The 56446-nt window shown below is 63.8% G+C and carries 55 protein-coding genes (1 of these 55 running past the window's edge); 34 read left to right on the forward strand and 21 right to left on the reverse strand.

What is annotated here, in order from left to right; translation table 11 throughout:
• The 4 genes from JQ631_RS17240 to JQ631_RS17255 all read right to left on the reverse strand — a co-directional run.
• Nucleotides 1-553, reverse strand: partial view of a branched-chain amino acid ABC transporter permease gene (locus JQ631_RS17240; RefSeq protein WP_212327867.1) — the 5' portion only. Its footprint begins 365 nt before the window's first position; the window shows 553 of its 918 coding nt (coding positions 1-553); its start codon is at nt 551-553; its stop codon lies beyond the left edge, outside the window.
• 292 nt (nt 554-845) lie between these two features.
• Nucleotides 846-1064: a hypothetical protein gene (locus JQ631_RS17245; RefSeq protein ID WP_212327868.1), complete on the reverse strand. Its 219-nt coding sequence runs from the start codon at nt 1062-1064 to the stop codon at nt 846-848.
• Nucleotide 1065: 1 nt separating this feature from the next.
• A complete protein-coding gene (locus JQ631_RS17250; RefSeq protein ID WP_212327870.1) occupies nt 1066-1725 on the reverse strand; it encodes an acyl-homoserine-lactone synthase in 660 nt (219 codons plus the stop codon).
• 85 nt (nt 1726-1810) lie between these two features.
• Nucleotides 1811-2539 carry a LuxR family transcriptional regulator gene (locus JQ631_RS17255; protein WP_212327872.1) on the reverse strand — a complete coding sequence of 243 codons (729 nt, stop codon included), beginning with the start codon at nt 2537-2539 and terminating at the stop codon, nt 1811-1813.
• Nucleotides 2540-2703: 164 nt separating this feature from the next.
• Here JQ631_RS17255 and JQ631_RS17260 point away from each other — a divergent pair, with 164 nt between their 5' ends.
• The 10 genes from JQ631_RS17260 (at nt 2704) to JQ631_RS17305 (ending at nt 12619) form a co-directional block, all read left to right on the forward strand.
• Nucleotides 2704-2883 carry a hypothetical protein gene (locus tag JQ631_RS17260; protein WP_212328668.1) on the forward strand — a complete coding sequence of 60 codons (180 nt, stop codon included), beginning with the start codon at nt 2704-2706 and terminating at the stop codon, nt 2881-2883.
• A gap of 237 nt (nt 2884-3120) precedes the next feature.
• Nucleotides 3121-4059, forward strand: a complete 939-nt coding sequence (locus tag JQ631_RS17265; protein ID WP_212328631.1) for a LysR family transcriptional regulator — start codon at nt 3121-3123, stop codon at nt 4057-4059.
• A 132-nt stretch (nt 4060-4191) separates the two neighbouring features.
• On the forward strand, nt 4192-5070 hold the full coding sequence (locus tag JQ631_RS17270; RefSeq protein WP_212327873.1) for a shikimate dehydrogenase: 879 nt from the start codon (nt 4192-4194) through the stop codon (nt 5068-5070).
• Nucleotides 5071-5125: 55 nt separating this feature from the next.
• Nucleotides 5126-6256 carry an ABC transporter substrate-binding protein gene (locus JQ631_RS17275; protein ID WP_212327875.1) on the forward strand — a complete coding sequence of 377 codons (1131 nt, stop codon included), beginning with the start codon at nt 5126-5128 and terminating at the stop codon, nt 6254-6256.
• A gap of 79 nt (nt 6257-6335) precedes the next feature.
• The gene (locus JQ631_RS17280; protein WP_212327877.1) at nt 6336-7211 is read left to right on the forward strand and encodes a branched-chain amino acid ABC transporter permease; all 876 of its coding nucleotides are present in this window, start codon (nt 6336-6338) and stop codon (nt 7209-7211) included.
• Complete coding sequence (locus JQ631_RS17285; RefSeq protein WP_212327879.1) at nt 7208-8206, forward strand: branched-chain amino acid ABC transporter permease; 999 nt, start codon at nt 7208-7210, stop codon at nt 8204-8206. The genes JQ631_RS17280 and JQ631_RS17285 overlap by 4 nt, the downstream gene beginning before the upstream one ends.
• A complete protein-coding gene (locus JQ631_RS17290) occupies nt 8203-8946 on the forward strand; it encodes an ABC transporter ATP-binding protein (protein ID WP_212327881.1) in 744 nt (247 codons plus the stop codon). The genes JQ631_RS17285 and JQ631_RS17290 overlap by 4 nt, the downstream gene beginning before the upstream one ends.
• A 12-nt stretch (nt 8947-8958) precedes the next feature.
• Complete coding sequence (locus JQ631_RS17295) at nt 8959-9696, forward strand: ABC transporter ATP-binding protein (protein WP_212327882.1); 738 nt, start codon at nt 8959-8961, stop codon at nt 9694-9696.
• Nucleotides 9693-10751 (forward strand): Gfo/Idh/MocA family protein, encoded by a 1059-nt coding sequence (locus JQ631_RS17300; RefSeq protein WP_212327883.1) that lies wholly within the window; start codon nt 9693-9695, stop codon nt 10749-10751. The genes JQ631_RS17295 and JQ631_RS17300 overlap by 4 nt, the downstream gene beginning before the upstream one ends.
• Entirely contained in the window at nt 10748-12619 is a 1872-nt protein-coding gene (locus JQ631_RS17305) for a bifunctional sugar phosphate isomerase/epimerase/4-hydroxyphenylpyruvate dioxygenase family protein (RefSeq protein ID WP_212327884.1), read from the forward strand. The genes JQ631_RS17300 and JQ631_RS17305 overlap by 4 nt, the downstream gene beginning before the upstream one ends.
• Nucleotides 12620-12798: 179 nt before the next feature.
• Here the strand turns inward: JQ631_RS17305 and JQ631_RS17310 are convergent, their stop codons facing one another.
• The gene (locus JQ631_RS17310; protein WP_212327885.1) at nt 12799-13971 is read right to left on the reverse strand and encodes an ABC transporter substrate-binding protein; all 1173 of its coding nucleotides are present in this window, start codon (nt 13969-13971) and stop codon (nt 12799-12801) included.
• 323 nt (nt 13972-14294) lie between these two features.
• Here JQ631_RS17310 and JQ631_RS17315 point away from each other — a divergent pair, with 323 nt between their 5' ends.
• On the forward strand, nt 14295-15557 hold the full coding sequence (locus JQ631_RS17315; RefSeq protein WP_212327886.1) for an NAD(P)/FAD-dependent oxidoreductase: 1263 nt from the start codon (nt 14295-14297) through the stop codon (nt 15555-15557).
• Between the two features lie 126 nt (nt 15558-15683).
• Here the strand turns inward: JQ631_RS17315 and JQ631_RS17320 are convergent, their stop codons facing one another.
• Nucleotides 15684-16895, reverse strand: a complete 1212-nt coding sequence (locus JQ631_RS17320) for an ABC transporter substrate-binding protein (RefSeq protein ID WP_212327887.1) — start codon at nt 16893-16895, stop codon at nt 15684-15686.
• Nucleotides 16896-16936: 41 nt separating this feature from the next.
• A complete protein-coding gene (locus JQ631_RS17325) occupies nt 16937-18145 on the reverse strand; it encodes a cytochrome P450 (RefSeq protein WP_212327888.1) in 1209 nt (402 codons plus the stop codon).
• An 83-nt stretch (nt 18146-18228) separates the two neighbouring features.
• Here JQ631_RS17325 and JQ631_RS17330 point away from each other — a divergent pair, with 83 nt between their 5' ends.
• Complete coding sequence (locus JQ631_RS17330; protein WP_212327890.1) at nt 18229-18732, forward strand: MarR family winged helix-turn-helix transcriptional regulator; 504 nt, start codon at nt 18229-18231, stop codon at nt 18730-18732.
• A 358-nt stretch (nt 18733-19090) separates the two neighbouring features.
• Here the strand turns inward: JQ631_RS17330 and JQ631_RS17335 are convergent, their stop codons facing one another.
• Nucleotides 19091-20941 (reverse strand): feruloyl-CoA synthase, encoded by a 1851-nt coding sequence (locus JQ631_RS17335; protein WP_212327892.1) that lies wholly within the window; start codon nt 20939-20941, stop codon nt 19091-19093.
• 148 nt (nt 20942-21089) lie between these two features.
• On the opposite strand from JQ631_RS17335, the gene JQ631_RS17340 reads away from it, so the two are divergent.
• Both JQ631_RS17340 and atzF read left to right on the forward strand, forming a co-directional pair.
• Entirely contained in the window at nt 21090-21596 is a 507-nt protein-coding gene (locus JQ631_RS17340) for a MarR family winged helix-turn-helix transcriptional regulator (protein WP_212327894.1), read from the forward strand.
• Between the two features lie 191 nt (nt 21597-21787).
• Nucleotides 21788-23593, forward strand: coding sequence for an allophanate hydrolase (atzF, locus tag JQ631_RS17345; RefSeq protein ID WP_212327896.1), 1806 nt, complete (start codon nt 21788-21790; stop codon nt 23591-23593).
• A 7-nt stretch (nt 23594-23600) separates the two neighbouring features.
• On the opposite strand, the gene JQ631_RS17350 is transcribed toward atzF, so the two are convergent.
• The 8 genes from JQ631_RS17350 to ugpB form a co-directional block, all read right to left on the reverse strand.
• Nucleotides 23601-24323: a GntR family transcriptional regulator gene (locus tag JQ631_RS17350; protein ID WP_212327898.1), complete on the reverse strand. Its 723-nt coding sequence runs from the start codon at nt 24321-24323 to the stop codon at nt 23601-23603.
• A 4-nt stretch (nt 24324-24327) separates the two neighbouring features.
• Nucleotides 24328-24720, reverse strand: coding sequence for an oxalurate catabolism protein HpxZ (hpxZ, locus tag JQ631_RS17355; RefSeq protein ID WP_212327899.1), 393 nt, complete (start codon nt 24718-24720; stop codon nt 24328-24330).
• A 1-nt stretch (nt 24721) separates the two neighbouring features.
• On the reverse strand, nt 24722-26116 hold the full coding sequence (locus tag JQ631_RS17360) for an AtzE family amidohydrolase (RefSeq protein WP_212327900.1): 1395 nt from the start codon (nt 26114-26116) through the stop codon (nt 24722-24724).
• Nucleotides 26117-26123: 7 nt separating this feature from the next.
• The gene (locus JQ631_RS17365) at nt 26124-26303 is read right to left on the reverse strand and encodes a DUF4089 domain-containing protein (RefSeq protein WP_212327901.1); all 180 of its coding nucleotides are present in this window, start codon (nt 26301-26303) and stop codon (nt 26124-26126) included.
• Nucleotides 26304-26483: 180 nt separating this feature from the next.
• Nucleotides 26484-27461 carry an aminoglycoside phosphotransferase family protein gene (locus tag JQ631_RS17370; RefSeq protein ID WP_212327902.1) on the reverse strand — a complete coding sequence of 326 codons (978 nt, stop codon included), beginning with the start codon at nt 27459-27461 and terminating at the stop codon, nt 26484-26486.
• Nucleotides 27462-27479: 18 nt separating this feature from the next.
• Nucleotides 27480-27755 carry a protealysin inhibitor emfourin gene (locus JQ631_RS17375; protein WP_212327903.1) on the reverse strand — a complete coding sequence of 92 codons (276 nt, stop codon included), beginning with the start codon at nt 27753-27755 and terminating at the stop codon, nt 27480-27482.
• A gap of 31 nt (nt 27756-27786) precedes the next feature.
• Nucleotides 27787-28818: a M4 family metallopeptidase gene (locus JQ631_RS17380; RefSeq protein ID WP_212327904.1), complete on the reverse strand. Its 1032-nt coding sequence runs from the start codon at nt 28816-28818 to the stop codon at nt 27787-27789.
• Between the two features lie 236 nt (nt 28819-29054).
• Nucleotides 29055-30380 (reverse strand): sn-glycerol-3-phosphate ABC transporter substrate-binding protein UgpB, encoded by a 1326-nt coding sequence (gene ugpB, locus JQ631_RS17385; protein ID WP_433995509.1) that lies wholly within the window; start codon nt 30378-30380, stop codon nt 29055-29057.
• Nucleotides 30381-30584: 204 nt separating this feature from the next.
• On the opposite strand from ugpB, the gene JQ631_RS17390 reads away from it, so the two are divergent.
• The 10 genes from JQ631_RS17390 (at nt 30585) to JQ631_RS17435 (ending at nt 41614) form a co-directional block, all read left to right on the forward strand.
• The gene (locus JQ631_RS17390; RefSeq protein ID WP_212327905.1) at nt 30585-31580 is read left to right on the forward strand and encodes a TRAP transporter substrate-binding protein; all 996 of its coding nucleotides are present in this window, start codon (nt 30585-30587) and stop codon (nt 31578-31580) included.
• A 63-nt stretch (nt 31581-31643) separates the two neighbouring features.
• Entirely contained in the window at nt 31644-33665 is a 2022-nt protein-coding gene (locus JQ631_RS17395; protein WP_212328633.1) for a sensor histidine kinase, read from the forward strand.
• Nucleotides 33635-35380 (forward strand): ATP-binding response regulator, encoded by a 1746-nt coding sequence (locus JQ631_RS17400; RefSeq protein WP_212327906.1) that lies wholly within the window; start codon nt 33635-33637, stop codon nt 35378-35380. The genes JQ631_RS17395 and JQ631_RS17400 overlap by 31 nt, the downstream gene beginning before the upstream one ends.
• 24 nt (nt 35381-35404) lie before the next feature.
• Nucleotides 35405-36142, forward strand: coding sequence for a response regulator (locus JQ631_RS17405; RefSeq protein WP_212327907.1), 738 nt, complete (start codon nt 35405-35407; stop codon nt 36140-36142).
• Nucleotides 36143-36456: 314 nt separating this feature from the next.
• Nucleotides 36457-37068, forward strand: coding sequence for a sigma-70 family RNA polymerase sigma factor (locus JQ631_RS17410; protein WP_212327908.1), 612 nt, complete (start codon nt 36457-36459; stop codon nt 37066-37068).
• Nucleotides 37069-37377: 309 nt separating this feature from the next.
• Complete coding sequence (locus JQ631_RS17415) at nt 37378-38076, forward strand: cytochrome c biogenesis CcdA family protein (RefSeq protein WP_212327909.1); 699 nt, start codon at nt 37378-37380, stop codon at nt 38074-38076.
• Nucleotides 38077-38104: 28 nt separating this feature from the next.
• A complete protein-coding gene (locus tag JQ631_RS17420; protein ID WP_212327910.1) occupies nt 38105-38671 on the forward strand; it encodes a thioredoxin family protein in 567 nt (188 codons plus the stop codon).
• A gap of 86 nt (nt 38672-38757) precedes the next feature.
• The gene (locus JQ631_RS17425; RefSeq protein WP_212327911.1) at nt 38758-39732 is read left to right on the forward strand and encodes a hypothetical protein; all 975 of its coding nucleotides are present in this window, start codon (nt 38758-38760) and stop codon (nt 39730-39732) included.
• A gap of 197 nt (nt 39733-39929) precedes the next feature.
• Nucleotides 39930-40523 (forward strand): L,D-transpeptidase, encoded by a 594-nt coding sequence (locus JQ631_RS17430; RefSeq protein ID WP_212327912.1) that lies wholly within the window; start codon nt 39930-39932, stop codon nt 40521-40523.
• 53 nt (nt 40524-40576) lie between these two features.
• Complete coding sequence (locus JQ631_RS17435; RefSeq protein ID WP_212328634.1) at nt 40577-41614, forward strand: amino acid ABC transporter substrate-binding protein; 1038 nt, start codon at nt 40577-40579, stop codon at nt 41612-41614.
• A 283-nt stretch (nt 41615-41897) separates the two neighbouring features.
• Here JQ631_RS17435 and JQ631_RS17440 read toward each other — a convergent pair whose 3' ends face one another.
• Together JQ631_RS17440 and JQ631_RS17445 are read right to left on the reverse strand one after the other, a co-directional pair.
• Nucleotides 41898-43037 (reverse strand): acyl-CoA dehydrogenase family protein, encoded by a 1140-nt coding sequence (locus tag JQ631_RS17440; RefSeq protein ID WP_212327913.1) that lies wholly within the window; start codon nt 43035-43037, stop codon nt 41898-41900.
• Between the two features lie 152 nt (nt 43038-43189).
• On the reverse strand, nt 43190-44389 hold the full coding sequence (locus JQ631_RS17445) for an acyl-CoA dehydrogenase family protein (protein WP_212327914.1): 1200 nt from the start codon (nt 44387-44389) through the stop codon (nt 43190-43192).
• Nucleotides 44390-44525: 136 nt separating this feature from the next.
• Here JQ631_RS17445 and JQ631_RS17450 point away from each other — a divergent pair, with 136 nt between their 5' ends.
• Both JQ631_RS17450 and JQ631_RS17455 read left to right on the forward strand, forming a co-directional pair.
• Nucleotides 44526-45071: a carboxymuconolactone decarboxylase family protein gene (locus JQ631_RS17450; RefSeq protein ID WP_212327915.1), complete on the forward strand. Its 546-nt coding sequence runs from the start codon at nt 44526-44528 to the stop codon at nt 45069-45071.
• Nucleotides 45072-45161: 90 nt separating this feature from the next.
• On the forward strand, nt 45162-45656 hold the full coding sequence (locus JQ631_RS17455) for a VOC family protein (RefSeq protein ID WP_212327916.1): 495 nt from the start codon (nt 45162-45164) through the stop codon (nt 45654-45656).
• A 124-nt stretch (nt 45657-45780) separates the two neighbouring features.
• Here the strand turns inward: JQ631_RS17455 and JQ631_RS17460 are convergent, their stop codons facing one another.
• Nucleotides 45781-47016, reverse strand: coding sequence for an MFS transporter (locus tag JQ631_RS17460; protein WP_212327917.1), 1236 nt, complete (start codon nt 47014-47016; stop codon nt 45781-45783).
• A 169-nt stretch (nt 47017-47185) separates the two neighbouring features.
• Nucleotides 47186-48433 (reverse strand): MFS transporter, encoded by a 1248-nt coding sequence (locus tag JQ631_RS17465; protein ID WP_212327918.1) that lies wholly within the window; start codon nt 48431-48433, stop codon nt 47186-47188.
• Between the two features lie 186 nt (nt 48434-48619).
• On the opposite strand from JQ631_RS17465, the gene JQ631_RS17470 reads away from it, so the two are divergent.
• Complete coding sequence (locus JQ631_RS17470; protein WP_212327919.1) at nt 48620-50689, forward strand: prolyl oligopeptidase family serine peptidase; 2070 nt, start codon at nt 48620-48622, stop codon at nt 50687-50689.
• Between the two features lie 12 nt (nt 50690-50701).
• Here JQ631_RS17470 and JQ631_RS17475 read toward each other — a convergent pair whose 3' ends face one another.
• On the reverse strand, nt 50702-51376 hold the full coding sequence (locus JQ631_RS17475; protein ID WP_212327920.1) for a DUF938 domain-containing protein: 675 nt from the start codon (nt 51374-51376) through the stop codon (nt 50702-50704).
• Nucleotides 51377-51627: 251 nt separating this feature from the next.
• On the opposite strand from JQ631_RS17475, the gene soxX reads away from it, so the two are divergent.
• From soxX to JQ631_RS17510, 7 genes are read left to right on the forward strand one after another with little or no spacing between them, the layout of a single operon-like run.
• Nucleotides 51628-51957, forward strand: a complete 330-nt coding sequence (soxX, locus tag JQ631_RS17480; RefSeq protein ID WP_212328635.1) for a sulfur oxidation c-type cytochrome SoxX — start codon at nt 51628-51630, stop codon at nt 51955-51957.
• A gap of 22 nt (nt 51958-51979) precedes the next feature.
• Nucleotides 51980-52465 (forward strand): thiosulfate oxidation carrier protein SoxY, encoded by a 486-nt coding sequence (soxY, locus tag JQ631_RS17485; protein ID WP_212327921.1) that lies wholly within the window; start codon nt 51980-51982, stop codon nt 52463-52465.
• Between the two features lie 10 nt (nt 52466-52475).
• The gene (gene soxZ / locus JQ631_RS17490; protein WP_212327922.1) at nt 52476-52787 is read left to right on the forward strand and encodes a thiosulfate oxidation carrier complex protein SoxZ; all 312 of its coding nucleotides are present in this window, start codon (nt 52476-52478) and stop codon (nt 52785-52787) included.
• Nucleotides 52787-53650 (forward strand): sulfur oxidation c-type cytochrome SoxA, encoded by an 864-nt coding sequence (gene soxA, locus JQ631_RS17495; protein ID WP_212327923.1) that lies wholly within the window; start codon nt 52787-52789, stop codon nt 53648-53650. The genes soxZ and soxA overlap by 1 nt, the downstream gene beginning before the upstream one ends.
• The gene (locus tag JQ631_RS17500) at nt 53647-53952 is read left to right on the forward strand and encodes a hypothetical protein (RefSeq protein ID WP_212327924.1); all 306 of its coding nucleotides are present in this window, start codon (nt 53647-53649) and stop codon (nt 53950-53952) included. Before soxA ends, JQ631_RS17500 begins: the two co-directional genes overlap by 4 nt.
• A 46-nt stretch (nt 53953-53998) precedes the next feature.
• Nucleotides 53999-55744 carry a thiosulfohydrolase SoxB gene (soxB, locus tag JQ631_RS17505; protein WP_212327925.1) on the forward strand — a complete coding sequence of 582 codons (1746 nt, stop codon included), beginning with the start codon at nt 53999-54001 and terminating at the stop codon, nt 55742-55744.
• A gap of 5 nt (nt 55745-55749) precedes the next feature.
• A complete protein-coding gene (locus JQ631_RS17510) occupies nt 55750-56205 on the forward strand; it encodes a DsrE family protein (protein ID WP_212327926.1) in 456 nt (151 codons plus the stop codon).
• Nucleotides 56206-56446 lie beyond the last annotated feature (241 nt).

A 56446-nucleotide genomic window follows, 5' to 3' on the forward strand; every position in this document is an offset into this window, starting at 1 on the left:
TGATGCCGAGCGCGCCGATCATCTCGCGATTGGAGGCGCCGGCGCGGATCAGCATGCCAATGCGGGTGCGCATCACGCCGAGATAGAGCAGCAATGCCACCAGCAGCGCCACGACGATGATAGCGAGGCGATAGGCGGGATAGTGAATGCCGGGCAGGATCGGCACCGGCACCGTGAGCCAGGCCGGCAGCGGCAGCGCGAGGCCCGCCGGGCCCCAGATCAGCCGCACGGCCTCATTGAAGAACAGGATCAGGCCGAAGGTCGCGAGCACGTGGTCGAGATGGTCGCGCCCGTAGAGATGTCGCAGCGCACCCATTTCCAGCACGATGCCGAGGATCAGCGTGGCACCGAGCGCCAGCAGCGCGCCGAGCAGGAAGCTGCCGGTCCAGGCTGCGAAGGTCGCGGCGAAGTAGGCGCCCATCATGTAGAGCGAACCGTGCGCGAGGTTGACGAGATCCATGATCCCGAACACCAGCGTCAGGCCGGCGGCGAGCAGGAACAGCAGCAGGCCGAACTGCAATCCGTTCAAGAACTGTTCGACGACGAGCAGCATCAAGACTCTTTCAGGCGCATGCAGACGCGCGCCGATGTTCGAACACAGTCGCCATCAGTGAAAGAGTCCCCCCTGCCTCTACAAGGCGGAAAAATGGGTAATGGCAGTATCGTTCCGAGGCAAGAGTGATTCCGTGCCGGACATGCACTTTGTTGCATGCCGGTGCATGTGATCAAAATCGACCGTGCAGGAAAAGCTGCCGCGCAGGGTGAGGCAGCCTGCCGCACCTAAAGGATCACCCTCCCTCCGTTGCCGGAGAGAGGGTGCGACACCTGTCGAAGTGAGGCTACGTCTAGTGCGACGTAGCCCGGCGGGGGAGATCTTCCGGTTCATTGAGCTCGCTGTTGGCGGTCGAGGCCTCCAGCGCCGCCATCCGGAACAGATAGGCGAGCGTTGTCAGCCCGGTCTCTTCCGCCATCTGCGCCAGTTCGAGCGCCATGTCGGACATGTAGCCGAGATTCTCGTCCTTGATTTGCGCCATGATCTGGCTGTCTCGCATCATGTTCGACATCTCAGGCGCTCTTTCGTTGGGCGGCGGTGCGGCCGCAGAGGTTGGCACGGGCGATACAATCGAGACGCGGTCCGTCCTGATGGACGAGATTCTTCATCCCGATCCGGTCACGCACGATGTTGAGCGACCCCTGGCGAATCTCGATGGTCGCGGCCATGGTCCAGGAGTCCTCGACCAGCGCCGGTAATCCCAGCGGCGTGACGACGAAACCGATGTCGTGGAAGCGCGGCAGCCACCATGTCTCCATGACGAGGCACAGCCGCTCGATGCCCTGATCGAGACAGAACTCCTGCGCTGCGGCCATCAGTTGCAGGTTGAACGCGCCGTCGCGGCGCTCCCGCGTCACGAAGAAGCGCGACCACTCCCAGACCTGCGGATCGACCGGGCAGCCGCGCACCACGGCGAGGTGGGGGAACACCTCGCTCATCATCGTCGGCTTGGTGGTCGGATACAGGCGCGAGCCGCCGAGCACGCGGCGGTTCTCGAGGGCCAGCAGGTAGATCGCGTCCTCGTTATCATAAGCGTCGATCTCGCGGCTGTCGGGCTTGCGTAGCGCTTCCCATTTCCGCTCCTCGACGAAAATCTCGTGACGGACCCGGAAATGCTGATCGAGGACGTCTTCGTAGAGGTGCCGATTGACGGCAGAAATCACATGAATCATGAACTCCCCCATAGACTGAAATGAGGGGAGCCTCAGCGAAATCAGCCCAACCGACTATTGGGAAATTTCCCAGTAGGCGAGGATTTCAGGGATTGATGATTCTCTGGCGGATCGCGATCGCGACCGCGTGCGTCCGATTGACGGCGCCGAGCTTGCGCGCAGCAGTTGCAAGATGCTCTTCCGCCGTGCGCTGGGTGATGTTCAGAATCTCGCCGATCTCCCAGGCCGACTTGCCCTGCGACGCCCAGGTGATCACCTCGCGCTCGCGCGGGGTCAGGCGCGGCGACGGATGCGGCGACGGCGCCAGCAGACGGCGAATGTGGTCGAAGCCGTACATCGCGATCAAATGCAGGGCCGGCTTGCTGCGAGCATTGAGATCGAGGTGAACGCCACCGAGCGAGACGCCGGCCTCATAGCCGGTCAAGCCGTGGATCGGCACGACGAAGCCGCGCGACATGCGGAAATCGGCGGCGCGCCGCATCACTTCGACGGCGCCCGGCTCCAGGTCTGCGTCGTAAGGCGCTTCCGACCATTCGAATGGATTGACCGTTTGGCGACACTTGCGGATCACGGGATCGACGCGGTCGTAGCTCTTCTCGGTGTAGAGGCTGAACCACTCCGCCGGCCATCGCTTGGCCAGCACCATCTGGGAAAAGCGCTGATCGGGATTCGGCAATCCGGTGACGATGATGTGCTCGAAGCCGTAGCGGCCGAACGCGACCGCTAGCGCGTCCATGGCATCAGGGACGCAGCGATAGGCCCCCAGCCCTTCGATGAAGTCCAGCGCTTCGCGGCCATAATCCACGGCGGACATCGATGCGTTTCCTGATCCTCTTCGTTCGCTATAGCACGTCTTTGGGGGCTGCCTCAATTCACCGCGTCCGTAATTCCCCGGTGTGGCCCTGACACCGAAGATTTAATCTACTTGTGGAGGAAGTAACGTCCAGTTACACCTAAGGCGTCTAGAGCGGGAAAGCCATGATGGAAGACGAGAACATCGCCCTCAACAGCGTGCTCGGCCTGGAATTGAACCGCGTGTTTTTCGCCGTCCGCGATACGGCAAACAAGCAGAAGATCATCGAGTTCGCGCGGGACGTGCTGCGAAGCGAACGCGCGGAGCGCCCCGGCAGCGTGACGCCGGAGGGACCGGCAGGCTAGAACGCGGTCGCAGCAAACGACGCCGGCGCAACAGATCACGCGACGACGCCCTTCGATTTGAGCGCGCTGATTTCCGACCGCGAACCTGATCTGCCAATATCGTCGTGAATGAGTTCCTGTCCTCCCCTGGTGGGTGAGGCGCCTCCTTCATCCACACCGTCGGACACTTGCCGCTAGCTGACATCGCAGCTCTCGTGAGATGATCGCCGCACCGATCGTCTTTCGGATGCCATGACCATGATGACGCTGCGCCAGGTTGAAGTGATCCGTGCCGTGATGGTGACGGGCACCATTGGCGGCGCCGCCAAGCTGCTCAACGTCTCGGCACCGGGAATCAGCCGCCTGGTCAAATACACCGAGCGCTCGCTCGGCATCCGCTTCTTCCAGCGCCAGAACGGCCGCTACGTCCCGACGCCGGAAGCCGAGAACATCTTTGAGCAGATCAACGGTGTCTACAAGAAGGTCGACGATCTCTCCGAGATCATCTCCAAGATCGGCCGCGGCGGCTTGTCGGAGCTACGCATCGGCTCGGTGCCGAGCATCTCGCAGGTGATGGTTCCGCGCGCGATCGAGCGCGTCCGCCGCCGCTATCCCGATCTCGGCATCGACATCAACATCCTCAAGCTCGAGGAAGCCATCGACTATCTCATGCTCGGCCGCGGCGAGTGCGTCGCGATGAGCTACCGGCTGGAGCATTCCGGGCTCGACTTCATGCCGCTCGCCTCGGGCGAGCTCTATTGCATCGTGCCGCCGGGCCACGAACTGGCCGGCCGCAAGCAGGTCTCGGCCGCCGAGATCACCCGCTATCCGCTCATCGGCATCGATCCCAACGATCCCTACGGCCGGATCATGGCCGAGATCTTCGCGCGCAACCGACTGGAGTACAACATCACCATCCGCGCGCGATTCGGCACCACCGTCTGTGCGCTGGTGAAGGCGGGGCTCGGCATCGCCATCATCGACCAGTTCACAGTCGCCCATGGCGGCTATCCCGGGATCGAACTCATCAAGATCACCGAGCCGACCCGCTTCGACACCTATATCGCGGTCAAGCGCGGCGCGCCGCTGTCGCTCCATGTCGAGCATTTCATCGAGTTCCTGCGCGCCGAGATGCGCGCGGTCGAGCCGTCGCGGAACAACGGCAAAACCGCAGTGGGGCGCGGCCGAAAGAAATAACATAATGTTAGGTTTGCCGGATAAATGGGTAATTGTGTTAGGCAGGGGAATGACTATCGTCCCTCTTGGAATTGCGCGGATTTCCCCGCTAATGGCCTGATATCAACGCGCCTCAAGAGACGATAGTGGATCATGTCTAGCCGCGGCCCTGCTGCCCCCAAAAAGCTCCTGACCGGCCTGATCGGCGCGCCGATCGCCCATTCCGCCTCCCCTGCCATGCATGAACGCGCCGCCGAGGCACTCGGCCTGCGCGGTCATTACCAGCTCATCGAGGTCGCCGGCGCCGATGCCGCTGGGCTGCGCATGATGATCGAGGGCGTGCGGCGGCTCGGCTTTGCCGGCGTCAACGTCACGTTCCCCTACAAGGAAGCCGTGGTGCCGCTGCTCGACGAGCTGGCCACGACCGCGGCCACCATGGCTGCGGTCAACACCGTCGTCGTCAAGAACGGCCGGCTGATCGGCCACAATACCGACACCACCGGCTTTGCGCGCGCCGTCAAACCGTTGCTGGCGCCATCCAAAAATGCAGTGGCCGTCATCGGCACCGGCGGCGTCGGCAAAGCGATCGCTTTTGCGCTGGCGAGCCTTCAGGTGGCGGACCTTCGCATCTTCGACAGCGAGCCGGCGCGGGCCGAGAAGCTCGCCGCGCTGCTGGCCAAGCATGGCGGCGCGCGGGTGGCCCGAAGCGTCGCGGATGCGCTCGACGGCGCAACCGGCCTCGTCAACGGCACGCCGGTCGGCATGCTGCCGAACCGCGACACGCCGGTGCCGCCGGCCCTGCTGCGCAAAGACCTGTGGGTCGCTGACGCCGTCTATTCGCCGCTGATCACGCCGCTGCTTGCCGCTGCACAAGCAAAGGGCGCGCGGATCATGACCGGGCGCGAGCTTGCGATCTACCAGGCCGCCGACGCCTTCGAACTGTTCACCGGCCTTGCCCCGTCGACCGAAGTCATGGGAGAGGCTTTTGACGCCGTGATGGCCGCACGTGGCGCCGCCTATCAGGCAACCTGAGACGAAGCGGCCGGACACAAGGCCGCTTGCAAAATTGAAACGGGAGGAGAGGACGATGAAGTCAACGCTACTGGTGGGCGCGCTGCTTACCGCAATCACGACGACGGGCGCCTTCGCACAGGCGATCAAGCTCGCGGACGTCGCTGAGCTCTCGGGCGGCGGCGCCACGGTCGGCACCAACTGGAAGAACGGCATCGACCTCGCGATCGAGGAGATCAACGCCAAGGGCGGCGTGCTCGGCCGCAAGCTCGAAGTCACCCATGCCGACTCGCAGTCGAACCCCGGCGTGGCGCGCGCGCAGGTGCAGAAGGCGCTCGACGCCGAGCCCTATGTGCTGCTCGGGCCCGGTTATTCCGGCTCGGTGAAAGTCACCGCCCCACTCGCCGCCGAAGCCGGCATCACACAAATCATGGGCGGCGAGGCCGCCGAGCTGACGCAGGCCGGCAACAAGTTCCTGTTCCGCACTTCGTTCGGCCAGCAATCCTCGATGCCGAAGGTCGCAAAATACATCCATGACGACATGAAGGCGAAGACGGTCGCGGTGGTCTGGGTCAACAATGACTTCGGCCGCGGCGGGCGCGACGTCGTGATCAAGGAACTCGAGCGGCTCGGCTCCAAGGTGGTCGCCGACCTCTCCACCGAAGCGGGCCAGGCCGATTTCGCCGCCGACGTCGGCAAGATCAAAGCCGCCAACCCCGACGCCGTGTTCGTCTACCTCAACGAAGAAGAGAGCGCGCGTATTCTCAAGGAGCTGAAGCGCCAGGGCGTCACCGCGCCGCTGATGGGCGAGACCACGCTGATCGGCCAGAAGGTGATCGAGCTCGCCGGTGATGCCGCCAACGGCGCGCGCGGCCATGTCGGCCTCACCACCGACGCGCCGGTCGACCTGATCAAGGGTTTCCGTGACCGCTTCTCGAAGAAGTACAACTATGTGCCCGATCATAACGGCCTGAAGGGCTACCTCGCCGTCTACATGGTGAAGGCCACCACCGAGAAGATGGGCAAGGTCGATCCGAAGGCGTTTGCCGACACGCTGCATGGCTTGACCATCAAGGCCGCCGACGAGCCAGGCATTCTGATGGACGTCACCTTCGACCAGAACGGCGACATCGATCGCCAGAGTTTCCTGGTCGAGGTGGTCGACGGCAAGCAGGTGGTGAAGCAGGTGCTGCCGAAGGTGAAGTGAGGTCTATCCCTTCTCCCTCGCCCCGCTGTTCGCGGGGAGAGGGAGAAGAAGGAGCGGGCACGGGACGCGAGAGGGGACAATGTCCAATCTGTTCGATCTTCTGGTCGCGGGACTGGCCACCGGCGCGATCTATGCGCTGGTTGCGGTTGGCTTCACGTTGCTGTGGCAGACCTCGCAGACCATCAATTTCGCGCAAGGCGAGTTCGTGATGCTGCCGGCGTTCCTGATGCTGGCCGCGATGCATGTCGGCGCGCCGTTCTGGCTCGCGATCATCCTTGGCATCCTGCTGTCGATGATCCTGCTGGGCCTCGCCTTCAAGATGCTGCTGGTCGATCCGATGATGCGCCATGGCGTGCTGCCGCTCGCGATCGCCACCATGGCGCTGGCGATCGGCATCAAGGAAGCCGTGAAGCAGTTCTTCAGCGCCGAGGCCTCACCCTTCCCCTCGATCGTGCCGACCGGCGACATCACCGTGCTCGGACACGTGGTCTCGCTGCAAAGCATCGGCGTGCTCGTCGTCGCCATCCTGGCCGTCTTCGGCCTGACCACGCTGCTCAACCGTACCTCGCTCGGTCACCAGATGCAGGCGGCAGCCCAAAACCCGACGGTCGCGCGAATCATCGGCGTGCCCGTCGAACGCATGATTCTGCTGACCTTCCTGATCAACGCCTTCCTGGTCGCGCTGGCCTCGCTCCTGATCACCCCGATCTATCTCGCCAAATTCTCCTCCGGTGAGGTGCTGGGCCAGGCCGCCTTCATCGCCGCGATCGTCGGTGGCTTCAACCAGGTGCGCGGCGCCATCGCCGGCGGCCTGCTGATCGGCGTGCTCGACAACCTCGCGGCCGCCTACATCTCGACGCAGTATCGCGCCGCCGTGCCGATGATCTTCCTGATCGCCGTCATCCTGTTCCGGCCGCAAGGACTGCTCGGCCGCGCCGAGGAGCGCACGGTATGAGCGGCTTCGCCAAACCCCTGAAGATCGCGCTCGGGCTCATCGTCATCGCGGGGCTGATCGCGATTCCCATGAACTTCAACCGCTACGGCCTGTTCATCCTGAGCCAATGGGCGGTGATGACCATCGCCGCGATGGGGCTCAACCTCACGCTCGGCTATGCCGGCCAGGTCTCGCTGGCGCAAGGCGCTTTCGTCGGCATCGGCGCTTATGCCTCAGCGATCATGACAACGCATGGCTGGCCGCTGCCGGCCGCGATCGTGGTGGCGATCGTGCTCGCCTTCGCGGTCGGCTGGGTGCTCGGCTACCCCGCGCTGCGCGTGCAGCACCATTACCTCGCCTTCGTCACCCTCGCCTTCTCCACGCTCGCTTTCCTCGTGTTCCGCAACGAGAGCTGGCTGACGGGCGGCATCTATGGCATCTCCAACATTCCGCGCCCTCATTTCTTCGGGATCGCGACCACCAAGCCGCTGCCGTTCTACTATGTCTGCCTCGGCTCGCTTGCGATCGTCTCACTGGCCATCTGGTGGCTGATCCGTTCGCCCTGGGGCCGGGCCTTCATGGCGCTGCGCGAAAATCCGCTGCGCGCGCAATCGCTCGGCATCGACACCCGCCGGTATACGCTGATGGCGTTCGCGATCGGCTCGGCGCTCGGCGGCGTCGCCGGCGCGCTCTATGCGCCGCTGACGCAGTATATCGACCCCGTGCCGTTCAACTTGTCGCTCTCGCTCGATCTTCTGATGATGGTGATCGTCGGCGGCGCCGGCTTCTATTTCGGCCCGTTCCTGGGCGCGATGATCGCGGTGCTGCTGCCGGAATGGCTGCGCTTCACCGAAGGGTATTATCTGATGCTCTACGCGATCGCGGTGATGGGGCTCCTGGTCTGGTCGCCTACCGGCATTCTGGGAATCCTCGACCGCTATGTGGCCGAGCGCCGCACCAAGGCTGCGTCGGCTTTGCGGGCCGTCGCGAAATCGCGCCTGGAGACGGCGCAATGAGTGCGGTGCTCGAAGTCACAGACATCAGGAAGAGCTTTGGCGGCATCACTGCTGTCGACGGCGTTTCCTTCGACGTTCGCGAGGGCGAGATCCTCGGCCTGATCGGCCCGAACGGGTGCGGCAAGTCGACCTTGTTCAATTGCATCCTCGGCCAGCTCACGCCGACGGGTGGCGAGGTCAAGCTCGACGGCAAGCTCGTCACCGGCCTGCGTCCAGCGGAACTCAACAAGCTCGGTGTCAGCCGCACGTTCCAGCTTCTGCAGGTATTCCCAAAACTCTCGGTGCGCGAGAATTTGATCCTCGCAGGACAGGAGCATCAGGGCAATATGGCCTCGCGCCTGGTCGGCCGTTCAGATGCCGGACTGACCGATGCAGCCAACCAGATGATCGGCTTCTTCAAGCTCGATCATCTCGCGGAAGAACCGGCCGGCGGCCTGTCCTACGGCCAGCAAAAGCTGCTCGATGCCGCCATGGCGTTCATGGGCGGCCCGCGCCTGGTGCTGCTCGACGAACCTGCCGGTGGCGTCAATCCGACAATGTTGTCCGACCTCAAGGAGCGGCTGGTCGCGATCAATCGCGAAAGGAATGCCACCTTCGTCGTGATCGAGCACAACATGGAATTCGTGATGTCGCTGTGCTCGCGCGTGATGGTGATGGCGGAAGGCAAGGTGCTGGCCATGGGACGACCGGACGAGGTGCGCAAGAACCCCGCCGTGATCGAAGCCTATCTCGGGCATTAAGGAGCGCGAGCCATGAGCGATCCGATCCTTACGGTTCAAAATCTCGTCGGCGGCTACGGCAAGATGACGATCCTGAACGGCACGACCTTCTCGGTGCCGCCGGGCACAATCACCACGATCATCGGCCCCAACGGCGCCGGCAAGTCGACCGTATTCAAGGCGATCTTCGGCCTGTTGAAGCTGCGCGATGGCAAGATCAGCTTTGCGGGTCGCGACGTCACGAATTTGAGCCAGCGCGCGCTGCTCAATGCCGGCATCTGCTACGTGCCGCAGGGCCGCAACATCTTTCCGGAGTTATCAGTTCGCAGCAATATCGAGCTCGGCGGCGTCTCCGCCGGGAAGGGCATCGACCTGCCGACGCGGATCGAAGCCGCGCTCGACTTGTTTCCGGCGCTCCGCCGCAAGTCGGCCCAACAGGCGTCGACGCTTTCGGGCGGTGAGCAGAAGCAGCTCGAGATCGCCCGTTCGCTGCTGCTGGAGCCAAAGCTGGTTCTGATCGACGAGCCCTCGATCGGCCTCTCCCCGCTGATGGTGCAGCAGACATTCGACATCCTCAAAGGCCTGCGAGACCGCGGCGTCACCATCCTCATGATCGAACAGAACGCGCGCTCGGCGCTGGAGATCTCGGACATCGGCATCGTGCTCGAGCTCGGCCAGACCCGCATGGTCGACAAGGCGGAGCGCATCCTGAATGATCCCCGCATCGGCCAGCTCTTCCTCGGCGGCGCCATGGAGGAGAGCGCGGCATGAGCGCGCCCATGCGCATCGCAATTGCCGGTGCCGGCCTGATCGGCCGCCGCCATGTCGAATTGATCGACGCTGCGCCGGATTGCGTGCTGGCCGGCATTGCCGACCCTTCGCCCGCAGCGAAAGAGTTTGCGCGGACGCTCAACACGTCCTGGCGTGCGGATCACCGCGCGCTGCTGGCGGACGAGAAGCCCGACGGCCTGATCATCGCCTCGCCGAACGCGCTGCATTTCCAGATGGCGCTCGACTGCGCGCAGGCCGGCGTGCCGGCGCTGATCGAGAAGCCGGTGACCGACACCGTCGCGGCCGCACAACGCTTGTGCACGGCCGTCAAACGGAGCGACGTGCCGATGCTTGTCGGCCATCATCGCCGCCACAATCCCATCATCAAGGCCGCGCGTGGGGCGGTGACGAGCGGCAGACTCGGCCAGCTCACCGCTGTGGTCGGGTTGTGGCTGCTGAAAAAGCCTGATGATTACTTTGATGTGGCATGGCGGCGCGAGCATGGTGGCGGTCCGCTGCTCATCAACCTCATTCATGACATCGACAATCTCCGCTTCATCTGCGGGGAGATCACCGAGGTGCAGGCACTGACCTCGAACAAGGTTCGGGGCTTCGCCGTCGAGGACACCGCTGCATTGCTGCTGCGGTTCGCCAACGGCGCGCTGGGGACGGTAACCGTGTCGGACGCAACTCCGGCGCCATGGAGCTGGGAGCTCGCATCCGGCGAGAACGCTGCGTACCCCAAGCAAGACCAACCCTGTTACATTTTCTCCGGCACCGCCGGCTCGCTGTCGGTACCGAACATGGAGCTGTGGTCCTATACGCAACAGCCCGGCTGGCACGCGCCGTTGTCGCGCGCGACCATCGCACCGCCGGCATTCGATCCGCTCGCCGAGCAGCTCCGGCATTTCTGCGCGGTGATCGCAGGCCGCGAACAGCCACTCATCTCAGTTGAAGATGCGATGGGGACGCTCGCGGTCGTCGAAGCCGTCAGCAAAGCCGCGCGTACGGGCCAAAAAATATCTCCGGGCCGTCTCATGGAGCAGGCAGCATGAACAAGCGCTCGATCGCAACCGTCTCTCTTTCAGGCCCCCTCGACGAAAAACTGCGCGCCATCGCATCCGCCGGCTTCGAAGCGGTCGAGATCTTCGAGAACGATCTGTTGTCGTTCGGTGCAGGTCCGCGCGACATCGCAAAGCTCTGCAAGGACCTCAATCTCGAGATCTGCGCGTTCCAGCCGTTCCGCGATTTCGAGGGCATGCCGGAGCCGCAGCGCTCACGCAACTTCGCCCGGGCCGAGCGGAAGTTCGACCTGATGCAGGAGCTCGGCACCGATCTGCTGCTGATCTGCTCCAACGTGTCGCCTGCCTCGCTCGGCGGCATCGACCGCGCGGCCGATGATTTTCGCGAGCTCGGCGATCGCGCCGCCAAGCGGGGCTTGCGCGTCGGCTACGAGGCACTGGCCTGGGGGCGGCATGTCAACGACTACCGTGACGCCTGGGAGATCGTGAGGCGCGCTGATCATCCCGCGATCGGCGTGATCCTCGACAGCTTTCACGCGCTGGCGCCCGGCTTCCCGGTCCGCGCCATGGCCTCGATCCCCGGCGACAAGATCTTTCTTGTGCAATTGGCCGACGCCCCCAAGCTCGAGCTCGACATCTTGTCGTGGAGCCGCCACTTCCGTTCCTTTCCTGGCCAGGGCGATCTGCCGGTCGTCGAATTCATGCAGGCGATCGCCGCGACCGGCTATGCCGGGCCATGGTCGCTGGAGATCTTCAACGACCAGTTCCGCGCGGGCTCGGCGGCGCAGACCGCCGTCGACGGCCTGCGCTCGCTGATCTTGTTGCAGGACCAGCTCGCCCCGTACTGGCCAAAGCTCGTCGGCGAGCCCCTGGCGCCAAAGGCCAAGAGCAGCGGCACCGGCTTTATCGAGTTCGCGGTCAACGAGACCAAGGCCGGCGAGCTCGCGCATCTGTTTTCACAGCTCGGCTTCCGCAAGACCGGCAGGCATCGCAGCAAGGCGGTGGAGCGCTGGTCGCAAGGCAAGGTCGAACTCGTGATCAACTCCGAGACCGACGGCTTTGCGCATTCGCATTACGTCACGCACGGCCCCGGCGTCTGCGCCATCGCGCTCGATGTCGACAATGCCGGCCTTGCCATGCAGCGGGCCGAAACGCTGAAGGCGCGCACCTTCTATCAGCCGGTCGGACCGGGCGAGCTGGAGATTCCTGCGATCCACGGCGTCGGCGGCAGCCTTCTTTATTTTCTCGACCAGGCCGGCAGGAACTGGGACACGGATTTTGAGCCAGTGACGAGCGACACAAGTGCCGATGCGCTGCTCGCGGTCGATCATATCGCGCAGTCGATGCCCTATGACGAGATGCTGTCGTGGCTGCTGTTCTACACCGGCATCCTCGACCTGAAGCGGCTGCCGCAGATGGAGATCGCGGACCCCCGCGGCCTCGTGCAGAGCCAGGCCCTCATCAATGGCGACCAGAGCCTGCGCTTCGTCGTCAACGGCTCCTCCGCCAACCGCACGCTGCCGGCCCGCTTCATCTCGGAGTTTTTCGGTTCAGGCGTGCAGCATGTCGCCTTTGCGTGCGAGGATATCTTCGCCACCGTCGCCGCGATGCGTGCGCGCGGCGCGGACTTCCTGGATATCCCCGGTAATTATTACGACGACATCGAAGCCAAATACGACCTGGCGCCCGATGTCATGGCAAAGCTCCGCGCCAACCACATCCTCTACGATCGCGAGGGTGATGGCGAATTCTTCCAGGTCTATACGCACATTTTCGACGAGCGCTTCTTCTTCGAGATCGTCGAGCGGCGGAGCTATCAGGGTTTCGGCGCGCCCAATGCCGGCATCAGGCTGGCGGCGCAGGCGCGCGAGGTGCGGCCTGCGAGCATGCCGCGGGCGTAGGCTCCAGCCACCCCGTCATCGCGAGGAGCGCAGCGAAGAACCGATTCAGAATCCCTTCGCGGGAAGATTCTGGGTGGCTTCGCTACGCACGCAATGACGGAGGGAGAGCCCCTCTCCCCGCATCCGCCTCCGCCAAAGCTTCGGCGAGACAGGCGCATGGAGAGGGAGCGAGCAAAGCTTCACTTCATCGGGCACTTGTCGTGGAAACGATCCTGGTCGTTCTCCACGATGGTCGCAACCGTCTTCAGCGAGAGCTGGCCTTCACCGTCCTTGACCACGTCCTGGAGATAGAAGTTCTGCACCGGGATGTGGTTCTTGCCGTATTTGAAGGGACCGCGCAGCGACTTGAAGTTGGCCTTCTCCATCTCGGCCTTCATCGCATCCTTCTTGCTGGTGTCGCCCTTCACCGCGACGACCGCGCTGTTGATGAGCTGGGCGGCGTCATAGGCTTGCGCGCCGTAATAGGTCGGGCGCAGGCCGGTGTACTTCTTGCGGTAGTCGGCGACGAAGCGCTTGTTCTGCTCGTTGGGCAGGTCGTTGACCCATTCCTGCGCGCCGGGAACGCCCAGCGCGTTATCCTTCTGCAGCGGCAGCGACAGCTCGTCGACGGTGAACGCCGTGTAGAGCGGCATCGTGCTCTTCAGGCCCGCCTGCGCGTACTGATTGAGGAACTGGACGCCGGCCGCACCGGGATAGAACACGAAGATCGACTCCGCGCCCGAGGCGCGCGCCTTCGAGAGTTCGGCGGAGAAATCTAGCTGGCTCGGCCAGACCGTGTATTCCTCGCCCTTGACCTCACCCTTGAACGTGCTCTTCACGCCCGCCAGCATGTCCTTTCCAGCCGCGTAGTTCGGGCCGATCAGGAACACACTCTTGACGCCCTTCTGGTTCATGTAGAGGCCCATGGCGGCGGGCGTCTGGTCGTTCTGCCACGAGGTCGAGAACACGTAAGGCGAGCACAGCTCACCGGCGAGCTGCGACGGACCTGCATTCGCCGAGATCAGAATGGTCTGCGAGTCCACCGCGGTCTTGAGCGAGGCGAGCAGCACGTTCGACCAGATGTAGCCGACGAGGAAGTCGACCTTGTCGGACTGCACCAACTTCTCGGTCTTCTGCTTGCCGACATCAGGCTTCTGGCCATCGTCCTCGTAGATCACCTCGACCGGCTTGCCGTCCATCTTGCGGCCCATGTGGTCGAGTGCGAGCTCGAAGGAATTGCGCATGTCGTTACCGATCACGGCGGTCGGGCCGCTGAAGGTCGAAACGAAACCGATCTTGATGGTGTCGCCGGCGAAAGCCGGGCTTGCCAGCACCAGCGCCGCTGCGCCCGCCAGCCAGAATGTCGTCCTCATAACCACTCCCCTCCTTATTATTGATCCCGGAAACGGGGTCATCGCCGCCCCGGGCCTGTCTCTATTGAACGCAAAATCCGTCGCGCCGCCAATGGCTCAGCGCCCGCCCCTGCACCATATTTCGCCCCAAACCGGGATGGCAAGAAATATAGTTCTACTCACTTCGGCCGAGGCCGGCAAAAAGGTCGGCCGTGGTGCTGCGGCGCTTTTTCGCGGCAGATCGATACATCAGGCCTATTCCCCGATTGATGACGGCTATTGGACCACGGCGCCCAATCCGCTCTTAAATGAGTGAGAGCAGCAGCGAGATTCGAGGGTGCATCATGGCCACAACTCCCCATCGTGTCGTCATCGTCGGCGCCGGCTTCGGCGGGCTGGAGACGACCCACCGGCTCGCAGGCAGCCCGGTCGAGATCACGCTGATCGACCGACGCAACCATCATCTGTTTCAACCGCTGCTCTATCAGGTCGCGACCGCATCGCTCTCGACCAGCGAAATCGCCTGGCCGGTCCGCCATCTCATGCGCGACAGGCGCGAAGTGACGACACTGTTTGCGACCGTGAGCGGCGTCGATGCCGCGCGCCGATGCGTGCTGATCGATGACGGCAGCGAGGTGCCCTATGACACCCTCGTGCTCGCGACCGGCGCGCGCCACGCCTATTTCGGTCATGACGAATGGGAAACGTGGGCACCGGGCCTGAAGACCCTGGAGGACGCGACCACGCTGCGCCGTCACATCCTGGTGGCGTTCGAGCGCGCCGAGCGCGAGACCGATCCGGCGAGGCGCGCCGCGCGGCTGACCTTTGTGATCATCGGCGCCGGCCCGACCGGCGTCGAACTCGCCGGCACCATCGCCGAGATGGCGCATCACACCTTGCCCGGTGATTTCCGCAACATCGACACGACCAAGGCGCGCGTCGTGCTGATCGAGGCTGGCCCGCGCGTGCTCGCCGGATTTCCGGATGAGCTCTCGGCCTACGCGCAGGCCTCGCTCGAAAAAATCGGCGTCGAGGTCGTACTGGGTCAGGCGGTGACTGACATCAATCGCGAGGGCGTTGTCTTCGGTGGCACACGGCTCGATGCAAAGACACGGATCTGGGCCGCCGGCGTGCGGGCCTCACCTGCAGCCGAATGGCTGGGCGCACCGAGCGATCGTGCGGGCCGCGTGCAGGTCGAAGACGATTTGAGCATTCCCGGTCATCCCGAGATCTTTGCGATTGGCGATACCGTTGTGATCAACGCCTGGGACGGCAAACCGGTGCCTGGCATCGCACCGGCGGCCAAGCAGCAGGGCAAGCATGTCGCCGAGACCATCAAGGCGCGCTTGCGCAGTGCGGCCACCGGTCCGTTTCGCTACAAGCACTCCGGCAGTCTCGCCCAGATCGGCAAGCGGCTCGCGGTAATCGACTTCGGCAAGGTCAAACTGCGCGGTACCATCGCATGGTGGATCTGGGGCATCGCCCACATCTACTTCCTGATCGGCCTCCGCCACCGCCTCAGCGTCGCGCTGAGCTGGCTGTGGATCTACGCTCGGGACCAGCGGGCGGCGCGGCTGATCACGCAGGGGAGCAGCAAGGTGGTGTAAGTACTCCGCTCGTGTCCCGGACGCGGCGCGGCACGAAATGACGCGTCGCAGAGCTGGGACCCAGAAGCTGTGGACCCCGGCTCTGCAGCGCAGGGCTACGCGCCGCACTGCGTCCGGGCACGAGACCTACTTCACCAACTCGCATCCGCCTTCCGCCAACGGCCGGAACGCCTGCTCCGCCGGAATCGTCGAGACCAGCTTGTAGTAATCGTATGGATATTTCGATTCCTCTGGCTTCTTCACCTCGAACAGGTACATGGGATGCACGACACGGCCGTCCTGGCGGATTGCGGTGTCGCCGAACAGCTTGTCCTTGCCTTTGAACTTCTTCATCTCCGGCACGACGTCCTTGGCATTGTCGCTGCCGGTCGCCGCGACCGCGTTGAGATAAGCGAGCGTGGACGCATAAACGCCGGCCTGGTTGCCGCTCGGCATCTTGCCGTTCATGCCGGGCCGCGCGGCGAAGCGCCTTGCGAAGGCGCGGGTGTCGTCGTTCATATCCCAGTAGAAGGCCTCCATCAGCTGGAGGCCTTGTGCGACCTTGATGCCCATGCCGTGGACGTCGTTGATGAAGAGCAGGAAGGCGACGAGCTTCTGCCCGCTCTGCTGGATGCCGAACTCGGCGGCCTGCTTCACGGCGTTGATGGTGTCGCCTCCGGCGTTGGCAAGCCCGATCACCTGCGCCTTCGATCCCTGTGCCTGCAACAGGAAGGACGCGAAGTCCGACGTGCCGAGCGGATGCTTGGACGAGCCGAGCACCTTGCCGCCATGCGCCTCGATGTATTTCTGCGCTTCCGCCTCGATGCCCTTGCCCAGCGCGTAGTCGACCGTCAGAAAATACCAGTCCTTGCCGCCGCGCGATAGCATCGCCGCCGCCGTTGTGTTGCCGGTTGCCCAGGTGTCGTTGACCCATTGGATGGTATTGGGTGAGCAGGCCTTGCCGGTGAGATCGGCGCTCGCGGTCGACGACGCCAGGAATGTCATCCGGCTGCCGCGCAGGAGCGTGTTGATGGAGAGGCCAACCGCCGAGTTCGGCACGTCGACGATGGCATCGACCCCTTCGACATCGAGCCATTTGCGCGCGATGGCATTGCCGACGTCAGCCTTGTTCTGGTGGTCGGCATAGACGATCTCGACCTTGATCCCTTTGCCGCCGCCGTTGAAATCCTCGGCCGCCATGCGCGCGGCTTCGACCGAGCCCATGCCATTGGTGTCCTGGAAGATGCCGGAGATGTCGTTCAGCACGCCGACGCGCACGGCATTGTCCGAGATCTCGGCACTCGCCGCGCCGCCGATGAGACTCGCAGCCAGCGCGAGCGTCCACTTCAGATTCTTCATTGGTCCCTCCCCTGTGTTCATCGGTTTCGTCGCCAGCCCTGTCAGGCCGGCGTGATCGTCACCGGCAGGCTGTCCAGCCCGCGCAGCGTGTTATTGAAGCGGCGCTTCGGCTCGCCGGTGATCTCAATCGTGGCGACACGGCGCGCCAGGGCCGAGAGCATCGTCTCGCCTTCGAGCCGCGCCACGAGCTGGCCCACGCACATATGGATGCCGGATCCGTAGCCGACGTGCCCTGAAGTCCGGCGGGTGATGTCGTAGCTGTCAGGCTTGTCCCAGCGCCTGGGGTCGCGGTTGGCGGCGGCGAGAAACATCAGCACCTTTTCGCCCTCGTCGATGGTCGCGCCGGACAGTTCGACCTCACGCGTGGTGGTGCGGAAGAAGGTCTGCACCGGGCTTTCGAACCGCACGGCCTCCTCGAACGCGTTGCGCGCGAGGGTGAGATCGCCGCGCAGGCGCTGCCACTGCTCGGGGAAGCGCGCGAGGCAATACACGGCTGCACCGATGCCGTTGACGGTGGTGTCGAGCCCGGCCGAGAGCAGCGAACGCACCAGCAGCGGCGCTTCGGTCGCCGTGATGGCGCCCTCGTCGACATGGGCGTGGATGCAGGCGCCGATGCCGCCCGGCGTCAGGTTGTCGCGCTGGCACTGGTCGGTGACATAGGCCTGGTGCGGCGCGGAGCGCGCAATCGCCTCCTGGCGCAGCTGGTTCGGCGGCCCGAAGGCGTTGAACACCAGGCTCGCATAGGGAATGAGATGCTCGCGCCCTTCGGGCTTCAAGCCAAGTGCATCCGGGAAGATCGAAAGAGGGTAGGCCTCGGCAAGATCTGCAATCGCATCAAAACTGCGCTTCTCCAGCAGCACATCGACCCGCTCCTCGGCCGCCGCGGCAAAGCGGTCGCGCAGCCCCTTCATCACAGTCGGCGACAGAACCTTTGACAGCACCGCGCGGGTGCGATTGTGCTCGGGCGGATCGGCCTCGAGGATCAGGCTCGGCGGCCGCCACGGCTTTTCCTTCTTGAAGTCGGACAGGCCGACGCCACGACTGGAGCAGAACGTCGTGGGGTCGTTCAGCACGGCATGGACCTCGGCATAGCGCGCCACACCATAGAGCTTCCATTTGTCGAGATAGACGACCGGGCCCGTCTCGCGCAGCAACTCATGCGTCGGATAGGGATCGGCAAAAAAGGCCATGTCGAAAGGATCGACGTCGAGATGTGGGACGCCTGAAACGGCGGGGCTAGATGAGCTCATTGACACCCTCCCTCATTTTGAACTTGTGAAAGGGCAGCGCTTGCCCTTAGGTCATTGGCTACGCCGCGAGACAGAATCCCGATATGCCGCCTTCGACCAGATCCCGCCAAAAACCTGTGCCCGCGGACGTCGGGCCGACGCTCGATCTCGATCGTTACGTTCCGGCCTTCATCACTTTTATCGCCAACAAGCTCTCGAACAGCGCGACCGCATTCTATCAGAAGCAGTTCGGCGTCAACGTCACGGAATGGCGAATCATGTCGTTGCTGGCGATCGAGCCCGGCATCCCCGCCTCGCGCATCTGCCACGTCATCGGTTTCGACAAGGGCCCGGTGAGCCGCACCCTTGCGGGCCTCGAGAGGCGCGGCCATGTGTCGATCCGCACCGATCCCAACGACGGCCGCACGCATTCGATCTCGCTGACGGCGAAGGGCCGCACCACTCATGACAAGGTGATCGTCGCCGCGTTCGAACGTGAGCGGCGGCTGTTGTCCTGCCTGAACAAGGACGAGCGCGAGGTGCTGATCGACCTGTTGCGCCGGCTGCACGAGAATCTCGGCGCGGTGACCAGCGGTACCGAGGCCTGACGGATTACCCTCCAGGCGCGATCCCGAGTCCCTTCCGGGCGCGCGCCGGCCATTGCCGGCGGCACCGTCTCTGCCGAGCATCGTTTCCTCCGATTCGATGCGGCGGTTTCCCCGCCGTCGTCCCGATCTGGAACGGTTCGCATAAATTAGTTGCTTCGGCAACAAAAGAATCGTGCAGGGTAATGCGGCAGAATGACTGGCGTATTTGGGCGGGCGCTTGCCTCTTCCGTCATTGCGAGGAGCGAAGCGACGAAGCTATCCGGTCGTTCCGCGGTGAGCTTCTGGATTGCCTTCGCTACGCTCGCAATGACGGTGAGGAGAGTGCGCCTGGGACTACCAGCGTAGCGCCGCTTAGCCGCTACAACCCAATCCACTCACCCGGCGCGTCATCATTCAGCTGCGCCAATGCCTCTGCCCGCCGGGTCAACACCGCGCGCTGGTTGATGTAGCCCTTGTCGGTGATCTCGCCGCCATCGACTGAAGGCGGTTCCGCAAGCAGCAGCGCGCGCGTCGCGTGACCTGAGGAATTGGCGCCCTGCTGCTTCAGCTTTGCCAGGCCCTGTGTGATCGCGGTCCTGACCTTCTGATGCGTCAGAACATCATTCACGACTGCCGTCTCGGGCAGACCGGCGTGCGCGCGGCAGGCCGCGATGTTCGGGAACACCAGAAACCGCACCTCGTCGCCACCATGACCAGTGACAACGATATCCTGCGCGAGCGGCGCAAGCGCGGCGATACCCGCGACGCGGAGCGTGCCGACGCTGACCCAGGTGCCGGAGTTGAGCTTGAAGTCTTCCGCAACGCGGCCGTCGAAGAAAAGTCCACGCTCGGGCCGTTCTGCGTCCGCCAACTTTACGGCGTCGCCGATGAGATAAAAGCCCTCTTGGTCAAAAGCCTGCTTTGTCAGCTCCGGCGCCTTCCAATAGCCCGGCGTGACGTTGGGTCCGCGCACGCGCACCTCCAGCTTGTCCCCGGACGTCACGAGCTTCAGCTCGGTGCCGGGAATCGGCACGCCGATGTTGCCGGAGCGTTCAGCAAGGAAATGGCAGTCCGTCGCAAGCGGCGAGGTCTCGGTCGAGCCCCAGGCTGAGACCATCGGCATCGAACGGCCGACGGTCTTGATCGAGAGTTCTTCAAGCGCGTCCCAAAGATTTTGGGGCAGCGCTGCGCCGGCATAGAAGGCGAACTTCACCTCGCCGAAGAAGCGGCGGCGCAGTTCCTCATCGCCGCGCAGCGCCGCGATCAGCATGTCAAAACCGCGCGGCACGTTGAAATAGACCGTCGGCATTACGCTCTTCAGATTCGCGAGCGAGGCCGCGAAGAGACCTGGCGCCGGCTTGCCGCCGTCGATATAGAGCGAGCCGCCGTTGCGGAGTACCAGATTGAAATTGTGATTGGCGCCGAAGGTGTGGCTCCAGGGCAGCCAGTCGAGGATCACGAGATCGCTGTCGGCCTGCTCCAGGAACGTCCAGGTCTGCGCCTTGGCCTGCTGGCTCGAGGTCAGCATACGCTGGGTGTTGATGACCGCCTTCGGCGTTCCGGTCGAACCCGAAGTAAACAGGAATTTTGCGATCGTATCAGACGCGACCGCGGTGAAGGCCTTTGCAACATCGGCCGTTTCAGGCGTTGCCGCGATCTCGCGGAAGGCGAGCGCATCGGCGTCGCCGGCGTTGCCACTGATGATCTGCGCCTTGTGCAGCGGCTTGATCGCGGCAAGCGCTGCCGCAAACGTTTTGGTGCTGGAGACATAGATCGCGCCGGGCTCGAGCAGCGCGACCATGCTTTTCAGCTTGTCGAAATCCCTCGACATCAGCGAATAGGCCGGCGAGATCGCGGCCGAGGGAACGCCAACATGCTGGGCGGCCAGCGCGAGCAATGCGTGATCGATGCTGTTGTCGGAGAGAATGACGACTGGGCGCTCGGCGCTGAGACCCTGCGCCAGGATCCAGGCCGCCGCTCCGCGTACCCGCCGCAAGGCACCCGCGTAAGTCACGGTAGCCCAGGGTGTATCGGCGCCGTCACGCTCGGCGAGGAAGACCTTGTCCGGCGTCTGCCGCGCCCATTGCTCCAGCCAATCGCCAATGCAGCGCGCGCTATCACGCAGGGAATCCGCCGAGCGCAGCACGATGCTGCCGTCGGCGCGATGCTCCGCGACGGTCTTTGGCGTGGCGAACAGGCCCGAAGGGTCGCCGCGAGTGGCCGACGTCATGGTTTCCTCCTCGCCCGCATCAGGGATCGGTCGCAGCCTCGTTCCGGGCTGCCTTGGCTATAATGTTGATCATGGCAATTGTTGTCGTCAACAACAATCTTCCGTTTCGGCCGTCGAGGCGCTAGGGTCAGCCGGCAGGAGACACGATGTGAGAACCAGCGCAGCCAGAGCCGATACCCGCACCTCCCCGCGCAAACACGGCGGCAACGGGGCGGCGCGGCGGATCGACGCCGACGAGATCGGGCTCGACGCGCTGGTCGGCCATGCCGGCTATGCGGTGCGGCGCTTCCAGATCTGGATCTTTCAGGACTTCATCAAAACGCTCGGCGACGTCGACATCAGGCCAACGCAGTACTCGGTCCTGACCGTGATCGGCGCCAATCCCGGCCTGTCGCAGATGGCGGTGGCAAAACGCCTCGGCATCGAACGCGCCCGCCTGGTGCATCTGCTCGACAGCCTTGAGCAGCGCAAGCTGGTGAAGCGGATCAAGTCGAAAGCGGACCGGCGCTCCCATGCGCTGCACCTCACGGCCCCGGGCGAGACTGCCCTGGCCAAGTTCAAGCGCCTCGCAGCCGAGCACGAGCGGCATGTCGAAGACAAGATCGGCAGGGAGAACCGGGAGCGACTACTCCAGATCCTTGCTGGCTTCACCTGAATCGAGGCCGCCTATTATTTAGGCAAATATTGCAGCGGAGCCTCGGCACGATCGCCTAATCAATCATCGCGGCATCGCACAAGCTGCTGATTTTTCGATAACATCCGGAGCAGCCGCGCGGCCCGGGCATTGTACACAATGGCACACCACTTGCTTCAATCAGGCTGAAGCCGTTGCCGGAGTTTTTCACCATGGGGGCTGAACAGCCTGAAACGATCGCCGCGATTGTGGCCGCGCACCGCGCGGGCACGCTGACGCCGGCGCAGACGATCGCGCGGACCTATCAGCGCATCCGCGACCACAATGATCCCGCCATCTTCATCAGCCTGCGCGACGAGAAGGACGCAATCGCGGAGGCCGAAAGGCTCGCCGTGAAGGATGCCACCAGCCTGCCGCTTTATGGTGTGCCGGTCGCGGTGAAGGACAATATCGACGCTCTGGGATTTCCAACCACGGCGGCCTGCCCGGCTTTCTCCTACACACCGACGTATGACTCGACTGCAGCCGAACGACTGCGCGCGGCCGGCGCGATCATCATCGGCAAGACAAATCTCGACCAGTTCGCAACCGGCCTCGTCGGCGTCCGCTCGCCCTATGGCATTCCGAGGAACTCAATCCGCGCGGATCTGATTCCTGGCGGATCGAGTTCGGGCTCGGCGGTCGCGGTAGGAGCGGGACTGGTGCCGCTATCTCTCGGCACCGACACCGCCGGCTCGGGCCGCGTGCCGGCGATGCTCAACAACATCGTCGGGCTGAAGCCGAGCCTCGGCATGATCTCGAATGCGGGGCTCGTTCCGGCCTGCCGCACGCTCGATTGCATCTCGGTCTTCGCGCTGACGGTGGACGACGCCGCGTTGGCGCTCTCCGTGCTGGCCGGGCCTGACCAGGCCGATCCATTCTCCCGCGACCTGCCGCTTCAGCCCGTCACGCCGTTCCCCGCGAATCTGCGCCTCGGCGTGCCGCGTAACGGGCAGCTCATCTTCTTCGGCGACAGGACGGCAGAAGCGGCTTATGGCGAAGCCTTGAAGCGCTGGGCCGCGCTCGGCGCCATGCTGGTCGAATTCGACCTCGAGCCGTTCTACGAGACGGCCCGGCTGCTCTACGAAGGCCCGTGGGTCGCCGAGCGATATCTCGTGATCAAGAACTTGCTCGCGTCCGCACCCGACTCGATCCACCCGGTGACGCGTGAGATCACCGCCGCCGGCGCGCGGCTGACGGCGGCCGAGACCTTCTCCGCACTCTACCGCCTGCAGGGCCTGCGCAAGACCGCGGAACGCACGTTTGCCAACATCGACGCGCTCGTGCTGCCGACGGCTCCGACAACGTATACGACGGCGCAGGTGCTCGCCAATCCGATCGAGCTCAACAGCCGGCTCGGGACCTATACCAATTTCGTGAACCTGCTAGATCTCTGCGGCCTCGCCGTGCCAGCATCGATGCGCGCGGACGGCATTCCGTTCGGCATCACCCTGCTCGCGCCCGCGGGCCGCGATGCGCTGCTCGCCAGCATCGGCCGCGTCTTCCATGCCGATACCAGGTTGACGGTTGGCGCCAAGGGTGTTGCGCAGGCACCGCTTGCACCTTTGCCGGAAGGCCGCAGCGACGAAATCCCGATCGCGGTGGTCGGTGCGCATCTCTCGGGCATGGCGCTGAACGGCGAGTTGAAGGCGCTGAACGCCAAGCTGGTCGAGGCGACAAATACGGCGCCCGATTACAAGCTTTTTGCGCTCGGGACTACGCCACCGAAGCCGGGCTTGCTCCGTGTCGAGGCCGGCAAGGGCGCATCGATCGAACTCGAGATCTGGTCGCTGTCGTCGTCCGCCTTCGGCAAATTCGTCGACGCGATTCCTGCGCCGATGGCGATCGGCACGATCCGGCTTGCGGATGGCCGCAATGTGAAGGGGTTCCTCGTCGAGCCGGAAGTGCTGAACGCGGCGCGGGATATCACGTCATATGGCGGCTGGCGGAAGTTTATGGCGGAAGCCGCAACGGCGTAGGCACGACCTATACCGACACCGCGTAAATCTCGTACTCCCCGCGCACCAGCCCGATATGCGCGCGCATCGCCGCTGCTGCGCCCTGCTTGTCGCCGCGCATGATAGCGACGACGACGCGGTCGTGCTCGGCTTGCGACTTTGCGAGGCGGCCGAGATTGCGGAATTGGGCGCGGCGGAACGGCTGCACGCGGACGCGCGTCGCCAACGTGATCTCGGCGATGTAGCCGTTCTGCGAGCCCGCATAGATCGCGTTATGGAAGCGCTCATTGACGTCATGGAAGCGATCGGGATTGCCGGCGGAGCTCAATACGCGCAGCTCCTCGTGGATCGCTTCCAGGCCGTGGCGCTCGGCCGCCGACATGCGCTCGGCGGCAAGACCGGCGCACAGCGCCTCCAGTTCCGCCATCGCCTCGAACATGCTCTTGAGACGTTCGACCGACGGCTGCGCTACCACTGCGCCGCGATGGGCACGCGCTTCGACGAGGCCGCTCGCGACGAGCTGGCGCAGCGCCTCGCGCACCGGGGTCCGCGAAACGCGGAAGCGGCGGGCGATGTCGGTCTCATCCAAGGGGGCCCCGGGCGCAAAAGTTCCCTGCACGATCTCGTCGGCGAGTTGAAGCCGCAACTCCTCGGCGCGCGTGATCCTCTGCACCGACGAAGCGGCACGGTCGATGCGGGGCACCACCGGCTCGGCCGGCCGTATCCCGGGCGGGAAATCGTCAAGCGTCATACGGTCAGGTCTTTTTCGACTCGTCGATGATGCTGACATGGGCCGCGACGACACGCCAGCCCTCCGGGAACCGAATCCAGGTCTGCATCTGCCGGCCGACCTTGCCAGGCACCGTGTCGCGATAGAACAGGGTGGAGGCCACCGCTGTGTCGCGGCCGTAGCTCGAGATCACAGTCTTGGCAGTGCGGCGGTTGAGGCCGACCGGCGAACGCGCGGCGCGGAAGCCGGAGATCGCCTCATAGCCGTAGAGGTTCTCGCCGATGCCGTAGCGCAGCGTGCGAGGATCGTTGCGGAACAACTCGCCGAGCACGGCGACGTCGTTGGTGACGAGCGCCTGCTCATAGCGTTCGAACGCGGCTTTGACTTCCGCGATCACGTCGGGGAGATCGATCTCCATCTCAAATTCCTCTTGGGCTAGGCGCAGCGACCACGCCCATCTTCTCCAATGCGTACGCGACGCGCAACGCGATGTCCTCGCGCCAGGGAGCGGCAATGATCTGCACGCCAATCGGCAACGGCTCGAGCGGCACCGGCACCGCGACCACGGGCAGACCGACGAACGAGATCGGCTGGGTGTGGATGCCGATATTGGCGCGTACCGGCAGTTCGACGCCGTCGAGATTGAAGTTCACCTGGCCGAGCTTCGGCGCAGTGCAGGGCGTCGCCGGCGCGATCAGCACGTCGACGGATTTGAAGATCTCGGCAAGCTGCGCGCGATACCAGCGGCGGAATTTCTGCGCGCGGTCGACCAGCGGCGCCGGCACCATCGCGCCGGCGATCAATCGATCCCGCACAGCCGGATCGAAATCGTTCGGGCGCTTGCGCAGGCGGTCGAGATGCACCGAGGCGCCTTCGGTGGTGGTGATGACATAAGCCGCCGCACGCGCCCGCAAGGCTTCGGGCACGTCCACCACTTTCGTTGCACCAAGCGCCCTGGCGACACGGCTGACAGCTTCGACGGCTTCCGGAAACACATTCTGCTGGAAATAACCGCCCGCAATCGCAATCCGCAAATCCGAGATCGGATTGGAAATCAACGGCAATGTCGGCTCTAACCCTCGCGTCGTACAGGCGGCATCGTCATCATCCGGACCCTGCATGGCGTCATAGGCGAGCGCGAGATCGGTGGCGCATCGTGCGAACGGGCCAAGATGATCGAGGCTCGCGACGAACGGAAACGAGCGTGCCCGCGACAGCCGGCCATAGGTCGGCTTCAGGCCAAAGATGCCGCAGAAGGACGATGGCACGCGGATCGAACCATTGGTGTCGGAGCCAAGTGCGATCGGCACCAGCGCGCCTCCGACGGCGCTGCCTGAACCGCCCGACGAGCCACCGGTCATCCGCGTCGTGTCATGCGGATTGCGCGAGGGGCCGTCATGGGTGTTCTCGCCCGTGAAGTCGTAGGCGTATTCGCCCATGTTGAGCGCGCCGACGAGCACAGCGCCGGCCGCTTCCAGTCGCTCGATCAGCGTGGCGTCGCGCTTGGCGGGCGCGAGGTCGCGATTGATCTTCGAGCCCGCGCGCGTCGGAAGCCCGGCGACGTCAAACAGGTTCTTGACCGCGAAGGGCACGCCGGCGAGCGGGCCGACGGTCTTGCCGGCGGCAATGTCAGCGTCGATGGCGAGCGCCCTGGCGCGGGCGCGATCGGCGGTGACGTCGGTAAAGGAATTGAGGACGGTGTCGTGCTGCTTGATGCGCGCGAGGGCCGCTTCAGTGGCATCGAGCGCCGACATCGTTCCGCCCGCAACCGCGCTCGCGATTCCTGACGCCGTCATCTCTGGCTTGGTGGTCATGGCAGCATCAGACGGTAAAGATCGGCGCCGGCTCGGTCTCGTCCGGCAGCGCGAATTCGTCGACGAGGCGGCCGAGCCGCAGCGAGACTTCGAGATTGGCGCGTACCGCAGGCCGCCAGGCCTCTTCCACCGGCAGCGCCAAGGCTTTCGATACGGCGTCGATATAGTCGTCCAGCAGATCGGCCATCACGCTCCCAAACATCAGTGCACCGGCAACGGCGGATGCGGATCGCCGTCAACATGACGTTACGTAATAAGTTGTGACTTTGGAAGGCTGGACCTTGGCGCTCGAGCCTTGGATCGTTGCGAGGGCAGCCTACTTAATAGGCAACGTCGCACGCTTCGAAGGGCAGCCGGCCCCCGGCGATCACTCCGCCCAGATCAACTCCTGCAATTCGACAAGATCATTTGCCTTGTCCTGCCAGCCCTCGATGCAAATGTGGCTGTTGAGGTCGCTGGCATGGTGCAGCAGCATCAGAGCCATCAGGCGGCGCTTGAGCGCGAAATCGGGATTTGAGTAGCCGAAGCCTTCGAGCAGGCTGCGCACTCTCCGCGGCCGACCTGCAGACATGAAGGCGCTGGGGCCGAGCAGATCGTAATCGCGCCAGCCTGCACGGACGTCGCCGAAGTCGAACAGGCCCGCGAGTGACCAGTCGCCGTTGCGACAGGCGAGCAGAAAATTCTCCGGAATGTATTCGCCGATCAGGATCACCGGCGGCGCATCCATCGGGATCAGCATTGCGGCATCGCGCAGGAGATCGTCGAGGCCTTCAAGGAATTTCGGCGCGAGGCCGAGACGGGTGTGGCGCGCGCGACAGCCCAGCATCTGCGCGCGGATGAACGCGTCCCACCGCGGCTCCATCTCTGCCAGCGGGCCGAGCGGCGCGCGCTGCACAGCGGCAATGGTCTCGCCGATCTGGCGCAACACGCGCTCCTTCTGCGCTTCTGGCAATGAGGGCCAGACTTCCGAGCCGAGCGTACCTGAAAGGCGCGTGATGACGAGATAGGGCCAGCCATCGCGCTCACCCTCCACGATGATCTCGGGAATCGGCAGATGAAGCCGGCCCACAAGCTGCGTCAGCGAGCTGCGCTCCGAGACGAATTGCGCGCGCAATAGCGGCGGGAATATCTTCAGGATCAGCTTGTCGCCGAGCCCGACCACGAGGTTGGTGCCGGTCGAAAACACATGCGGCGCGTTGATATCGAGACCATGGCCGCGCGCAATGTCGAGCGCTACTGGCAGCCATCGGGAGGGGTCGGCGCGCAAGGCGCGATAAGCCTCTCGGCTCGCCGAAGCCGATGCGCCCCACACCCCGGCCGCGTCAGGCGGTAGCGTCGCGTCCATCACAGCGTCCGCCCAGCTCTACTCCAGCACATCCTTGACGCTGTTCTTGATGGTCGAGGGCACGGCATGCTCGGGGACTTCAATGGTCTGGGTACCGCGCGTGATGCGGTAGGTGAACGCGTCGGCCTGCCCGGAACGCGCCGCAGGGATTTTCTTCGGGTCGGCGAACAGCTGGTCCACCGTCTTCTGGTCGGCGGACGACAGATCAGACACGGCCAACTCGCCGCGACTCTTGAGGTGAGGGCCGCCGAAACCGGCGACCCCTCCGACGCGCTCGATCTTCAGGCGATCCACGCTGTCTTCCTTTCGGGGCGTGCTTGACCCTTCACAGCCCGATCTTCGTCCACCCCGCATTGACGGCAGCGGCGACGGCGGGCGCCTTCGGGTACATTGTTTGCGCCACCTGACGGGTCCGGGCGGCAAATGCCTTCATCGTCATGTTTGGCGTGGGGCCGAAGCCCGTCAGCGAACGATACCACACTTGGCCGACCTCGGCCCAGCTATTCCCGCCGAGCGTCACGCAGGCCGTATAGAAAGCCAGATTGGGCGGCCCGCTCGAATAATGCGGATCCATGCCCGGCGTGATCTGGGAGTATTTGGTCGGCTGCGGCGCCAGGCAGTGTTTGCCGGCCGGATTGGCCATGTCGCGCAGGCAGGTAAAGCCCTTCTTCTTCGACGCCGGGCCCATGATGTCGCGCCCGATCAGCCAGTCCGCCTTCTTGACGGTCTGCCTGGCTTCCCACTGCCGGAACATCGAACCGAAACAGTCGGACATGCTTTCGTTCAGGCCGCCGGCATCGCCGCTGTAGGCGAGTTGGAGACTGTGCTGGGTCACGCCATGAGTCAGCTCGTGGCCGATGACGTCGTTCCCCCTGGTGAAGTCGACGAAGATGCTGCCGTCGCCATCGCCGTAAATCATCTGCGATCCGTTCCACATGGCGTTGTTGTACTTCTCGCCGAAATGGGCCGACGACATCATGGTCATGCCGTGATCGTCGATCGAATTCCGGTTGAAAACCTGCTGATAGAATTTCGCGACTTTGGTAGTCTGGTTGAAGGCACGCTTGACGGACGCGTCGGGCGACGACTTCGGCTTCGGAACGGGCGTACCCGGCAGCGTCTGCGTATGCTTGCAATCGTAGACCGTGACGGACGGTGCCGCGGCAAGCGTAACCAGCCCACTGGCGCGCGTCGCGGCAACGCTGGTGAACCTCGCAGCCTGCGTCCGCAATTCGCGCAGTTCGTGACTGATCTGGACGGTGTCGACCATCCGCTTGCGAATCGGAGCCGCGAGCTTCTTGTCCTGGGAGAGCCTGGTCAAAACGTCGTTCGGGATGATGAAGCATGAGCAGGGCATCGATAGCCTCCAATACAGCTTTTCGAAAATGATGAATGAAACAACCGCAAGGTCATGGCCGCCCAACGGCGACGAGCGTTGCCGCAGACGGGCGTGACGCGACCAGGATTATTGCAGGGACCCGGCGTGTTGCGTGTGAACTCGCACACACATCTCTGGTTGAGCAACGCCCGGTTCGCATTCGCCGCGAACGAAGCTCGCGCTTCGCGTGTACGATCGCGAGATCAACGCCTCGGCTAGCGATCCGGGCTGGCGCGCTCGAACTGGCGCAGCAGCTTGTTGCCGCGCTCGACTGCGGTATCCAGCGCGGCTTGCGCGCTCTTCTGGCCGGCAAACGCCTGCTCGAGCTCTTCCTCGATCGCGCCGCGGATCAGGTTGAACGAGCCGAGCCGGATGCCCTTGGAATTTGCGGTCGGCGGATGCAGCGTGATCTCCTCGAACGAGATCGCCGAGCCCGGGTTGCGCTCGTAAAAACCTTGCGCGCGCGTCAACTCGAAGGCGGCGCGGGTCACAGGCAAATACCCGGTGTTCTGATGCCAGGCGGCCTGGACGCCGGGTTGAGACAGATAGGCGAAAAACCGCGCTACGCCCTTGTATTCCTCGCGCGACCGGTCGCGCAGCACCCACAGCGTGGCGCCGCCGATGATGGAGTTCTGCGGCGCACCCTTCACGTCGGGCCAGTACGGCATCATGCCGTAGCCGATCTCGAACTTCGAATTGGCCTTGATGTCGGCGCGCGTCGCCGAGGAGCCGATGAAGATGCCGCACTCACCGTTCTGGAAACGCGGCTCGGCCGATTGCCCACGGCCGCTATAGTCGAACAATTTTGTCTTTTGCCATTCGGCGAGCTGAGCGATGTGCTTGACCACGACCGGATTGTTGATGGTCAATTCCGCATCGAGGCCGGCAAAGCCATTCCCGCGCGTGGCCAGCGGCAGATCGTGAAACGCCGAAAAATTCTCGACATGAATCCAGGACGGCCACGACGTGGTGAAACCACAGACCGCGCCGCGCTCGCGCAGGCGCTTTGCAGCAGCACCAAGCTCAGGCCAGGTTTTCGGCGGCGTCTCGGGATCGAGGCCGGCGTCGCGGAACATGGTCTTGTTGTAGTAGAGGATCGGCGTCGACGAGTTGAACGGAAACGACAGCAGATTGCCGGCGGCGTCGGTGTAGTAACCGGAGACCGCCGGAAGATAGTCGGTGAGCGAGAACGGCTCGCCCATGTCATGCATCATGCTGTAGACCGGATAGATCGCGCCTTTTGCTGCGGTCATGGTCGCCGTGGCAACCTCATTGACCTGGACGATCGCGGGCTGGCTGCGCGAGCGGAAGGCGAAGATCGCGGCCGTCACCGTCTCGGTGTAGTTGCCCTTGTAGGCAGGCACGATGCGATAATCGGACTGCGAGGCGTTAAAGTCGGAAGCGAGCTTATCGAGCTGCTTGCCGAGCTCGCCCGACATGGCGTGCCACCACGCGATGTCGGTCGTGGCACGCGCCTCGCAGCTCAATGCGAGAGCCAAAGCGGCGGCGGCGACCTGCAAAAGGCGCAATGCTGAAGTCACGATGGCTCTTCCCGGATCAAGCGGCGAAAGGCGACCGAACCTTGCTTAAGGCGCAGCACGAGCGGTTTCAACCGGGAATGAAGGCAGACCGCGGCGCACAATCACCCGGCCGGCTAGGGTCTGGGATGGCCTTCCCTTAACCATCTGCTAGATTGCATTGAACCTTTTGGTCCCGCCATAGACTCCATCTCCGAGGGGTTGAGTGTGCCAGTGTTAAACCGTGCCGAATTCTCGCGGACCGGGGTGATTTTCGTTGCGCTTCTGTTCGCCATCTGCGCGACGGGCGCCGCTGCGCGCGAATTCCGCGCCGCCGACACCCAGAGCGAGGACTACCCGACCGTCCAGGCGCTCCGCTATATGGGCGCGCTGATCGCCGAGCGCACCGGCGGCCGCCACGAGATCAAGGTGTTTCACTCCCGCCAGCTCGGCGAGGAGAAGGAGACGATCGAGCAGACCCGCGCCGGCGCAATCGACCTCAACCGGACCAACGTGGCCCTGATCGGCAATTTTGTCCCGGCGATGAACGTGCTGGCGATGCCGTTCCTGTTCCGGTCCATCGAGCACATGCAGAAGGTGCTGGACGGAGCGATCGGCAACGAGATCCTCGGCAGCTTCGAGCCTTACGGATTCGTCGGGCTCGCCTTCTACGATTCCGGGGCACGCTCGATCTACAACAGCGTCCGTCCGGTAAAGAGCATGGCCGACCTCAAGGGATTGCGGATCCGGGTGCAGCAATCGGAGTTGATGAGCCAGATGATTCGATCGCTTGGCGCCGAGCCGGTCGAATTGCCCTATGGCCAGGTGCTGACGGGGCTCGCGACCCATCTGATCGACGGCGCCGAGAACAACTGGCCATCCTTCGTGACGACGGACCATTACAAATATGCCGGCTACTACACCCTCACCGAACACACGATGAGCCCGGAGGTGCTGGTAATGTCGCTCAAGGCGTGGCGCAGCCTCTCGGCGGAGGACCAGACCATTTTCAGGGAGGCCGCACAGCGCTCCAGCCAGTTCATGCGCGAAAAATGGCGCGACCTCGAGGAGCAGTCCCAGCACAAGGCGGAGGCCGCCGGCATCATCGTGACCAAGGATATCGACCGCAAGCCGTTCGAAGATGCGATGGCGCCGGTCTACGCCAAGGCCGCGCAAGATCCCGCCGCCGCGGCGCTGATCGAACGCATTCGCAAGGTGGAGTAACGCCGCTTGATCGCGACTGGCACCAGCGAGAACGCAGAGCGGCCGCCCGGCCCGATCGGGCGGATGCGCGCGCGCCTCGTCGGCGTGTTGCGGGCGGTGCCGATCCGCTGGCGCATCCTGTCGATCGCGGCGCTGAACTCGGCTGTCGTGATCGTGCTGGTGGCGATGATCTGGAATGGCGCGCAGGTGCTGGGATCGGCCTGGGACGACGTGCGACAGGTGCGCGAATCCGACCGGATCCTGGCGCTGCTCGAAAGCGAGACCGGACGGCTCCAGAACCTGATCCACCGCTACATCAACCAGCCGAGCCCGGACCTGTTCGCCGAGATCCTGCTGCTGCGCGAGGCCGTGCTGGGCACGCTGACCGACCGCGCCGCCAAGGACCCGATGCTGTCGGGCTCCGTCGAGGAGCTGGAGCGCACCACCGACCGCTTCCTCAACGGCTTCGGCGATCTGCGCACCGTGCAGGCGACCATCGCCAAGACCTATGAGGAGCAGGTGCAGGGTCCGGCCAAGGATATGGCGGGCCTGTACTCCATCATCGAAGGCGCCACCGGCCACCGCGACGCGCTGATCTGGCCCTCGCTCGGCAAGTCGCGCGAGGCCTTCACCGCGATGCTGGTCGCGGCCAACTCCTATTACCTGTCGCTGTCGCCCGGCGCCGCCGACGATGCGCGCCGGAACACCGAGACGATCGAGAAGACCATCCCTGTGATGATCGATCTCGCCGACAACGATCTCCAGCGCATGGCGCTGCAGAAGCTCGGGGCCCGCACCATGGCGCTGCGCGAGGGCTTTGCAAAGCTATCGGAGCAATTGACCAACCGCACCGAACTCCTGCGCAACACCATCGACGCCAGCCAGGCCGAGGCAATCGGCGCCATCGACGACCTCTCGACGAAAATGCGCCGGCGCGAGCAGAAGGCGCAGGAGACGTTTGACCGCACGCTGGCCGATATTTCTCGTCGTGTTCTTTCCATCGCGGTGATCTTCCTCGGCATCATCCTCACCGCCGGCGTGCTGATCGCGCTGTCGATCCGGCTGCCGCTGCAGCAGATCATGGCCGCGATGCGCGCTATCACGCTCGGCGATCTCGGCCGCGAGGTGCAGGGCACCAAGGCCCGCGACGAGGTCGGCGCCATGGCGCGCGCCGTGGAAGTGTTCCGCGAGAACGCGATCGCGAAACGCGAGACCGAAGACGAGCTGCGCACGTCCAAGGAAAAGGCCGAGAGCGCGCTGCTCGAGCTCAACACCGCGCAGCAGAATCTGATCGATGCAGAGCGGCTCGCCGCGCTCGGCGGCCTCGTCGCCGGCGTCGCGCATGAGGTCAACAACCCCATCGGCATCAGCCTGACCGTGGCCTCGAGCTTCGCAAGGCGCAGCGAGATTTTTGAGGCCCAGCTCAGGGGCGACGGGGGCCTGCGCCGCTCGCAGCTCGAGGAATTCGTGCAGTCCTCGCGCGACGCCTCGCAGCAGCTCGTCGCCAACCTCACCCGCGCCGGCGAGCTGATCCAGTCGTTCAAGCAGGTCGCGGTCGACCGCTCCCATGCCGAACGGCGGCAGTTCTCATTGAGCGAAGCAACCGACCAGATCATCGCCAGCCTGCGGCCTGTGCTGAAGCGCTCGCCGATCACGCTCCAGGTCGACGTGCCCGAGGGGCTCCTGCTCGACGGCTATCCCGGCTCCTACGGCCAGATCCTGACCAATCTGTTTCTCAATGCCGCCAACCATGCCTTTGCCGACGGCCGCGCCGGCACCATCACGATCTCGGCCCGGCCGCGCGGCACCGACGATATCGAGATCAGCTTCGCCGATGACGGCGCCGGCATGACCCCGGACGTGCAGCGCCAGGCCTTTGACCCATTCTTTACCACCCGGCGCAATGAAGGTGGCACGGGACTGGGCCTGCATATCGTCTATAACCTTGTCACCCAGCAGCTCGGCGGCCGCATGATGCTGGAATCCAAGCTGGGACAAGGCACTACTTTTCGGATTATCATGCCGCGGATCGCCAAGGGCGGCGCGCAAAGCACAGAAAGTGACGGGACTTCTCAATGGCCGAACAGGACGATGTCCTCCACCTGATCGACGACACCGGTACCGCGTCGGAGGATACCACCGCCCGGAAATGGAAGATCGCCGTTATCGACGACGATCCGGCGGTGCATGACGGCACCCGCTTCGCGCTGTCCGATTACAGCCTGAACGGCCAGAGCCTGGAAATCCTGTCCGCCCATTCCGCGGCGGAAGGCCGCAAACTGATGGCGGAGCACAACGACATCGCCGCGGTGTTGCTCGACGTCATCATGGAGACCGACGTCGCCGGCCTCGAGCTGGTCGAATATATCCGCAACGTGCTCAAGAACGAGACCGTGCGCATCATCCTGCGCACCGGCCAGCCCGGTCAGGCGCCGGAGCGGCGCGTGATCGTGCAATACGACATCAACGACTACAAGGCCAAGACCGAGCTCACCGCCGACAAGCTGTTCACCTCGCTAACCGCAGCGCTGCGCTCCTACCAGCAGCTCGAGCGCATGTTGCAGACCAGGCGCGGGCTCGAGATCATTATCGATGCCGCCTCCACGCTGTACGACTTCAAGTCGATGCAGCGGCTTGCCGAGGGCGTGCTGACCCAGCTCGCCTCGCTGCTCAATGTCGATTGCGCCGGTATACTGGTCTTGCGTGACAATGGCGGCGTCGACCCCGAGCTTTCGGTGCTCGCCGGCAGCGGCTGCTACAGCCGCTTCATCGGCACGACGTCGTCGAAGGCGCTCGACCCTGATTTGCGCCAACTGGTCGAGGATGCCTTCCAGCGCCGCAAGAACGAGTTCGCCGACCACCGCAGCGTAATCTATCTGCGCACCGGATCCGGCCGGGAGGTCGTGGTGCTGCTCCAGTCCGAGCGCGATCTGTCGGAGACCGACCGCTCGCTGGTCGAGATCTTCTCCAGCCGGCTCTCGATCGCCTTCGACAACGTCATCCTCTACCAGCAGCTCCAGGCCGCCAACACGCAGCTGGAAGACCGCGTCGCCCAGCGCACCCGCGCGCTGATGCAGGCCAATCGCCGGCTGTCAGCGCAATGGCTGCGGCTGCAGCGCGCCAACGGCTTCAAGAACGAGATTCTCGGCACGGTCGCTCACGATTTGAAGAACCCGCTCGGCGTCATCCTCGGCCGTACCGAGATGCTGAAGGAACTGATCTCGACCGGTGCCTCGTCTTCAGGCGTGGTCGCCCAGGTCGATCATATCCGCGACGCCACCAAGCGCCTGACCACAATGGTCGACCATCTGATCTCGGACGCGATGGCCGATGCCTTCGACATCACCATCCGCCGCGAGCCGGTCGACGTCGCGGCGCTGGTGAAGGAGGTCGCCGAGGCCAACCAGCCGCTCGCCGTCAACAAGCAGCAGGCCATCCACGTCAGCGCGCCGGCCAACATCGTCACCATGTGCGACACGGATCGCATCCGCGAGGCGATCGACAACCTCATCAGCAACGCCATCAAATACTCGCCGATTTCCGGCAAGATCACCGTCGCGGTCACCCACGAGGGCAACGACACCATCATCCGCGTCAGCGACGAGGGTGCCGGCCTGTCGCCGGAAGATCTCGGCCGCCTGTTCGGCCGATTCCAGCGGCTATCCGCAAAGCCGACGGCAGGCGAGAGCTCGACAGGGCTTGGGTTGTCCATCGTCAAGCGTATTATTGACATGCATGGCGGCGAGGTAACCGCCGACAGCGAGGGCCCGGGCAAGGGCTCGACCTTCACCATCACCCTGCCCGCGACCGAGATACCATGATTTGAGTATTGAGATCTGAGTGACATGACACAAAGCCAGCACATCATGATCGTCGACGACGAGGCCCCGGCCCGGGAGATGGTCGGCGATTACCTCAAGATGCACGGCTTCACCGTGACGCTGTGTGACGGCGGCAAGAGCTTGCGCACCGCGATCGACGGCAGCATGCCCGACCTCGTCGTGCTCGATCTCAATATGCCCGAGGAAGACGGTCTCTCGATTATCCGCGACCTCAAGAGCCGCATCAACGTGCCCGTCATCATGCTCACGGCGACCGCGAGCCCGATCGACCGCGTCGTCGGCCTCGAACTCGGCGCCGACGATTACGTGGCAAAGCCCTGCGAACTGCGCGAGCTGATGGCGCGCATACGCTCGGTGTTGCGGCGGAGCGTGCCGGTGAAAGCCGCAGCGTCGGACGCCGGGTCCACCAAATCAGACAAGGATCAATTGGTGCGCTTCGGCACCAAATGGCTTGATCTCGAAGCCCAGGCCCTGCGCGACGACGAGGGCAATGAGCATCCGCTGACCGCATCCGAGTTCGGGCTGCTCAAGGTGTTCGCGGCCAATCCGAAGCGCGTGCTGTCGCGCGAGCGCCTCCTGGAATTGGCCAATGCGCGCGACGCCGAAGCCTTCGACCGCGCCGTGGACCTGCGCATCATGCGCATCCGCCGCAAGATCGAGCCCGACCCGACCAAGCCTGCCGTGATCCGCACCATCCGCGGCGGCGGCTACCTGTTCTCGCCCGCGGGCGAGAAGGCCTAAGGGCGCGTCGCGCACCGCTGTCGTCCCGGACAAGCGGAGCGCCGATCCGGGGACGCTGATGGGCGTAGCGCGACCAAACGCAAGCGCCGGAAATTGGTTCCTCCCAGTCCAAATCCGCAGGTCCGCATTTTTCGTACATTGAAATTCCACGCTTTTTTGGTCCGAATGTTTCGTCGCGGTTTATCTGACGAAACAATTTAGCCGCGCACGAAACCATTTTCCCCTTTTCGTGCAGACGTCCCGAAACGTTGGCTCATTAACACTTTGGTCCAAGGAAACGCCGCTCGGTTGCGGCGCACCGGGGAGCTAGGTCCATGCCGAACGTCATCGCCATCAACGCCCAAGCCAGCCAGAGCATCATTGCCGCTCAGGCGACCTCGGACGACATGCTTCTCGAAAGCATTGCCGACGGCAACCGGACGGCCATGCACATTCTCTATTGCCGTCACAATGTGCGGGTGTACCGCTTCATCCTGCGGATCGTGCGTGACGCCACCACGGCGGAAGATCTGGTCAGCCAGGTGTTCCTGGACGTCTGGCGCACCGCCGGCCAGTTCCAAGGCCGCTCGCAGGTTTCGACCTGGCTGCTCTCGATCGCGCGCTTCAAGGCACTGACCGCCATGCGCCAGCGCCGGTTCGAGGACATCGACCAGGAAGACGTACGCGAGATTGCTGACGGTGCCGATACGCCCGAGGCTTCGCTCGACCGCAACGACACCAGCGCGATCCTGCGCGCCTGCGTCCAGAAGCTGTCGCCCGCGCATCGCGAGATCATCACCCTCGTCTACTACCACGAGAAGTCGGTGGAGGAGGTCGGGCAGATCATCGGCATCCCCCAGAGCACGGTGAAGACGCGGATGTTCTACGCCCGCAAGCAGCTCGCCGATTTGCTTAAGGGTTGCGGCGTCGACCGCTTCGCCGCCTAAATCTAAATATTTCAATGAGATAGGGCCCGATATCGGGCCCCATCCCGGGACACGAAAGCGTTACCGCCGACGAAACAAATGAAACAAAGCACAACATCAGGCGGAAAAACTTCGTCCCTATAAGGATCACATACGGTTTCGTTAAACCTCCCAAGACCTCCAGCGACCCGGACGGGATGCCCCCCTCCGGGTCGTTTTGTATTTGGGGCTGGGGGCAGGAGCCGCCACGACGTCACGAGCGCGTGACGGCGCGTAACGTCCGGCATCCCTATCCCGAACTGCTCTCGTGACCTTCCTCACGAGTGCCCCATGCTGGAATTTCTCTTCGCTGTCCTCGCCGGTATCTTCACTATCGCGGCCCCCTGCACGCTGCCGATGTTGCCGATCCTGCTCGGCGCCTCGATCGGACGGACCTCGCAGCTGCGGCCTGTGATGATCGCGCTCGGTTTCGTCATTTCCTTCTCCGCGGTCGCGCTGCTGCTCGGCGCGCTGACGCGGCTGTTCGACTTCGATCCCAATGTGCTCCGCGAGGCGGCGGCGGTCCTGCTGCTCGGCTTCGGCCTGCTGATGCTGTGGCCGGCTCCGTTCGAATGGCTGTCGGTCCGGCTCAATGGCTGGCTCAATCTCGGTGCGACCGGCGGCGCCCAGCGCGAGGACGCGTTCGGCGGGCTCGTGCTCGGCACCACGCTCGGCCTGGTCTGGACGCCCTGCGCCGGCCCCGTGCTCGGCTCGATCCTGACCCTGGTCGCGACCTCAAAGAATCTGGCCTGGGCCGGCACGCTGCTGGTCGCCTACGCGATCGGAGCGGCAATCCCGATGCTGGCGATCGCCTATGGCGGGCAGGCCGCGACCACGCGCGTACGTAGCCTTGCCCGCATCTCGCCGCGCCTGCAGCAGGGCTTTGGCGTCGTCGTAATCGCCTTCGCGCTCGCCGCCTACTTTCAATACGACACGCTGATCGTGGCGTGGCTCACCGGCTTCTATCCCACCGGCCAGATCGGCCTGTGATCGCTTCCTCTCAACGGAGAACAAGTCCATGACCTTCAAGCTGCTCGCCGTCTCCGCCGCACTGATCGGCTTTGCCGTCACCGGCGCCGTCATTCCCGGCATCTGCGACGAGGCCGCGCCCGCGGTACCGGTCAAGATCGCAGCCGCGAACCAGACGGCGACCGCGCCTGACTTCGCGGGCATCAGCAACTGGTTCAACTCGAAGCCCCTGAACATCGCCGATCTCCGCGGCAAGGTCGTGCTGGTCGACTTCTGGACCTATGGCTGCGTCAACTGCGTCAACACGCTGCCGCATGTCACCGACCTCTATGCCAAATACCGGGATAAGGGCCTCGTCGTGGTCGGCGTGCACACGCCTGAATTCCCGTTCGAGCGCTCCGCCTCAAACGTGCAGGCCGCGCTGAAGCGCCACGGCATCACCTATCCGGTGGCGCAGGACAATGATTCCAAGACCTGGAACGCCTACAGCAACCAGTATTGGCCGGCGCAGTACATCATCGACCAGAGCGGCAAGATCGTGTTCCAGCATGCCGGCGAAGGCCGCTACGACGAGATCGACCGCACGGTGGCGAAGCTGCTGAAGGCCGATAGCTGATGCCGCATCCCACGGCTGTGTGATGATGCTGCTTGACTCCACGGACCCGTCCGTGGAGTTTCGCAGCCTCCAAATCAGCCGCCGCAATGGACGACGCGACCACCAGCAACGACATCCGCCTCCGCGAAGGCTCCTCGATCGCGCAGCGGCTGGTCGTGGGCGGCTCTGCTGCGGCCGTTGCGCTCTGCTTTACGCCGGGTCTGTTCACGCACGACATCCTCGAAGTGATCATCTCCGTGGTCGCGCTGCTGTCGGGCGCGGCGTTTGTCGGTGTGGTCATGCTGACGCCGGCGGTGGTATGGATCATCACGCCGAATGAGATCCTGATCGGACGGCAGCGTCCGTTCGGGAAGCTCCAGACGCGGGTCGTCGGGAAAGACGACATCGCGGGACTACAGGTTCCCGGCAGCAAAACCGCGAAAGCCCGCTTCCAACTGGCCTTCACACTGGCCTCCGGCGAACGCCTGACCTCTCCGCCGCTCTCCGACGTCACCCATGTTCATGACACCGTGACTCGGATCGCGACGCAATTCGACGTCGCCGGTGTCGAGGCGCCCGTCAATCCGCTCGATGCGAGCAATCCCGAGATGCGGCTTGGTGAACCCGTCGAGCCGTTCTCCCAGCGAGACATCCGGATCGCAGCCTTGATCGTCGTCGCACTGAGTGTCGCACCCTACGCTTACAGGCTGTGGCGCGGCCTGCCGCCCAATGCGATCGACTTCATGCTGCTGCCGCTTGGTGTGATCGCAGCATTCGGCGTCTACCGATTTGCCAATCTGGTGACCGGCGCGTTCTGGATCATTCGCGAGAGCGACATTCGCGTCGAACGCCTATGGGGGAATGGCCAGCCGCGCGCGGACCAGATCGAAGGGCACGACGTCAAAGCGATCACGGTCGAGCGCCGTGGCCGGTCCGAGGACGAACACTGCATCGTCGTGATCCGGTTGCGATCCGGACGGCGCTTTCGCAGCCCCCGCATCGGCTCGCGCAACGAAGCCCGCGCCGTGGGGACTGAGATCGTCCGGCGGCTCGGGATCGGGGCGGAGGCCAGTCAGATTTAGGGCGTCTCAACCCACGGGCGAGATCGCCGATGCGGCTTTTCGCGCCAACCCGCCTTGTTCATGGTGTTGATCCACGTCAAAAAACCAAAGCATTCTCGTGACATACCACCCGGGCGTGCCTTTAACTTGCCACGAAGCTGCCCCTGAGTTCAGATGGTTCCTAACGATTTGCGCTGTGGCAGCGGGGAGAACTTGAAATGCTGGATTATCGTCGCCTGACTGGGGCATTTGTGGCTGCGATCGGCCTGATCCTGTCCGGGCCGCAAGCCTTCGCCCAGCAGCCGGACCGCGGCGACGAGCCCGGCCTGATCGCCGACGACAGCTACCAGCTCGATCCGGAATGGCAGAAGCAGGTCGTGTACTACCGCACGGCCGAGCCGCCGGGCACCATCATCATCTCGACCTCAGAGCGTCACCTCTATCTGGTGCAGCCCGGCGGGCGCGCAATCCGCTACGGCATCGGCGTCGGCCGCGACGGCTTCCAGTGGCAGGGCTTGGTGCAGATCACCAACAAGAAGGAGTGGCCGGACTGGACGCCGCCGCCGGAAATGATCCAGCGCCAGCCCTATCTGCCGCGCTTTATGGCCGGCGGCCCCGGCAATCCGCTGGGCGCACGCGCCATGTATCTTGGCACCACGGTCTATCGTATCCACGGCACCAACCGTCCCGATACGATCGGCACCAAGGTGTCCTCGGGCTGCTTCCGTCTGGTCAACAACGACGTCGCCGATCTCTACGATCGCGTCCCTGTTGGCACCAAGGTGGTCATCCGGCAGAAGCCTGAACTCTAGATATCCGCCCTCCTCCAAATTCCTTTTCCCGATTTTTTCGAGAGAGCAACATGATGCGCACATTTCGAGGCGGCCTGCTGATCGGGCTCGCGGTCGCCATACTGGTCGCCGCCTTGGCCATCACTTACGAATTCTACGACACCCGCACGCTGAAGCGCACGGTGCGTCGCGGCGAAGTGCTGTGCGGCGTCAACAAGGGCCTGCCGGGCTTCTCGATCCCCGACGACAAGGGTAACTGGTCTGGTTTCGACGTCGATTTCTGCCGCGCGGTGGCTTCCGCGATCTTCGACGATCCAAACAAGGCCAAGTTCGTGCCGCTCGATGCCAGCGAGCGCTTCAAGGAATTGCAGAGCCGCAAGGTCGACATCCTCTCGCGCAACTCCACCTGGAGCATGTCGCGTGAGCTCGACTACGATCTCTACTTCCCGGCTGTCGCCTATTACGACGGCGAGGGTTTTATGGTGCCGCGCTCGCGCAACAAGGAAACGTCGCTCGACCTCGCCGACAGCAAGGTCTGCGTACAATCAGGCACCACGACGCTGCTCAACCTCGCCGACTACTTCAAAGCCAACAACATGAAGTATGAGCTGATGAAGTTCGACAAGCTGGAAGACGTGGTGAAGGCCTACGACGCCGGCAAGTGCGACACCCTGACCGCCGACGTCTCCCAGCTCTATGCGCTGCGGCTGAACATGTCCAAGCCCGGCGACCACATGATCCTGCCCGACATGATCTCCAAGGAGCCGCTGGCCCCCGTCGTGCGCCAGCGCGACGACGACTGGATGATGATCGTGAAGTGGACGCTCTACGCGATGATCAATGCGGAAGAGCTCGGCGTCACCTCGGAGAATATCGACGAGGCCTTGAAGTCGAAGAAGCCGGAAGTGATGCGGCTGGTCGGTACCGAGGGCAATTACGGCGAGCAGCTCGGCCTGACCAAGGACTGGGCCGTACGCATCATCCGCCATGTCGGCAATTACGGCGAGATGTACGAGCGCAATATCGGCGAGAAGTCGAAGCTGAAGATTCCGCGCGGCATGAACCAGCTGTGGAATGCCGGTGGCGTGCAGTATGCGCCGCCGATGAGGTAAGAGGTAAGCGCGGGCCACTCCGCCGTCATTGGGAGCGAAGCAGAGCAATCCAGAATCCCCTGGCGGTGAATGTCTGGATTGCTTCGTCGCAAGAGCTCCTCGCAATGACGAACTCGGGGCAGACGCCTTCCACATTCTCAACTGTCATCGCCCGCGAAAGCGGGCGATCCAGTATTCCAGAGACGTCGAACGCATACGGAGAGGCCGCGGCGTACTGGGTCGCCCTGTCAAGCAGGGCGACAACACCGAGGGTGAGGCGCGTCCTCGCGCCCTGCCGCTCGCCTCAATACCCCCGCGTCCGCGCCAACTGCTCGGTGTGGTAGTTCGCATCGCCGAACAATTCCTCGCACACCCTCGCGCGCTTCATGAAGAAGCCGATGTCGAACTGGTCGGTCATGCCCATGCCGCCATGCATCTGCACGCCTTCCTGCACCGCGCGGGTGGCGGTGGTCCCGGCGCGGGCCTTTGCGACAGCGACGCTCGACGCAGCCTTGGCGACATCCGTGTCCAGCGCCTGGAGCGCCTTCATCGTGGCAGCACGGGTGATCTCGATGTCAACGTAGAGCTCGGCGGCGCGGTGTTGGAGCGCCTGGAATTCGCCGATCAGCTTGCCGAACTGCTTGCGGTTCTTGAGATATTCGACGGTGCGGTTGAACACCTCTTCGCTCAAACCCACCATCTCGGCTGCAACCGCGCCGCGACCGATATCGAGCACACCGTCGAGCAGCCCCGCACCCTGATCGACCTCGCCAAGCACGCTGCCGGCATTGACCTCGACGTTGGAAAGCTCGATCCGCGCCGCGTTGTGCGCGTCGACCATGATGGTCCGCTCGATCGACACCCCCTTGGCTTTGGGATTGACCAGGAACAGCGTCAGGCCATCGCGCTCACCGGCGGAGCCCGCAGTGCGCGCAGCAACGATGAAGAGATCGGCGACATGGCCATCAACCACCAGCGCCTTGGCACCGGAGAGCTTGAAGCCATTGCCGGCGCGCACGGCCTGCAGGCTGGTCTGGAGCGGGCGATGCTTTGCGCCCTCGTCGATCGCAAGGGTCGCGAGCAGCGAGCCGTTGGAGATTTTCGGCAGATGTTCCGATTTCTGCGCGGCGTTGCCGCCGCGGTTGAGGGCCGAAGCCACGACCACGCTGGTCGCAAGGAAGGGCGACGGCATCAAGGTGCGACCGATCTCCTCCATCACGACACCGGCTTCCATGAAGCCGAGACCGCTGCCGCCGAACTCTTCCGGCACAAGCAAGCCGGCAAAGCCCATCTCGGCGAAGGAATGCCACAGCTCCTTCGAAAAGCCGGTGGGGTCCTTGCTATCGCGCAAGCCGCGCAGATGCGACACCGGCGCCTTGTCGCTGATCAGCCCGCGCGCGGAGTCGCGAAGCATTGATTGTTCTTCGGTGAGGACGAGGGCCATGTGCGTGTTTCCGATTCGAAATCTATGTTGTTGTCGTCATTCCGGGATGGCCCGCAGGGCCAGGCCCGGAATCCATCAAGCAGCGTGTACGCGGTGCGATGGATTCCGGGCTCCCGCTTTGCGCGCCCCGGAATGACGTTGTGAGAGCGTGCTTAAGCCCCGGGCAAATCCAGGATGCGCTTGGCGACGATGCCGAGCATCACCTCCGTCGTGCCGCCTTCGATCGAGTTGGCCTTGGTTCGGAGCCAGGCGCGCGGACGGGCGCCCTGCCGCGAGCGCTCGCTCTCCCATTCCAGCGCATCGACGCCACCGGCCGACATCAGGATTTCGTAACGGCGCTTGTTGAGCTCGGTACCGTAATACTTCATCGCCGACGAGAATGCCGGGTGCGCCTGGCCCGCCTTGGCGAGATCGACGGCGCGTTCGGCGCAGGCCGCAAGGGCGGCTTCATCGACGTCGAATGTCGCAATCCGGCCGCGCAGCATGGAATCGTCGAGCTTGCCTTGCGCGTCCGTCCCGACAGAATCGGCCGCGATCTGGCCGAGCGGACGGCCGACGCCGCGCTCGCCCATGCCCGATATCATCGCGCGCTCGTGCTGCAGCAGATATTTTGCGACGTCCCAGCCGCGATTGACGGTACCGACCACATGCGATTTCGGCACGCGGACGCCGTCGAAGAAAGTTTCGCAGAATGGCGAGTAGCCTGAGATAAGAAGGATCGGCTTGGTGGTGACACCCTTCGACGTCATATCGAACAGGATGAAGCTGATGCCGTCGTGCTTCTTCGCGGCGGGATCGGTGCGCACGAGACAGAAAATCCAGTCGGCGTAGTTGGCGTAGGACGTCCAGATCTTCGAGCCCGTGATGACGAAATCATCGCCGTCGCTCTCGGCGCGGGTCTGGAGCGAGGCGAGATCGGAGCCGGCGTTCGGCTCGGAATAGCCCTGGCACCAGCGAATGAGCCCCGCAGCGATCTTCGGAAGATGCTCCTTCTTCTGCGCCTCGTTGCCGTATTTGAGCAGCGCCGGTCCGAGCATCCAGATGCCGAAGCTCGACAGCGGCGGGCGTGCGCCCATCTTCGCCATTTCGGAGCGCAGCACCTTGTGCTCGGCGGCGCTGAGGCCACCGCCGCCGTATTCTTTCGGCCAGTCCGGCACGATCCAGCCCTTGTCGCGCATGCGCTCGAACCAGACGCGCTGCGGCTCGGACGAGAACTTTGCGTTGCGCCCGCCCCAGAACACATCGGTATCGGCCGTCGCAGGCTTGCGCATCTCCTGCGGGCAGTTGGCTTCCAGCCAGGCGCGCGTTTGCCGGCGGAATTCTTCGAGATCGGTGGTCTCAGATTCGCTCATGGTCGCTTCCATCAATCACATCAAATTTGTTGAGGGCGACTCTGGGCCATCGCACTGCGGAATTCAACCACTTCCATGCCGCGTCATCCGCTATAGTCGCCCCACGACGGTGCTTGAAAACATAGAGGAAACGCGCATGCGCCTGAAACTTCTTTCGCCTGGCGAAATGAACGAGAGCCAGAGACAGACCTATGACGAGTCGATTGCCGGCAAACGCGGCAAACCGCCGGCGCCGATGATGGCCTGGCTCAACAGCCCCGACATGGCCCGTCACGCGACGCGGCTCGGCGAAATGCTTCGCTACGACACCATGTTTCCGGCAAAGCTTTCGGAGATTGCGATCCTGGTGACGGCCCGGCACTGGACCGCGCATTACGAATGGTATGCGCATAAGCGCCTCGCTCTTGCGGGCGGCATGGACCTCAAAATCATCGACGCGATCCGCGATCGTCGCACGCCAGAGTTCGACGATCCCAAGGGCAGGATGATCTACGATCTTGCGAAGTCGCTGCACGAAGGACACGGCGTCGAGAAGGGCCTCTACGACGAGGCGGTGAAATTGCTCAGCGAGCGCGGCGTGGTCGAGGTGATCGGGCTATGCGGCTATTACACGATGGTGTCGATGACGCTGAACGCGTTTGAGTTCGAGCTGCCGGAGGGCGAGGTCCCGGAGCTGTCATAGCTTCGTATCCGGAAACGATGGGTTTCGGGTAAGGCCGGTAGCACTGTCCCGAGGCCGGCCTTATGTGGAGATAATCAACGGAGCAGCCACATGTCGCAAACATCCCCCGTAGCCGCCGGCACCAGGATCGGCCACGTCCACCTCAAGGTCGCCGATCTCGATCGCGCCCTCGGCTTCTATTGCGGCGTGCTCGGCTTCGAGCTGATGCAGCGGATGGGCTCGGGCGCGGCCTTCATCTCGGCCGGCGGCTATCATCACCACATCGGACTCAACACCTGGGAAAGCAAGGGCGGCTCACCACCGCCGCCCGGCACGACCGGGCTATTCCATACCGCAATTCTCTACCCGACACGGCCGGCCCTGGCGGATGCGCTGCATCGCGTGCTGACATCAGGCATCGCGCTGGATGGCGCCAGCGACCACGGCGTGTCCGAGGCGCTGTATTTGCGTGACCCCGATGAGAACGGCGTGGAGCTGTATTGGGACAAGCCGAGGGAGCAATGGCCGTTCGGACCGGATGGGAAGCTCGCGATGTTTACCAAACGGCTGGATGTTGAGGGCCTCTTAAAGCAGCGCGAGGCGTAGTCCCGCTCTCGCCGCGTCATTGCGAGGAGCGCAGCGCCGAAGCGATCCAGAATCCTCCGCGAAATGACTGCGGATTGCTTCGCTGCGCTCGCAATGACGGAGTGCGTGGAAGCGACGCCGCGCCCTACGCCGCCTCCGGCCGCGGCGTCCCACGCACCATGATCAATGCAGCCGCCATCACCTCCAGCGCAATGCAGAGATAGAACGGCATCGCATACCCGCCGGACCAATCGCGCAGGAAGCCGACTACGCCGGGGCCGAACGCATAGGTCACCTGGTTGATCGCGGTGTTCAGGCTGATCAGCACGCCGAACGAGGCACCGTCGAATTCCTGCTGCACGATCAGCGACGGCATCGTGATGAGATTGCCGACCGAGAAGCCGAACACCGCGCAGGCCGCGATCAGCACATAGTCATTGTGAAGATTGGTCACGACGCACAGTGCCGCCGCCTGACTGAGGAACGACAGCGCCGAGGCGAGCCGCTGGTTGAGCCGGTCGATCACCATCGAGAACAGCACGCGGCCGATCACCGCCATAGCGGTCAGCACCGCGACAGCCACGGCGGCACGCTCGCGCCCGATCACGGGATCGAGGAACGAGATCAGGTGCACGATGAATCCGACTTGCGCGAACAGCACCAAAGCAAAGGCAATCGTCACCGTGAGGAAGCCGACATCGCGCAGCGCAGCTTGACGGATCTCTGTCGAGGATTGCGTCTTCGGCTTCGCCGCCCCCTGCCAGCCATGAAGATCGGGCGGCCGGCCGACGACGAACAAAATCACCGGCAGCAGCAACACCAGCATGGCGACGGCCGCGGCATACATCGCGTTGGCAAAACCGGTGTGGCCGATCAACGTCACCAGCAGCGGCACGCCGACGATGCCGCCGAAGCTAGCGCCGTTCAGCGCCAGGCTGATGGCCATGCCGCGTTTCTGGTCGAACCACAGGCTGATCGTGTTGGTGATCATGGCGAGGCTGGTGCCGGCCCAGCCGAAAGCGAGCACGGCATCCGCGAGATAAAGCTGCCAGGGCTCTCGCACCGCGCCGATCGCGACCGCCGCAGCCGACATCGCCAGCGTGCCCGCGATCAGGCAGATGCGTGGGCCGTATTTCCGGACGGCCTCACCGACGAACACGACCAGCAGCGCACCGAACAGATAGAAGAACGTCGTGCCCGAGGAAATCAGCGACGCCGGCCAGCCGCGCGCGCGCTGGAGCTCGGCGACATAGACACTCTGGCCGTAGAAGCCGAGCCCCCAGCCGAAGGTCGCGAGCAGGAAGCAGACCGCGACGATGCGCCATCCCTCATAGCGGAGCGAGGATTCATCGATCGAGGTGTGTTGTGGATTGTCGAGCATGTCGCCTACTCCGTCACCGGGCTCGTCCCGGGCATCCACATTCTTCGATCCGCACCTAAGACGTGGATGGCCGGGACAAGCCCGGCCATGACGCATCATCTAATAAATGGTCTCCAAAATCACTCAGACAGCGATCGAACTATCAACGTTGCTGCCAGCCTCCCGCCAGTTATATCGCGTCCGGGAACTCGCCCATGGCGGCATCGAACCGGGCCCTGCGGCGGCGGGCCCAGGACGCCAGCGAAAGCACGATGAGACCGAGCGCGACAGGCGGGAACACCACCATGTTCACCGCGGACCAGCCGAAATTTGCAAGCAGCTGCCCCGAGGAGAACGAGCCGATCGCCATCATCCCGAACACGAGGAAATCGTTGAAGGCCTGCACCTTGTTGCGCTCCTGCGGACGATGTGTCTCCAGCACCAGCGCGGAGGCGCCGATGAAGGAGAAATTCCAGCCCACGCCGAGCACGATCAGCGTGGCCCAGAAGTGCATCGCGGTGATGCCGGAGAGACCGATGCCGGCAGCGCCGGCCTCCAGCAGCAGACCAGCCGCGACGATCTTGGGCGCGCCGAAGCGGGCGATCAGGGCGCCCGTGAAGAAGCTCGGCCCATACATCGCGACGATGTGCCATTGAATGCCGAAATTGGAATCGCTCACGCTCAGCCCGCACATCTTCATCGCGAGCGGCGCCGAGGTCATCACCAGATTCATCATGGGATAGGAGATGACGCCGCACAAGGCGGCGGCGATGAAGCGTGGTTGGGTCACGATCGTCAGCAGCGGCCTTCCGCCGTGGAGATCAGCGGGGGCCGGCTTGGGCATGTCGACGCCGGCGACGATGCCCATCGCGATCAGTGCAACGGCCGCTTGGACCAGGAAGCTGAAGGCGAACAGATAGGGCGACCAGATATTCATGGTCCATTGCACGAGTTGCGGACCAAGCACGCCGGCAAACACGCCGCCCGCCATCACCCACGAGACGGCCTTGGGCCGGTAGGCCGCGCTGGCGCCGTCGGCCGCGGCGAAGCGATAGGACTGCGCCACCGAGCCGTAGAGGCCTCCGAGGAAGGTCGCCAGACAAAACAGCGCGAACGAGGCGTGCAGGATGGCGAACGAGCCGAGCAGGCCTGTAAGCGCGCCGAGACCGGTGCCGATAACGAAGGCCCAGCGGCGGCCGAAGCGGCGTGAGATCGCGCCGGTCGGCAAGGTGCCGGCAGCGAGGCCCAGCACGTACATCGACAGCGGCACGGTCGCGAGCGACATGTCGGGGGCGAGCGTTGCGCCGACGATCGAGCCGGTGGCGAAGATCACCGCCGAGTTGGCGCCGGTCAGCGCCTGCGCGGCGGCAAGGCGTACCACGTTGCCACGCACGCGCGCGTCGTCGGCGATCTCATTGGCTGAAGTTACGTCAATCATCGGCATGTCCGCCCAAAAGGCTTGGTGATTCCCGGCACTATGGAGGGGCCGAAACGGCCGGGCAACCGGCGCAAACGGGCGCAGGCCATGCCGCTGACGCAATCGGACCAATGATATCGGGCCACGCTCTTGACGGCTTGTGCGCGATCAAATCCTATCCGGCGCAATTTCCTGGGAGTTTCGTTCATGTCCGTCGATGACAGGCCTACGCCCAACGCTCCCGACGACGATCCCTGGCTGTGGCTGGAGGAGGTCGAAGGCGCCCGCGCGCTCGATTTCGTCGAGCGGCAGAATCGCCTGACGCTGGACCAATTCGGTGGAGCGGCGTTCGAGCGCGACCGCGATATCCTCGCGACGATCTTCGATCGTCCAGACAATATTCCCTATGCCAGCCGCAGCGGCGGCCTGCTCTACAACACCTGGAAGGATGCAGCCCATCCGCGCGGTCTGTGGCGGCGCACCATGCTGGATGAATTTCGAAAAGCCGACCCGAGTTGGGAGACCATCCTCGACGTCGACCAGCTCGCCGCCAGCGAGGGCGAGGATTGGCTGTTGCATTGGACGGCGTCGAGGTCCGGCTATTCGCGGATCATGCTGAGCCTGTCGCGCGGCGGCAGCGATGCCGTCGTGTTGCGGGAATTCGACGGAGAGACGAAAAGCTTCGTAAGCGACGGCTTCGTCCTGCCTGAGGCAAAGGGCAGCGTCGATTGGCTCGATCCGGATACGCTTGTCCTCTCCAGTGCCTATGGCGAAGGCATGGCGACGACGTCAGGATACGCCAGAACGATCCGGCTGTGGCGGCGTGGGCAACCAGTCGAGCAGGCGGAAGTGATCTTCGAAACCACCGCCGACAGGATGCGGGTCTATTGCGGGGTTGACGACAGCGGCGCGACGACGCGCGCCTGGATCATCGATCAGGTCGACTTCTTCAATTTCGCGATCTGGCTTCGCGACGCCGCCGGTACGCTCACCAAGCTTGACCTCCCGAGCGGCGTATGGATGCAGGCGCATCGCGACTGGTTCGCGATCAAGCTGCGACAAGACTGGACCGTTGCGGGTCGAACCTATGTGGCCGACAGCGTGCTCGGCATCTCGCTCTCGGCGTTCCTCGCGGGCGATCGCAACTTCGCTGTCGTGTTCGAGCCAGGCGCACGACGCGCGCTCCAGGGATTCTTCTGGTCCGATGGCAAGCTCCTGCTCTCCATCCTGGATGAGTTGCAGCCGGTGTTCGAGATATGCACGCCGTCTGCCACCGGCTGGAGCCGAGAGACGCTACGCGGTCTTCCACGGATCGGCGTGGTCGACGTCTGGCCCTTCGATCACCATCCATCCGAGAGCAATGGCGACCTGCTTGCCAATGTGCAGGACCCGCTGACCCCGTCGTCGCTGATGCTGATCGAGCGCGGAGTCGAAAGTCCTAATGTGCTCAAGCAGGCGCCGAAGACGTTCGATGCCGAGGGTCTCGTTGTGACGCAGCACGAGGCGATCTCGGTCGACGGCGAGCGGATTCCCTATGTGCAAGCCGGCCCTATCGGCGAGACCGGCGATGCACCGGTGTACATGACCGCCTATGGCGGCTTCGGACATTCGATCCGCCCGCTCTACAATTCATCGCTCGGCAAGCTGTGGATGGAGCGCGGCGGCACCGTTGTGCACGCGAACTTGCGCGGCGGCGGTGAGTTCGGCACGCGCTGGCACGATGCGGGACGGCTCGCCGGCAAGAAGCTGTCGCACGACGATTTCGCAGCGGTCGCAGCCGATCTCGTCCGCCGCGGCGTGACCAGGCCGAAACGCATCGCCGCGCAGGGCGGATCGAACGGCGGCATCCTCATCACCAACATGCTGGTGCGTTACCCCGAACGGTTCGGTGCGCTGTTCTGCACGATCCCGCTGATCGATATGCGTCGCTACACGAAGCTCCTCGCAGGCGCGAGCTGGATTGCCGAATATGGCGATCCCGACAAGCCCACTGAATGGGAGTGGCTCAAGACCTACTCCGCCTATCACAACGCAAAGCCCGGCCAGCCCTATCCGCCGATCCTGATCGCCACGACCCGGCGCGACGACCGCGTCCATCCCGGCCACGCACGCAAGATGGCCGCAAAGCTCCAGACGATGGGCTATGACGCCTGGTTCTACGAGCCAGCCGCCGGCGGCCACGGCTACGGCAAGGACAACAAGGAGCGCGCCGGCTTCCAGGTGCTCGGCTTCCGATTCCTGAAGGACAAGATCGGCTGGCGGGACGACGAGACCTGACGTCCTCGTGCCTTAGCCGCGCGCAAACACCAGCGTCAGATTATTCTTCGGCATGTCCATGGTGTCGATGAGGCGGAGGCCCGCCCCGCGTGCGAGTGTCTCGACGTCGCCGACGTCGCGCACACCCCACTCGGGATTGCCTTCGCGTAGCGACGTGTCGAACACGGCGTTGCTGAGCGCGGTGTGCTTGCCGTCGCGCTTGAACGGGCCGTAGAGGAACAGTTCGCCATCGGCGCGCAGATACCGGCCGGCGCCGGCGAACAGACCCTCGGCCACGGTCCAGGGCGCGATGTGAATGACATTGGCGCAGAACACGGCGGCAAGATCGTTCGGCCCCTGCCCGCTTTTCATCTCGGGACACCAGTCGGGATCGATGAGATCGATCCGCAAGGGGCTGCGGACGTTTTTCAGGCCCGAATGCACGCGCCAGGCCTCGATGCTCTTCACATGACGCTGGTTGAGGTCGCTCGGCCACCAGACCAGATCCGGCGTATGGCGGGCGAAATGGACCACGTGCTGGCCGGTTCCACTGCCGACCTCGACCACGTCGCCCGATCGCCCGGTGAGATGCCTTTCGAGTACAGCCCAGAGCGGCTCGTGATTGCGGTGGAAGGCCGGCGCATCGAGACGGCCATCGGGCTCGACCCGCCCGCCGTCCCGGCCAAATTCAACGACATATTCAGCCAATTCACGTCCCCGGAAAATGAGAAAGCAGACCAAAACGCGAGCAAGGGCCAAGCGCCCCCAAAACAGGGCCGGACAAAGCCGGCTTGATGAACGATCTATCTCTTCAGTTGCAATGCGGGAGATATTAACGCCATTTTGCGCCGTGCATAGTCTTGATTGTCAGGACATGTCCTTTGTGCTTTTGAACACTATCTTTTTTGGACAATGAGCCTCGGAACGACGCCTTGATCGCCTTTCCTCACAAGCCCGCTTTGCTCGTCGCGTTGGTCGTCCTCACGGGCCTCCCCGCTCACCCGGCATGGGCGCAGTCGCCCGTCGCCGACGGCCAGAAACTCGCTTTCGACCGCGGCAAGGGCAATTGCCTGACCTGCCACGTCATCAAGGGCGGCGATCTGCCCGGCACGATCGGACCGGAGCTGAAGGACCTCAAGGCCAAATACCCAGACCGTAACGAACTGGTCGCGATCCTGTTCGACGAGACCAAGCGCAACCCGCAGACCATGATGCCGCCATTCGGCCGCAACCGCATTCTGACGGAGCAGGAGATCAACGCGATCGTTGATTTCCTGCAGACGCTGTAACGGCGGGCCAGGGAGACTCTACATGACTACGCATACCGGCCCTCATCCGACGCGGCGCCTGATCCTTCAGGGCGCGGTCTCGGTCGCACTGATCGGCCTCGGCAATGTGCCGTTTGCGCCTGCGCGCGCCGCGGCCAACGACAAATATCCGGAAGAAGCGTTCAAGCTGAAGAACGAGGCTGACGCGATCAAGGCGCTCTACGGCAGGACCGCCGAACCTTCCGACAAGATCAAGCTCGATGCGCCCGAGATCGCCGAGAATGGCGGCGTGGTGCCGATGTCGGTGACGACGACGCTCGACAAGGTCAGTTCGATCTCGTTCTTCGTCGCCGAGAACCCGAACGCGCTCGCAGCAAGCTACAAGTTTCCCGAAGGCACCATCCCCGCTGTCGCCAACCGCCTGAAAATGGCCAAGACCAGCAACGTGACCGCGATCGTGGAAGCCGACGGCAAGCTCTACAGCGCGACCAAGGAAGTGAAGGTCACTGTCGGCGGCTGCGGCGGCTAGGAGAATAAAGATGGCATCCAGCATTCGCGTACGCGCAACATCCAACGGCGACCTCACCGAGGTGCAGACGCTGATCCAGCACCCCATGGATACCGGCCTGGTCAAGAATTCCAAGGGTGAACTGATCCCCGCGCACTATATCCAGGAACTGAAGTTCGCATGTAACGGCAAGGACGTCTTCGTCGCCAATTGGGGCACCGCGATCTCCAAGGACCCTTACGTCAAGTTCAGCTTCAAGGGCGCCAGGAAGGGCGACGATCTCAAGATATCCTGGACCGACAACAAGGGTGGCTCCGACGAGACCACCGCGAAGATCGCGTGATGAGGACCCGCACTTCTTTCCTGCTCGGCTCGCTGAGTGCCGCGCTCGTCGCGTTCGCGCTCACCTCTCCGCGCGTGGTCGCGGCCGACAAGGTCGATCCCGCTGCTGATGCCAAGGCGTTTCAGAATTTCTTCTTCCAGAAATTTCCGAACGTGAAGCACGAGGATTTCGTCAACGGTCCTTATTCCATGAACGACGACATGAAGCGGCAGTGGCAGGAGAAGGAAGAATTCCCGCCCTACGAATTTGCGCTCGACGCCGGCAAGGAAATGTTTTCAACCCCGTTCAAGAACGGCAAGACCTATGCCGACTGCTTCCCGAACGGCGGCATCGGCATTCGCCAGAACTATCCCTACTTCGACACCAAGGAAGGCAAGGTCGTCACGCTGGAGCTCGCGCTCAACCGCTGCCGCGAGGCCAATGGCGAGGCACCCTACTCCTACGTCAAGGACGAGATGGCTTCGCTTACGGCTTACATGGCCTTCACGTCGCGCGGCAAGGCGATGGACATCAAGATCCCGGATGATCCTCGCGCGCTCGAAGCGTTCGAAAACGGCAAGCGCTATTTCTACACCCGCCGCGGCCAGCTGAATTTCTCCTGCGCGAGCTGCCACGTGCAGAGCCCGGGCGAACGCATCCGTGCCGAGATTTTGGCGCCGGCGCTCGGAATTTTGAACGCAATGCCGATCTACCGCTCCGAGTGGAGCGGCATGGGCACGATCAGCCGCCGCTTCATGACGTGCAACAGCCAGACCCGCGCGGTTCCGCTGGAGCCGCAGGCGGATGAATATCGCGACGTTGAATATTTCCTCTCCTACGTCGCCAACGGCCTGCCGATATCGGGCCCGGGAGCGCGGCCATGAAGCGGTCACTTACCTTGGCCATGTTGCTGCTCTTGAGCTTCGCGCCCTCCGCGCGCGCAGCGAGCGAGGCAGACTACAAGGCGGCTTATGCCGCTGCGGAGGCTGCGTCCAAGGAGGCCGCCGGCATGCGCAACCAATGGACCACGACCGTCTCGACGCTGGCGGCCGCCAGGAAGGCTGGCGATGGCGGCGATTTCGACCGCGCCGTGGCCGCGTCCAAGGAAGCCGAAGCGCTGGCGAAGGCGTCGGTTGTCCAGGCCACATCCGAAAAAGAAGCCTGGAAGGCGATGGAAATCCGCTAAGCTGGCGCCCAGTGAAACTGCCGAGAATCGGCGCGGAGTATGTGTGATGGCGATCCGCCGCCGCGATTTTCTGAAGAGCTCAGCCGTTGCTGCCGCATCGCTTGCGCTGCCGCGGCTTGCGCGCGGTGCTGAGGCCGCCAGCATCTACGACATCGAGCGCTTCGGCAATGCCCGGATCCTCCACACGACCGACACGCATGCGCAGCTCAACCCGGTCTATTTCCGCGAACCCAGCGTCAATATCGGCATTGGCGAGATGGCGGGGCGGCCACCACACCTGGTCGGCCGCGCCTTCCTGGAGCGCTTCGGAATCCGACCCGACAGCGCCGATGCCTATGCCTTCACCTCCGTCGAATTCGAAAAGTCCGCCGGCCGTTTCGGTAAGCTCGGGGGCTTTGCCCATCTGAAGACCCTGATCGACCGCCTGCGCGGCGATGTCGGCGACAAGCATGCGATGCTGGTCGACGGCGGCGACCTCTGGCAGGGCACGGGCCTCGCCAATGTCATGCAGGGCCGCGACATGGTGGAGGTCTCCAATCTGCTCGGCATCGAAGCGATGACCGGGCATTGGGAATTTACCTATGGCGAGCAGACGCTGCGCGACAATCTCGAGCACTTCAAGGGTGAGTTCCTGGCGCAGAACGTCTTCCTGACCGAGGAGGCCGCCTTCAACGATGCCCCGGCCTTCGACAAGGCGACCGGGCGCGCGTTCAAACCGTCGATGATCAAGGAGCTCAGCGGCCATCGCGTCGCGATCATCGGCCAGGCCTTCCCTTACGTGCCGATCGCCCATCCCAAGCGGTTCACGCCGAACTGGACCTTTGGCATTCGCGAAGAAGAACTTCAGAAGCATGTCGACAGCTTGCGCGGCACCGACAAGGTCGATGCAGTCATCCTGCTCTCGCACAACGGCATGGATGTCGACATCAAGCTCGCAAGCCGCGTCACCGGCATCGACGTCATCCTCGGCGGCCACACCCATGATGCCGTGCCGCAGCCTATCCCGGTGAAGAACGCCAGCGGTACGACGCTCGTCACCAACGCCGGCTCCAACGGGAAGTTTTTGGCCGTGCTCGATCTCGCGCTCGACAAGGGCAAGGTCAGCGATGTCAGGTACCATCTGCTGCCGGTCTATTCCGAACTACTGAAGCCCGATCCCGCGATGGCGGAGCTGATCGGAAAGCTGCGCGCGCCGCATGTCACCGACTGGTCGGAAAAGATCGCAACGCCCGATCGCCTGCTCTATCGCCGCGACAATTTCGCCGGCCCGATCGACGAGGTGATTTGCGCCGCGCTGCGCACCGAGCTCGATGCCGAGATCGCGTTGTCGCCGGGCTTCCGTTGGGGTGTCACCGCGTTGTCCGGCCAGCCGATCACCATGGAAGACGTACTTGCGGAAACCGCGATTACCTATCCAGAGACTTATGTGCAGGAGATGACCGGCGCACAGATCAAGGACGTACTGGAAGACATCTGCGACAATCTCTTCAATGCCGATCCCTATTATCAGCAGGGCGGCGACATGGTGCGCGCGGGCGGCCTCAGCTACGCCTGTAGCCCCGCTAACGCGATCGGCAGCCGTATCTCGGAGCTCAGGCTCGCCAACGGCAAGGCGCTCAGCGCCGTCAGACACTACAAGGTTGCGGGCTGGGCATCGGTCAACAACCAGCAGGGCGCGCCGGTATGGGACGTCGTCGGCAAATATCTGCACTCGGGCCGGATGTTTCAGGAGCGCCTCGGCAACGGCGTCACGCTGAAGGGCGTCGACGGCAATCCGGGCATTGCGGGATAGAGACGATGCGGTCGCAAATTTTCCGCGCAATGATGCTTGCGCTCTTCGCCCTGGCGGCGGCTCCGCCCGCTCGAGCGCAGCAGGTGCCGCTTCAGGACAAGCCGTTCGCCGAGCACAAGGTCGTGCTCCAGCTCTCCGATGGAGACGCGAAGAAGCAGGCGATGGTGCTGAGCGTCGCCAGCAACCTCCTGAAGGCCTACGACCCCGACAAGATCGCAGTCGAGGTGGTCGCTTTCGGCCCCGGCATTGATCTGCTGCTGTCAGGCAGCGAGCGCCGCAAGCAGGTCGAAAGCCTGATTGCACAGGGCGTGCGCTTCGACATCTGCCTCAACACGGTCGATACGATCGAGCGGGAGACGGGCAAGCGGCCAGATTTCATCCCGGCGGCGACGCCGGTGCAGGTGGGCGTCGGGCAGATCCTGTTTCTGGCAGAAAATGGATACACAGTGGTGCGGCCGTAGGCCGGCTGCACACTTCGCGGCCGTCCGAACAGCGTTTGGTGACACGTTACCTCTGCATACTTGCTGTCATTCTCCGTGAAAGGGGGAATCCAGTAGGCCGCGGCCGCTCCGTACCTCCTCGCTGTCTCTGGAATACTGGATCGCCCGCTTTCGCGGGCGATGACGGCGGTGGGCGGGGAGATCATTCCGCGCAATAAAAACCTTCTAAAATCACTTCCCCGTGCAGTGAATTACTTCTCTT

Source organism: Bradyrhizobium manausense (assembly GCF_018131105.1).
Classification (GTDB): Bacteria; Pseudomonadota; Alphaproteobacteria; order Rhizobiales; family Xanthobacteraceae; genus Bradyrhizobium; species Bradyrhizobium manausense_B.

What these genes read in the sequence shown, in the direction of transcription:
- JQ631_RS17250 (WP_212327870.1), bottom strand. Translation starts at nt 1,725, where the DNA reads ATGATTCATGTGATTTCTGCCGTCAATCGGCACCTCTACGAAGACGTC.
- JQ631_RS17430 (WP_212327912.1), top strand. Translation starts at nt 39,930, where the DNA reads ATGCTGGATTATCGTCGCCTGACTGGGGCATTTGTGGCTGCGATCGGC.
- JQ631_RS17265 (WP_212328631.1), top strand. Translation starts at nt 3,121, where the DNA reads ATGATGACGCTGCGCCAGGTTGAAGTGATCCGTGCCGTGATGGTGACG.
- soxA (WP_212327923.1), top strand. Translation starts at nt 52,787, where the DNA reads ATGAGGACCCGCACTTCTTTCCTGCTCGGCTCGCTGAGTGCCGCGCTC.
- JQ631_RS17290 (WP_212327881.1), top strand. Translation starts at nt 8,203, where the DNA reads ATGAGTGCGGTGCTCGAAGTCACAGACATCAGGAAGAGCTTTGGCGGC.
- JQ631_RS17455 (WP_212327916.1), top strand. Translation starts at nt 45,162, where the DNA reads ATGTCGCAAACATCCCCCGTAGCCGCCGGCACCAGGATCGGCCACGTC.
- JQ631_RS17380 (WP_212327904.1), bottom strand. Translation starts at nt 28,818, where the DNA reads ATGCCCTGCTCATGCTTCATCATCCCGAACGACGTTTTGACCAGGCTC.
- JQ631_RS17305 (WP_212327884.1), top strand. Translation starts at nt 10,748, where the DNA reads ATGAACAAGCGCTCGATCGCAACCGTCTCTCTTTCAGGCCCCCTCGAC.
- JQ631_RS17310 (WP_212327885.1), bottom strand. Translation starts at nt 13,971, where the DNA reads ATGAGGACGACATTCTGGCTGGCGGGCGCAGCGGCGCTGGTGCTGGCA.
- soxY (WP_212327921.1), top strand. Translation starts at nt 51,980, where the DNA reads ATGACTACGCATACCGGCCCTCATCCGACGCGGCGCCTGATCCTTCAG.
- JQ631_RS17470 (WP_212327919.1), top strand. Translation starts at nt 48,620, where the DNA reads ATGTCCGTCGATGACAGGCCTACGCCCAACGCTCCCGACGACGATCCC.
- soxB (WP_212327925.1), top strand. Translation starts at nt 53,999, where the DNA reads ATGGCGATCCGCCGCCGCGATTTTCTGAAGAGCTCAGCCGTTGCTGCC.
- JQ631_RS17460 (WP_212327917.1), bottom strand. Translation starts at nt 47,016, where the DNA reads ATGCTCGACAATCCACAACACACCTCGATCGATGAATCCTCGCTCCGC.
- JQ631_RS17260 (WP_212328668.1), top strand. Translation starts at nt 2,704, where the DNA reads ATGATGGAAGACGAGAACATCGCCCTCAACAGCGTGCTCGGCCTGGAA.
- JQ631_RS17435 (WP_212328634.1), top strand. Translation starts at nt 40,577, where the DNA reads ATGCGCACATTTCGAGGCGGCCTGCTGATCGGGCTCGCGGTCGCCATA.
- soxZ (WP_212327922.1), top strand. Translation starts at nt 52,476, where the DNA reads ATGGCATCCAGCATTCGCGTACGCGCAACATCCAACGGCGACCTCACC.
- JQ631_RS17285 (WP_212327879.1), top strand. Translation starts at nt 7,208, where the DNA reads ATGAGCGGCTTCGCCAAACCCCTGAAGATCGCGCTCGGGCTCATCGTC.
- JQ631_RS17440 (WP_212327913.1), bottom strand. Translation starts at nt 43,037, where the DNA reads ATGGCCCTCGTCCTCACCGAAGAACAATCAATGCTTCGCGACTCCGCG.
- atzF (WP_212327896.1), top strand. Translation starts at nt 21,788, where the DNA reads ATGGGGGCTGAACAGCCTGAAACGATCGCCGCGATTGTGGCCGCGCAC.
- JQ631_RS17400 (WP_212327906.1), top strand. Translation starts at nt 33,635, where the DNA reads ATGGCCGAACAGGACGATGTCCTCCACCTGATCGACGACACCGGTACC.
- JQ631_RS17410 (WP_212327908.1), top strand. Translation starts at nt 36,457, where the DNA reads ATGCCGAACGTCATCGCCATCAACGCCCAAGCCAGCCAGAGCATCATT.
- JQ631_RS17245 (WP_212327868.1), bottom strand. Translation starts at nt 1,064, where the DNA reads ATGTCGAACATGATGCGAGACAGCCAGATCATGGCGCAAATCAAGGAC.
- JQ631_RS17420 (WP_212327910.1), top strand. Translation starts at nt 38,105, where the DNA reads ATGACCTTCAAGCTGCTCGCCGTCTCCGCCGCACTGATCGGCTTTGCC.
- hpxZ (WP_212327899.1), bottom strand. Translation starts at nt 24,720, where the DNA reads ATGGAGATCGATCTCCCCGACGTGATCGCGGAAGTCAAAGCCGCGTTC.
- JQ631_RS17445 (WP_212327914.1), bottom strand. Translation starts at nt 44,389, where the DNA reads ATGAGCGAATCTGAGACCACCGATCTCGAAGAATTCCGCCGGCAAACG.
- JQ631_RS17365 (WP_212327901.1), bottom strand. Translation starts at nt 26,303, where the DNA reads ATGGCCGATCTGCTGGACGACTATATCGACGCCGTATCGAAAGCCTTG.
- JQ631_RS17360 (WP_212327900.1), bottom strand. Translation starts at nt 26,116, where the DNA reads ATGACCACCAAGCCAGAGATGACGGCGTCAGGAATCGCGAGCGCGGTT.
- JQ631_RS17330 (WP_212327890.1), top strand. Translation starts at nt 18,229, where the DNA reads ATGCCGCCTTCGACCAGATCCCGCCAAAAACCTGTGCCCGCGGACGTC.
- JQ631_RS17395 (WP_212328633.1), top strand. Translation starts at nt 31,644, where the DNA reads ATGCGCGCGCGCCTCGTCGGCGTGTTGCGGGCGGTGCCGATCCGCTGG.
- JQ631_RS17255 (WP_212327872.1), bottom strand. Translation starts at nt 2,539, where the DNA reads ATGTCCGCCGTGGATTATGGCCGCGAAGCGCTGGACTTCATCGAAGGG.
- JQ631_RS17275 (WP_212327875.1), top strand. Translation starts at nt 5,126, where the DNA reads ATGAAGTCAACGCTACTGGTGGGCGCGCTGCTTACCGCAATCACGACG.
- JQ631_RS17325 (WP_212327888.1), bottom strand. Translation starts at nt 18,145, where the DNA reads ATGAGCTCATCTAGCCCCGCCGTTTCAGGCGTCCCACATCTCGACGTC.
- JQ631_RS17370 (WP_212327902.1), bottom strand. Translation starts at nt 27,461, where the DNA reads ATGGACGCGACGCTACCGCCTGACGCGGCCGGGGTGTGGGGCGCATCG.
- JQ631_RS17415 (WP_212327909.1), top strand. Translation starts at nt 37,378, where the DNA reads ATGCTGGAATTTCTCTTCGCTGTCCTCGCCGGTATCTTCACTATCGCG.
- JQ631_RS17280 (WP_212327877.1), top strand. Translation starts at nt 6,336, where the DNA reads ATGTCCAATCTGTTCGATCTTCTGGTCGCGGGACTGGCCACCGGCGCG.
- JQ631_RS17350 (WP_212327898.1), bottom strand. Translation starts at nt 24,323, where the DNA reads ATGACGCTTGACGATTTCCCGCCCGGGATACGGCCGGCCGAGCCGGTG.
- JQ631_RS17315 (WP_212327886.1), top strand. Translation starts at nt 14,295, where the DNA reads ATGGCCACAACTCCCCATCGTGTCGTCATCGTCGGCGCCGGCTTCGGC.
- JQ631_RS17465 (WP_212327918.1), bottom strand. Translation starts at nt 48,433, where the DNA reads ATGATTGACGTAACTTCAGCCAATGAGATCGCCGACGACGCGCGCGTG.
- JQ631_RS17320 (WP_212327887.1), bottom strand. Translation starts at nt 16,895, where the DNA reads ATGAAGAATCTGAAGTGGACGCTCGCGCTGGCTGCGAGTCTCATCGGC.
- JQ631_RS17425 (WP_212327911.1), top strand. Translation starts at nt 38,758, where the DNA reads ATGGACGACGCGACCACCAGCAACGACATCCGCCTCCGCGAAGGCTCC.
- JQ631_RS17450 (WP_212327915.1), top strand. Translation starts at nt 44,526, where the DNA reads ATGCGCCTGAAACTTCTTTCGCCTGGCGAAATGAACGAGAGCCAGAGA.
- JQ631_RS17335 (WP_212327892.1), bottom strand. Translation starts at nt 20,941, where the DNA reads ATGACGTCGGCCACTCGCGGCGACCCTTCGGGCCTGTTCGCCACGCCA.
- JQ631_RS17295 (WP_212327882.1), top strand. Translation starts at nt 8,959, where the DNA reads ATGAGCGATCCGATCCTTACGGTTCAAAATCTCGTCGGCGGCTACGGC.
- JQ631_RS17270 (WP_212327873.1), top strand. Translation starts at nt 4,192, where the DNA reads ATGTCTAGCCGCGGCCCTGCTGCCCCCAAAAAGCTCCTGACCGGCCTG.
- JQ631_RS17500 (WP_212327924.1), top strand. Translation starts at nt 53,647, where the DNA reads ATGAAGCGGTCACTTACCTTGGCCATGTTGCTGCTCTTGAGCTTCGCG.
- JQ631_RS17405 (WP_212327907.1), top strand. Translation starts at nt 35,405, where the DNA reads ATGACACAAAGCCAGCACATCATGATCGTCGACGACGAGGCCCCGGCC.
- JQ631_RS17510 (WP_212327926.1), top strand. Translation starts at nt 55,750, where the DNA reads ATGCGGTCGCAAATTTTCCGCGCAATGATGCTTGCGCTCTTCGCCCTG.
- JQ631_RS17300 (WP_212327883.1), top strand. Translation starts at nt 9,693, where the DNA reads ATGAGCGCGCCCATGCGCATCGCAATTGCCGGTGCCGGCCTGATCGGC.